Raw genomic sequence first — 57,480 nt, forward strand, 5'->3', positions numbered from 1 at the left:
CCCGGGCCCGGGCCGGGGCCCCGCCGAACCTCACACGCACCCGCCCCCCCCCCCGCCCCCCGGGCACCCCCGGCGCCGCGGCTCGTCGCGGAGGGAAGAACATGGGCAAGCGGTCGGGGAAGGCCGTCGAGGCGCGCAACGCGCAGACGCCGCCTCCGGCGCCGGATCCGCTGCGGGTCCCGGTGGCCGACAGCCACACCCACATGGACATGCAGACCCCGGAGGTCGCCGAGATCATCGCCGCCGCCGAGGCGGTCGGGGTGACCCCGCTGCTCCAGGTGGGCGTCGACCTGCCGTCGTCGCGCTGGGCGGTGGACGTCGCGGCCGCCAACCCCGGGAAGGTGTGGGCGGCGGTCGCCCTGCACCCCAACGAGGCGCCGCGCGTCGTGCACGGGGACGGCGCGGACGGTGTGGAGGTGGACGACACCGACTGGGCGGGCAAGACCCGCGAGCCCGGTGGTTTCGAGGCCCTCCGCAAGCAGCTGGCCGAGATCGACGCCCTGGCCGCGCGGCCGCAGGTGGTGGCGGTCGGCGAGACCGGCATGGACACCTTCCGCACCGGCCCCGAGGGGGCGCGCGCCCAGGAGGAGTCGTTCCGCGGGCACATCGCCGTCGCCAAGCGGCACGGCAAGGCCCTGATGATCCACGACCGGGAGGCGCACGAGGACGTGTTCCGCGTGCTGGAGGAGGAGGGCGCCCCGCACACGGTGGTGTTCCACTGCTTCTCCGGCGACGCGGCCATGGCCCGCCGCTGCGCGGACCTGGGCTACTTCATGAGCTTCGCGGGCAACGTGACGTTCGCCAGCGCGGAGCCGCTGCGCGAAGCCGCGCAGGCGGCCCCGGCGGAGCTGATGCTGGTGGAGACGGACGCGCCGTTCCTGACCCCCAAGCCGTACCGGGGCCGTCCCAACGCGCCCTACCTCATCCCGCACACGCTGCGGACGCTCGCGCAGGTCAAGGGCCTGGACGAGGACGAGCTCGCCGCGACCATCGCGGGCAACGCCAAGCGGGCGTTCGGGTTCTGAGCCCCCGGGCCGCGCGTGCGGGCTCCTCCCCCCGAGGGGAGGCGCCCGCCGCCGTCAGCGCCCGCCCCGCTTGAGGCGGCCGCGCTCGCGGCCCTCCTTGGCGCGGGCCTTCCACACGCGCGTCTGCTCGGAGCGCAGCCGCGCGTCGCCCCGGGCCCGGTTGCGCTCCGACTCGCGGCGCAGCCGGTTCCACCGCTCCAGGCGGCTCAGGTCCAGCTCGCCCTCGTCGATGGCGGCGCGGACCGCGCACCCGGGCTCGGTCTCGTGGACGCAGTCCCGGAACCGGCACTGCTCGGCCAGCTCGGTGACGTCGGCGAAGGTCCGGTCCACGCCCTCGGCCTCGCCGGGGACGTCGATGCGGCGCACCCCGGGGATGTCCAGGACGACCGCCCCCCGGGGCAGGACCAGCAGCTGCCGGTGGGTGGTGGTGTGCCGCCCCCGCTTGTCGCCGCGGATCGCGCCGGTGTCCATGAGCTCCTGTCCGGCGACGGCGTTGACCAGGCTGGACTTGCCCGCGCCCGAGGTGCCCAGCAGCACCCAGGTGGAGCCGGGGGCCATCCGCTCGGCGAGGGCGTCCAGGCCCTGGCCGGTGTGCGCGCTGACCACGTGGACCTCGATCCCGGGGGAGACCGAACGCACGAGTTCGACGACCTCGGGCAGCCGGTCCCCGGCCAGCTCGGCCTTGGTGACGGCGACGACCGGCTCGGCGCCGCCGGCCCAGACCAGGCTGAGGAACCGCTCCAGGCGGCCCACGTTGGGCCCCTGGTCGGCCGCCTCGCAGATGAGGACGCGGTCCACGTTGGCGGCGAGGACCTGGTCGTAGGAGTCCTTGGCGATGCCCTGGCGGACGAGTGTGCCGGAGCGCTCCAGCACGGCCTCCACCAGCCAGGCGTCACCCGAGCGGCGCAGGGCGACCCAGTCGCCGGTGCACGGGGCCAGGGTGGGGTCGGTCCGCGTGTCCTTGAGGACGGCGGGGGAGTGGTCGGCGGGGACCTCGCCCCCCGGGACGCGGACCACGGAGCCGCCGCGGCGGGCGGCGCTCACGCGCCCGGGCACCAGGAGGTGCTCCGAGCCGTGGGAGGCGGAGTCGAAGGCGGCCGCGACGCGCGGGTTCCAGCCCAGCGCCGTCAGCGGATGCGGAGGTGTGTCGGTGACACGGGTGTTCACGGTACGGCTCTTTCTTTCGGGAAGAAGGCGAGCCGGGCACCCGGGAGTGGTCGGGTGCGCTCAGGGCTCGCGGAACGTCGGGAGGTGGGGCTCACAGGCAAGGACGGTCACAGGCATGGCGCGTCCTCCTCTCCGGGTCGTTCCGCGGCGGGCGCACGCGGACCCGACGAAACTACACTCGGCGGGCCCGCGGGGGCCAATGGTTTTCCGGCGGGGTCAGCGGCGGCGCGTCCACACGTCGTCGGCCGCACGGCGCGGCTCGCCCACCGCCTGCGCGACGGGGCGGGCCGAGGCGTGGCGCGGGCTGTACCCGGCGTCGCCGGGGCGGACCACGTCGTCCGGGGGCGCGGCGGCGGCGTGCACGGGGCGGCGGCTGTAGTCGGTGCGCTCCTCCTCGACCCCCAGGAGGAGGAAGAGGCTGCAGACGAGCAGGAACACGAAGAGCACCACGATCATCGGCAGCAGCAGGTCGGGCACGGTGGAGCCCTCGGGGGCGCCGTAGCGGGTGAACTCGGGCGCCTCGTGGTGCACACCCGCCATCCCGGTGTAGTGCATCGAGGTGACGGCCGCGCCCATCAGCACGGAGGCGCCGGCGTTGGCGCCCAGCCCCTTGACCCGGGTGGCGAACCACAGGGCGACGGTGGCCGCGACGACGGCGATGGCACAGGACGCGGCCACGTACACGGGGTCCAGGTGCAGGTCGCCGTGGACGTTCATCGAGGCGACGCCGGTGTAGTGCATGGCGATCACGCCGATCCCCAGCAGCAGGCCGCTGAGCAGCAGCCAGGGGGTGCTCCGCCTGCGCAGGCTCAGGGCGAGCGCGCCGCCCATGACCACGATGGCGATGGCGCCGCTGAGGAGGGTGAGCAGCGTGTCGTAGCGGATGGCGGTACCCGAGAGGCGGAAGCCCATCATCGCGATGAAGTGCATGGACCACACGGCCATGCCGCCCAGGGCCAGGGCGGCCAGGAACGTCCAGTGCCACCGGGCGAGCCCGGCGGCGCGGCGGGCCCGGTAGGCGAAGGAGAGCCCGAGGAAGGAGCCGATCACCGAGACGGTGAACGCGATGGCGGGGGTCAGCCAGTCCTGGCCGAAGACATCGTCGAACACGGAACTCCACTTTCCATGACCTAAGTCACATTGGGCGTGAGCTACGGATCATAAAGATGGAATTCATGAAAAGCCAGGGGATGTGCGGAATACACATCACCCGATGCGGAGTGTCACCGGTGCGAGTGTGTTTTCCCGCGCACTGTTCCCGATGTCCGAATGCGGGTTATCGGGTGCGGTCCCGGTTCGGGTCGAAAACGTGACGGGGGGAGTACTCTCCGCTCGCGTCCTTCCGCTCCTGCGGGGCCGGGGCGGGCGCGGGGCGCCGGGGCGCGTCCTCCACGCCCAGCATGAGGAAGAGGCTGCACACCAGCAGGAGGACGAACAGGCCTACCACGAGCGGCAGCAGCAGGTCCGAGGAGGTGGCCCCGGCCGGGGTGGACAGGTGGTCCCCGGTGTGCACGGTGGCGCTCATCCCGAACATGCCGGTGTAGTGCATGCAGGAGACGGCGACGCCCATGAGCAGCGAGGCCACGGTGATGGCGGGCAGGCCGTCCACGCGCCGGGCGAACCACAGGGCGGCGGTCGCGGCGGCCAGGGCGATCGCCGCGGCGGCGGCGACGAACACCGGGTCGTGGTGCAGGTCGCCGTTCATGTTCATCGAGGCCATGCCGATGTAGTGCATGGCGACGATCCCGGAGCCGGCGATGGCGCCGCTGAGCAGCAGCCAGCCGGTGGTCCCGCGGCGGATGGTCAGGTACAGCGCCACGCCCATGACCAGGATGGCGATGGCGCCGCTGGCCAGGGTCAGGACGGTGTCGTAGCGGATGGCGGTGCCCGTGACCCGGAAGCCCATCATCGCGATGAAGTGCATGGACCACACGGCGGTGCCGCCCAGGCAGACCGCGCTCATGGCCAGCCACTGCAGGCGGGCGAAGCGGCGGGTGGCGGCGCGCGACCGCGCGGCCGCCATCAGGCCGATGAAGGAGCCGATGACCGACACCGCGTAGGCGATCCCCGGAGTCCACGGTCCGTAGGTGAAGTGCTCGACCACGCTGTTCCGTCCCGACTGTGCGATTTTCCCGGCTGGAAAAGCATAGAAAACGGATATGCAGCAAGAAAGCTGGAAGTATTACGCTTCTCTGCTTTCGGGACTTTGGTCGCATGGGGAACCGCGAGCCCGAAGGGGGTGTGACCGGCGGTGACCGTGACCTCCGTGACCGGTATCACCGGCCCCGGGTCAGGAGGCGTGCGGCGGGCGGCGCAGCCCCTGGAAGGCGATGGTGGCGAGGGTGTCGGCCACCTCCTCCGCCGACAGCCCTCGGTCGGGCTTGTACCACTCCACGATCGAGTTGACCATGCCGAACAGCAGCCGTGCGGCCACCGCCGGGTCCACGTCGTCGCGGATGTCCCCGGCGACGATGCCCTCACGGACCAGGTCGGCGACCAGGTGGTCGAACTCGCGCCGCCGCTCCAGGGCGTGCTTCTCCACCTCGGTGTTGCCGCGCACCCTCAGGAGCAGCGTGACGTGCGGGAGCAGCTCCACCAGCACGCGGACGCTGCCGCGCAGGACGTGGTCGAGCCGGTCCACGGCCGGGCCGGTGACCGAGGCCTCCTCGCGGGTGACCGCGAACAGGGCGTCCATGGCCAGGTCCAGCGACCGGCGCAGCAGCTCGGTCTTGCTGGAGACGTGGTGGTAGATCGCGGACTTGGTGACGCCCAGGGCGCGCGCCAGGTCCTCCATGCTGGTCCCGTCGTAGCCGCGCTCGTTGAAGACGCGGGCCGCCACGTGCAGGACGGAGTCGGCGTCGTGTCCGGGGCGTCCGGAGCGGCGCCTCCCGGAGCGCGGGGGCGCGGACTCGCCAGGGCTGGTTCGGGGCACGGTTGTCGAATCTACCTCGTGTCGCCGGCCGGTCGCGTGCCGGTCGTCCGGTCATGGACCGCGTGTCGTGGCCGTCACACGAGGGGGTCGGTTACTGAACGATCGGTCGGTGGGAGTCTACGGCGGATCGGGGCGCATCGGTAGAGGTGAGGGGATCGCGGCGGTCGGCGGCCGGGCCCCCTTCGCCGGAACGGGCGGGGCGGTGCCCGTGGGGAGCGGGTGCGGGGGCGGCGTCAAGAATCCGTTAAGTGTCTTGTGTCCCTTTTGGTAGAAGCGTAGTTTTTGTTCGCTTTCTTTGACCGGAGGCGTGATCCGCCTCGAAGCGAAGAAGAACGAGACTCCCCATGGCCATTTCACGTCGTCACGCCCTGCGCGCCTCCCTGGTCGGCGGTGCGGGAGCCGCCCTGGCCGCCGCGGTTCCCTCGTCCGCGTTGGCCGACTCCGGAGCCCCTTTCGAGGGAGGGGCCGCCGACGCCCTGCGTCTGCTCAAGGAGGGCAACCGGCGCTGGCGCCGGTTCGCCTCCGTCCACCCCCACGAGGGGCGCCGCCGCCGGATCGAGGTCGCCCAGGGGCAGAGCCCCTTCGCCCTCATCCTCGGCTGCGCCGACTCGCGGGTCGCACCGGAACTGGTCTTCGACCGGGGCCTGGGCGACCTGTTCACCGTCCGCTCCGCCGGCGAGGTCCTGGACTCCTCGGTGCTCGGCAGCATCGTCTACGCCGTCGAACACCTGGCGGTCCCGCTCATCGTCGTCCAGGGCCACTCCTCCTGCGGCGCGGTGGGCGCCGCGGTGGAGGCCCACCGCACCGGAGAGCTCCCGCACGGCCACGTCGGCTACCTCGTGGAGCAGATCCTGGAGGTCGTCGACTCCACCCCCGACGACGGGGGCGACTTCGTCGACGCCTGCGTGCGCGCCAACGCCCGGCACGTCGCCGGCCTGCTGCGCGCGGACCCGGAGCTGGCGCCGTTCGTCGAGTCCGGGAGGCTGGACATCGTCGCGGCCCGCTACGACCTGGAGGGCTACGGCGTCGACTGGCTCTGACCCGGCCCGTCGGCCCGGACGCCGGGTCCTAGGGCCCGAAGAACCCATAAGGCGGTAAAGGCGATCGCCCGTGATATCACGGGCGATCGCCGTTTTATTCGTGCCGTTCCTGTGTGAAATCGGGCATTCGTTCCCGGGTTCGCGCCGAGTGCCCGGCCTTCTTATCAGGCACTATTCAACGGATTTCTCAAAAGCCAGCGGAATCGGCCGCATCACCCTATTGTCGTCCTTGTCCGTACAAGGGCGGCCCGCTGCCCCGTCCGCCGCGGACCGCCCGACCCGTCTCCACGGAGGACCGATGTGCGTGCGATCGACCGACAGATGAGGGACCTGCTCCGGACGCCCGGGGTGCGCAGTGTCCACCTCGTCGACTGGCGGAGCGGGCGGACCCTCGTCCACGTCGGAGACGAGGACCGCCCCGAGGACGTGGTGGAGATCCTGCGGGCCGTGCACGCGGGACCGCTGTGCGCGGGCCAGGACATGGAGGACGTCGTCGTCTCCGACGCCCGCCACCACGTCCTGGCCGCCGTCCTGGCGGAGTCCGCGGACCTGTGCCTGCGGGTGCGGGTACGGGTGTCCCCGGACGGGGGGAGCCTCGGCTCCGCCCTGCGGGACCTGCGCCGCCTCGCCCGCACCGCCCGGCCGCCCGCGCCCCGCCGGGACCGGCCCCCGCTGCCGGACCCGGGCGGCCTCCCCCGGCCCCGGCAGGCCGTCCCCGTGGACCGCGGGGTCCTGGAGCGCGTCCTCGCCGCGCTGCGCACCCTGTCGGCGGACGGACCCGACCGGGCGGTGACCGCGTGACCGGTGGGGCCTCCCCGCGCCGCGCGGTCCACGGGCTGCGCCGCTGGATCGCCGACCGGGGACGGCAGCGCCGAACCGACCGAACCGACCACAGGAAAGAGAAGGACATGCCGAACATCGAATCCGGCCTCAAAGAGATGATGGAGATCGACGGGGCGGTGGGCGCCGCCGTCGTCGACTACGGCAGCGGGATGGCGCTGGGCACCCTCGCCTCCACCAACACGCTCGACCTCACCGTCGCCGCGGCGGGCAACACCGAAGTGGTCCGGGCCAAGATGCGGACCATGGACCAGCTCGGCCTCAACGACGCCATCGAGGACATCCTCATCACCCTGTCCGGGCAGTACCACGTCATCCGCCCGCTCGCCGGCCGCAAGGGACAGGGGCTGTTCCTCTACCTGGCGCTGGACCGGGCCCGGGGCAACCTCGCCCTGGCCCGGCACCGCCTCAAGAACATCGAGGAGACCCTGGAGGTCTGACGCCGGGCCGGGGCGGCCGTGCCCTCCGGTCCCGCGCGCCGCTCCGGCCCGGGCGATGGGGGACAATCGGGGAAGACCCCGCTCTCCCACAGCCGCCCCCTGCCCGAGGAGAACCGGCCATGTTCCGGATCGCCATCAGCCGCCTCGACGGCGCGCGCATCGTCCTGGAGCACCGGGAGACGGTGCTCTCCGTCGACGAGGCCGTCCGCGCCGTCCTGGCCCGCCTGCCCGCCGCCGACCCGGCGGCGTTCAGCGGCCGCGCGGTGCAGGACTCGGTCAACCGGGTCAACGACTTCCGGCGCGACGTCGTGGCCGACGGCCGCGGATACCGGGTGGTCATCGCCCCGATGATGTGATCCGCGGCCGCCGGCCCGGGGAGCAGGGGCTCAGTCGGAGCCGAACGCCGAGTCGAACGACGCCTGCGGAGGGTCGTAGGCGTGGGAGCGGACGAACTCCACCGCCTCGGCCGCGCCGACCAGCCGGTCCATCCCCGCGTCCTCCCACTCCACCGAGATCGGCCCGGTGTAGCCGATGGAGTTCAGGACGCGGAAGCAGTCCTCCCAGGGCACGTCGCCGTGGCCGGTGGACACGAAGTCCCAGCCGCGCCGCGGGTCGCCCCACGGCAGGTGCGAGCCCAGCCGCCCGTTGCGGCCGTTGCCGGTCCGCCTGCGGGTGTCCTTGCAGTCCACGTGGTAGATCCGGTCCCGGAAGTCCCACAGGAACCCCGCCGGGTCGATGTCCTGCCACACCATGTGGCTGGGGTCCCAGTTCAGGCCGAACGCCTCCCGGTTCCCCACCGCCTCCAGCGCCGCCCGCGTCGACCAGTAGTCGTAGGCGATCTCGGAGGGGTGCACCTCGTGCGCGAACCGCACCCCCACCTCGTCGAACACGTCCAGGATCGGGTTCCACCGGTCGGCGAAGTCCCGGTACCCGGCCTCGATGACGTCCTCGCCCACCGGCGGGAACATCGCCACGTACTTCCAGATCGCCGACCCGGTGAAGCCCACCACCGTGGACACCCCCAGCCGGGCCGCGGCCCGCGCGGTCGTCTTCATCTCCTCGGCGGCGCGCCGCCGCACGCCCTCGGGGTCGCCGTCGCCCCACACCCGGGACGGCAGGATGTCCTTGTGCCGCTGGTCGATGGGGTCGTCGCAGACCGCCTGGCCGAGCAGGTGGTTGGAGATCGCCCACAGCCCCAGGCCGTGCCGCTCGAGGGTGTCGAGGCGGTCGCGCACGTAGTCGTCGTCGGCGGCGGCGCGGGTGACGTCGAGGTGGTCGCCCCAACAGGCCAGTTCCAGCCCGTCGTAGCCCCAGGAGGACGCCAGGGAGCAGATCTCCTCGAAGGGCAGGTCGGCCCACTGCCCGGTGAAGAGGGTGACCGGTCGTGTCATGGTCGGGCCTTTCGTCGGTGGGCCCCGGCTCGGGGCCGGGGCCGGTGTTCGTTCGTCAGTGGTGGTTCTCTTGCTCGACCCGGGTCCCGGCGGTGCCGTCGGGCTCCAGCGCCCCCAGGTCGGGGGAGGCGGGCAGGTGGACGTGGACGTGGCCCAGCCCGGCGGCGACCGCGGCCTCGTCCAGGTGCGAGGCCGCGGCCGACCAGCCGACGACGGCCTCGTTGCGCACGTCCATCGCCACGTGCAGCAGGTCCATGCGCAGGTCCTCGTCCTCCACCAGCGCGGCCTTGGAGTAGGTGTCGGCGGCCACGACCAGCAGCGACGCCGACGAGATCAGGCCGGTGCGGACCGGGTCCGCGCCTTCCCGCACGGCCAGGCCGGTGGCGGCCTCGTGGGCGGCGGTCCGCCAGCCGTGCACGGTCGCGGCGTCCACCACGTCCAGCGGCGGGTGGGAGCCGTCGGTGGGCAGCCACTCCTCCATCTCCTCGACGACCGGGGACAGGGTCTCCCCGGCGGCGGTCGCGTCCTCGGCGAGCGCGGCCACGGCGTCGGCGCCGGCGCCGCCGGGCTCCTCGCGCCCGCCGGACAGGACGAGCGCGGCGATCAGCGCCATCACGACGGCCATCGCGCCGATGGTGAGCCACCAGGTCAGCGGAGTGGTGCGGGAGGGTTCGGGCAGGTCCTCCGGGGGCTGCGGTCCGGAGTCCTCCAGGGTCGGGGGGTTGGGGTGGTCGGCGGGCATGGTGACGTCTCCTAGCGGATGGGAGTCACCCTGCTCCCGGCGGCGCTCTCCGGCCAGCGCGGCACCGAGCGGGGTGGTGGTGTGCCGTGCCGGACGCGTCGCCCGCCCGCCCGCTGTGCGTGCACGGCCGGGTGCGGACCGCGCCCCGGGTCCCACCACTCCTCACCTTCCACTCGGGAGGGACCTCAGGAACGCCAGCCCGTCGACGGCGATCGCGTCCTGTGTCGCCGCCAGCGGCCGCCAGATGGAGGCCGCGGTGGCGATGGTGGCATTCTCCGCGGTGAAGGATTCGATGACCAGGGGGCCTGTGTACCTGATCGTGTCCAGTGAGGCGGCGATCCCGGGCCAGTCCAGGTGGTCGGCCCCGGGGGCGCCCCGGTCGTTCGCGCATACCTGCACGTGGGCGACCCGGTCGCCGGCCCGCAGGATCGCCGCCGGGACGTCCCGCTCCTCGATGTTCATGTGGTACACGTCCAGGGCCAGGCCGCAGTGCTCCGACGGCAGGTCCGCGAGCAGCTCCAGGCCCTGGTCGACGGTGTTGAGGACGCTCGTCTCGTAGCGGTTGAGGGGCTCCACCGCCAGCCGGACGCCCGCCTGCGCGGCGTGTTCCACGACCGGGGCCAGGGCCTCGGTCAGCTCGGCCGCGAGGGACGCCCGCTCCGCGGTGGACATCCGCCAGGTGCGGCCCACCGACGCGTAGGCGGGGCCGGCGGCGACGGGCGACCCGACCGCCGCCGCCGCGTCCACGACCCGGCGCAGGTAGTCCTGTGTCGCCCGCCGGGTGCCCGGGTCGGTCGCGACCAGCTCCCGACCCGGGCCCATGACCAGTACGACGCGGGGCTCCAGACCCAGCCCGCTCACCAGGTCCCGCGCGCGGCCGGGGTCCCAGTCGCCGACGTCCTCCACGGGCAGCTCGATCACGTCGAACCCCCAGGCCGCCACCCGTGGGGCGATCACTTCCAGATCGGCCCCGGTCAGCGGTGACGTCCACACCCAGGTGTTGACCCCCAGCGCGCGCATCCGCCCCTCCTCCTACCGGTCGGTCCAGGCCTCGGGGAACCCGGGCAGGTCCTCCCCGCCGAACTTGGCGTAGTGCAGCGACGGCATGTCGGCGTTGCGGTCCAGGTAGTCCTGGAGCTCGCCCTGGCGGATGGGCTCCTGCGGCAGGATCCACTCGGAGGGCACCTCCTCGCCGCCCAGGATCATGGCGGCGGCCAGCACCGGGGTGCGCCACTGGAAGTTGGAGTACACCGGCGCGATCGCGGTCAGCCCCTCCTCGTCCCACTTGCGCATGAAGCTCAGCTCGTCCTCACCGGAGATCACCGGGTACGGCCGGCCGGCGTCCTCGAACGCCTCCAGGGCGGCCACGGCGCCGTCGCCGGCGTCCATCCAGATGCCGTCGACCTCGCCGCGCTGCAGGTGCTGGGAGACCAGGTCCTTGATCTTGGCGCCGTCGCCCTCGGTGAACTCGAAGCCGAGCACCTCCAGCTCGCTCTCGCCGAAGATCTGCTGGGCGGCCGCCCAGCGGTGCTCCAGCACGTCCACACCCGGCAGGATGCGCAGTGCCAGCACCCGGGAGCCCGGCTCCAGGTTCTCCACCAGGAACTCGGCGGCGTCGGCGCCGTAGGCGTAGCCGCCGATCGGGTGGATGAACGTCACCATGCAGTCGGTGTTGACGCCGCGGTCGAACACGATGACCGGGACGCCGCTCTCGCACGCGGTCTCCACCGCCGGGGTCAGCGTGGCCGTGGTGGACGGCGAGATGATGATGGCGTCGCAGTCGCCCGAGTCCACGAAGGCCTGGATGTCGGAGATCTGCTGGTTGTCGTCGTCGGCGGCGTCCGACACCCGGAACTCGCCGATCCGGCCCTCCTCCTGGAGCGCCTCCACCTGCTGCTCCATGGTGATGAAGCCGGTGACGCGCCAGGGGTTGGAGACCGAGGCGTTGGAGAAGCAGACGGTGGCGTCCTCGGGGGAGTCGTGGACGAACTCCGAGGTGTCCGTCCACTCCGGCTCGATCGCCTGGAGCCAGGGCTCGTCGGGCGAGCCCTCCGGCGTGATCTCCCGCTGGGCGAGCTGGGCCTCGTACTCGGCCTCGTCGAACCACTCCGCGTCCGGCGTCATCCCGGCGCCGCCCTCACCTCCCGGCGCGGCCTCGTCGGGCGCGTCGGTGGTACACGCCGAGAGCATCAGTGTCAGGCCGGCGGTGCCGGCGAGCAGCATGCGTGAGATGCGCATGGTTACCTCCTGGGGGTCCCGGGCTCGCGCTCGGGTTCGTGGTCCGGTCGCCGGCGCGGGCGCCCCGGCGGTCGCAGATCGCCCCGGCGGGCGGCGTAGGCCACCGCGGCGATGATGATGAGCCCCTGCACCGAAGGCTGGATGGTCGAGGGCAGGTAGAGCTGGTTGAAGAGGGTGAACAGGGCTTCGACGGTGAGGGCGCCCAGGGCGGCGGCCACGACCGTCCCGCGGCCGCCGCCCAGGACCACCCCGCCCAGCACCACGGCGGTGATGGCGGTGAACTCCAGCCCCTGGCCGACCTGCGCGGTGACCCCGGCGAACCCGCCGATGAGGATCGCCGCGACGGTCGCCATGAGGGCGGAGCCGACGAAGGCCAGGGTGCGCACCCGCTGCACCCGCACCCCGGCGTAGGCGGCGGCGACGTCGTTGTCGCCGGTCGCCATCAGGGAGCGGCCGAACGGGGAGCGCATGAGGAGCACGGCGCAGACGGTCAGCGCCAGGGCGATGAGCACCGCCCAGGGCAGCTGCCCCAGGAACGGCACGCCCTCGATCCCGCCCCGGCCGGGGACGCGGAACGCCTCCGACAGGGAGCCGGTGGGCGCGCCCCCGGTCCAGAACCGGACCGCGCCGAACAGGACGAGCATCATGCCCAGGGTGGCGATGATCGACGGCACCCTGAGGAGCGTCGTGACCAGCCCGTTGACCAGGCCCACCAGCAGGCCGAAGGCGAGCATGAGGCCGATGACGGGCAGGGTCATGCCCTCCTCGCCGTCGATGAGCCGGGCCGCGATGACCACCTGGGCGCCGACCAGGGAACCGACCGACAGGTCGAACTCCCCGGACACGATGACCAGGTACTGGCCCACGGCCAGGATGACGAGGGGCGCCGCCTTCTTGGCGAAGGCCATGAGCGGCGGGCCCTCGAAGAAGGACGGGTTCCGGGTGGCGATGACCACGAAGATCAGCACCAGGATCAGGAGCACCGTGGCGGTGCCGCCCCGTCCCAGCGAGGGCAGCAGGGCGAGGGGGGCGGAGCGCCGGGCGGGCGTCTCGGTCATCGTCCGCCTCCTTCGGTGCCGGAGGTGACGGGGGCCGGGGCGCCGCCCGGGTCGGGCGGGGGAGCGGGTGGCGGCGGGCCGCCGGAGGGGAAGCGCACCCGCACCGCGGACCGGGACAGCCGGCCGCGGGCGTAGATGGCGACGGCGGTGATGACGATGACGCCGCGCAGCACGTCCTTGACGAACGGGTCCACCGCCAGCACGTTGAACACGGTGTCGAGGGTGGCCAGGATGAACACCCCGGCGATGGTCCCGGCCACGCCGCCGCGCCCGCCCAGCAGGTAGGTCCCGCCGAGCACCACCGCGGCGATGGCCTCCAGTTCGTAGCCGTTGTTGTAGACCAGGGCGCTGCCGGTGCCGAAGCGCGAGGCCAGCAGCAGCCCGGCCATCCCGGCGGTCACCGAGCACAGGACGTGCGCGGTGATGACGGGGATCCGGTCGCGGACACCGGACAGGCGCGCCACCTCGGCGTCGCCGCCCACCGCGTACATGTGATAGCCGGTGCGGGTGCGGTGCAGGAACACCACCGCCGCCGCGGCCAGGGCCAGCATGACCAGGGTGGACACCGGGAACACCCCGATGCGGGTGTAGCCGAAGGCCTGGAACGCGGCGGGGATCGCCCCCGCCGGGCCCTGGAAGTTGGTGTCCAGGTACCCCTTGATGATGAGCCCCGTGCCCAGGGTGGCGATGAACGGGTTGACCCGCAGCCACGTCACGATGGTGCCGTTGGCCAGGCCGATCAGCGCCGCCAGGCCCAGGGTGGCGGCGATGCCCAGGGGGACGCGGGCCGGGTCGCCCGCCATGACGGTGGCCGCGACCACGGTGGACAGGGCCGCCACGTACCCGACCGACAGGTCCAGGGAGCGGCACAGGATGACCAGGGTCTGGCCGATGGCGAGGAACCCGAGCAGGCTGCTGCGGGTGAACAGGTCCACGGTGTTGGCCGTGGTGAAGAGGTTCTCGCCCCGGGACGCGACGTAGAGGGTGCTGAGCACCAGCAGCAGGACCAGGGCCAGGTAGACCAGGCCGGTGGTGCCGGTGCGGGCCCACAGGGCGCGGACCGCGGACTGCGGGGAGGCGGGGGGAGCGCTCACGGTGCGGCCTCCTCGTGGCTGTGGTCGTCGGGGTGTCCGGCCGCCGCTGCGGTGATCCGCGGGTCCTCGACCCCGGGGCCGGCGGGTTCGGCGGCGGAGCCGGTGGCCAGCGCCATGACCTCCTCCTCGCCGGAGCCGCCGGGCAGCCCGCCCGCCACCCGGCCGTCGGCCAGGACGACGAGGCGGTCCGACATCCCGATCAGCTCGGGCAGCTCGGAGGAGATGAGGACGATGGCCACGCCCTGCGCCGCCAGCTCCCGCATCAGCCGGTAGACGGCCTGCTTGGCGCCGACGTCGATGCCCCGTGTGGGCTCGTCCAGCACCATCACGCCGGGCTCGGTCGCCAGCCACTTGGCCAGCACGACCTTCTGCTGGTTGCCGCCGGAGAGGTAGCGGACCTCCTGGGCGTTGCCGCCGCGCGCCACCAGCTCCAGGGAGGAGAGCACCCCCGGCAGGCGGGCGGCCCGGGCGCCCGAGCCGAACGGCCACACCGCGTCCAGGACCAGCCGGGCGTTGGCCAGGACCGACTGGTTCAGGGCCAGGCCCTGGGTCTTGCGGTCCTCGCTCACCAGCACCAGGCCCGCCCGGATCGCGGTCCGCGGCGAGCGCGGGTCCACCCGGCGCCCGTCCACCCGGACCTCGCCCCGGGTGAAGCGTTCGATCCCGAACAGGGCGTGCGCGATCTCGGTGCGCCCGCTGCCCTGGAGCCCGGCCAGGCCCACGATCTCGCCGCCGCGCACCTGGAAGGAGATGTCGTCCAGCTGGGTGTTGCCGCCGCCGGACACCTCCAGGCGCACGTCGCCGTGGCGGTCCCCGGACGGTTCCAGGTGCTCGGGGAAGACCGCCGACACCGGGCGGCCCACCATCATGCGGACCAGGTCGGCCGGGCGGGTCCCGGAGGCGTCCACGGTGTCGACGAGGCGACCGTCCTTCAGGACGGTGATCCGGGTCGCCAGGTCGAAGATCTCCCGCATGCGGTGGGAGACGTACAGCACCGCCACACCGCGTTCGAGCAGGCGGGCGATGATCCGGTAGAGCACCTCCACCTCGCTCTCGGCCAGCGCGGCGGTCGGCTCGTCCATGGAGATGACGCGGGCGTCGTGCGAGAGCGCCTTGACGATCTCCACCACCTGCTGCTGGGCCACCGACAGGGACCGGACCCGGGCCCAGGGCTCGATGCCCTCCAGGTCCAGGTCGGCGAGCAGGGCGGCGGTGGCGCGTTCCATGGCGCGGGCGTCCACGGCGCCGAACCGGCCCCGGATCTCCCGGCCCAGGAACACGTTCTCGGCGACGGTGCGCTCCGGGAGCAGGTTGAACTCCTGGAACACCGTGGCCACGCCGGCCCGCTGCGCCTGGACCGGGTGCTCGAAGGAGACGGGGCGGCCGTCCAGTTCGACGGTGCCCCCGTCGGCCGGGTGGACCCCGGCCAGGACCTTCATCAGGGTCGACTTCCCGGCGCCGTTCTCGCCCACCAGGGCGTGCACCTGCCCCGGGTACAGCTCCAGGTCGACGCCGTGCAGGACGCGGACGCCCAGGAACGACTTGGTGATGCCGCTCATGCGGACCACCGGCTCTGCGGGGGGTGCGGTGCTCATCCCCGGTCCACCTCGGTGACGTCGACCCAGCGGCGCTCGCGGGCCGAGAGCAGCACGGCCTCGGCGATGACCGCCGCGCGCAGCCCGTCGGCGAAGACCGGCAGGCCCTCGGGGGAGCCCCCGGCGACGGCGTCGGCGGTGTCGGCGACCAGGGCGTTGAAGCAGTCCTGGTAGCCCTGCGGGTGGCCGACGGGGACGGCGGTGAGCCGGGCGGCGTCGGCGCTCAGGTCCGGGTCGTCCCGGGAGATGATCCCGGTGCGCCCGCGCCCGCCCGCCCACAGGGTCTCGGGGCGCTCCTGGTCGAAGCGCAGCGAGCCCTCGGTGCCGGAGACCTCCAGCACCAGGCTGTTCTTGCGGCCGGGGGAGACCTGGCTGATGACCGCGCCGCCCACGGCCCCGCCGGCGGTCGCGAACTGGAGGGTGACCAGGTCCTCGGTGTCCACCGGCCGCCCGTCGCGGACGTCGTTGAGCCGGCCGGTCTGGGCGCTGACGGAGGCGATCCGGTCGCCGGTGACGAACTCCAGCATGTCGCACCAGTGCGAGCCGATGTCCCCGAACGCCCGGGTGGGGCCGCCGATCCGCGGGTCCACCCGCCAGTTGTCCTCCTGCGGGTACAGCAGCCAGTCCTGGAGGTAGCCGCCGTGGGCCAGGCCGACCCGGCCGACGGCGCCCGCGGCGACCAGCGCCCGGGCCTCGCGGACCATGGGGTGGAAGCGGTAGGCGAAGGGGACGACGGCGACCAGCCCGGCGTCCGCGGCGGCCGCGGTCATCTCCGCGGCGGTCGCGGCGTCGGTGGCCAGGGGCTTCTCGCACACCACGTGTTTGCCGGCGGCCAGGGCCGCGAGGGTCAGGGGCGCGTGGAGGTGGTTGGGGACGCACACGTGCACCACGTCCACGTCGTCGCTGCGGATCAGGTCCAGGGCGTCGGCGTGGGCGCGGCCGACGCCGTTGGCGGAGCGGAAGGCCTCGGCCTTCGCGGGGGAGGAGCCCGCCACCCCGACGACCGCGCCCCCGTTGGCGCGGACGGCGTGGCTGTGGACCCGGCCCATGAACCCGGTGCCGATCACGGCGGCCCGGTAGGCGTTGGGCGGGGCCTCCCCGACATCGGACCCGCTGCCGATGCTTGTGACCTTACTCACTGACATGCTCGCACCGTACGCCGGACTTCTGTCGACGGTCAAGCATAAGTTGAGAAACGTGACCGCAATAGGTCCTTTCGAGGCGGTCAATAGATCCTGTGCTTGACTTGTCCCATGACGGAAGATGCGCTGACCGGCCCGCCGGCCCACGGACTCCGGGCCGCTCCCACCACGACCGCGCCCGGGGCGGGGACCCTGCTCCGGCTGCTGCGCGACGGCCGCCCCCGCACCCGGTCCGAGCTGGCCGGGGCCACCGGCCTGGCCCGGTCCACCGTCACCCAGCGGGTGGACGCGCTCCTCGCCAGCGGCCTCATCGGCCCGGCGGGCGAGGCCGTCTCCACCGGCGGCCGCCCGCCCACCACGTTCTCGTTCCGGCCCCGGGCGCGGGTCGTCCTCGCCGCGGACCTGGGCGCCACCCACGCGCGGCTGGCCCTCACCGACATGGCGGCCGAGGTCATCGCCGAGGCCCGCGCCGACCTGGACATCGCCCTGGGGCCCGAACACGTCCTGGACTGGGTGGTGGAGCACGGCCGCGGGCTGCTCGCCGGCGCCGGCCGCGACGTCTCCGAGCTGCTGGGCCTGGGCATCGGCCTGCCCGGCCCCGTCCAGCACTCCACCGGCCGGGCCGTGAACCCGCCGATCATGCCCGGCTGGGACGGCTTCGACGTGCCCGGCTACGTGGGGGAGCGGCTGGCCGTCCCGGTGCTGGTGGACAACGACGTGAACATCATGGCGATCGGCGAGCACCACACCGCCTGGCCCGACGCCAGCCACCTGATGTTCGTCAAGGTCGCCACCGGCATCGGCTGCGGCATCGTCAGCGAGGGGCGCGTCTACCGGGGCGCCCAGGGCGCGGCCGGCGACATGGGGCACATCCACGTCCCCAGCGGCGCGGACAAGCCCTGCCGCTGCGGCAACACCGGCTGCCTGGAGGCCGTCGCCAGCGGGGCCGCCCTGGCCGAGGCCCTCACCGCCGAGGGCGTGCCCGCCCACAGCGCGCGCGACGTGGTGGAGCTGGCCCGCAACGGGTCCGTTCCGGCGCTGCGCGCCCTGCGCCAGGCCGGCCGCGACATCGGCGAGGTGCTGGCCGCGTCCGTCAACATGTTCAACCCCTCGGTGATCGTCATCGGCGGGGCGCTGGCCCTGGCCGGGGACCACCTGCTGGCCGGGGTGCGCGAGGTCATCTACCAGCGGTCGCTGCCGCTGGCCACCGAGCACCTCAGCATCGTGTCGTCGGTGGCCGCCGAGAGCGCGGGCGAGATCGGCGCCGCCGTGCTGGTCATCGAGCACTGCCTGAGCCCGGAGCACGCCGACCGCCTCATCGCCGGGACCGCCTGAGAGCCCGGCCCGGGCGGGGGAGGCGCGGGCGGATCCGCGCCCGCGCGGGGTTCCCGGACTCCGCCGGGCCCGGACGGGGAAGGCGCGGACACGGGCGGACACGGGGGAGGGGGGCGGAGCCGTTCGGCTCCGCCCCCCTCCTCTCGCGTCATGACCCTGGGTCAGGGAGTCACAGACCTCGCGGTTCCCCCCGGGGCTCGGTCGGTTCCCGACGGGGCTCGCGGACCTCGGGCAGGATGCCCTCCTGGTGCAGGACCGGCTTCTCTCGGGCCGGCCGCCCGCCGCGGACCACGGCGGTCCGCGCCACGCTGTTCACCAGGACGGCGATGGCCACACCCGTGATCAGGTTGATCACGGCGGTGGCGGTGGGGCTGGCGCCCTCCACCCCCTGGGTGAAGGGGGTGACCACCGCTATGGCGGTGATCAGGCCGATGATCCACACGAAGAAGGCGCGGGCGCGCGGCGCCGCCACCAGCAACAGGTGCATCAGGGCCGTGGCCGCCAGGGCCGCGACCCCCGCCATGAAGGCGTAGGCCGCGGTCCCGGCGTCACCGAGGTAGCCGGCCTCCTCCGGGGCCAGCACCGGGATCCCCAGGGCACCCCTGAAGAACAGGGTGCCCACCAGGACGACCAGTGCGGCCACCACCGCCGTCGCCAGGCCGCCGGACCACAGGCGGACCGCGTTGACGGGTCGTTCAGCTGCGAACTCGCTCATGCCGTTACCCCCAGATACGGCCTCGAGTATCGTCGCACTCCGTATACATCCGGATACGTCCGAACTCGGTCACAGCCCACATACCCGAAGCCCCGCGCAGGTAACCCACACGTGGAACACTGGGGGTATGGCTCACTTCGCGCACGCCCGCGTCGACCTGGACGCGATCGCCCACAACGCACGGCTGCTCCGCGAGCGCGCCGGCGGGGCCGCGCTCATGGGCGTGGTCAAGGCCGACGGCTACGGGCACGGCATGCTGCCCGCCGCCCGCGCGCTGCTGGCGGGCGGGGCCACCTGGCTGGGCACCGCGTTCATCCGCGAGGCGCTCGGGCTGCGCGCGGCCGGGATCACCGCGCCCGTGCTGGCCTGGATCATCCCGCCCGGCGAACCCGTGGGCGAGGCCGTCGAGAACGGCATCGACCTGGGCGTCAGCGACGCCGCGGTGCTGGAGGCCGTCCTCGGGGCGGCCCGCCGCCTGGGCCGCACCGCGCGGGTGCAGCTCAAGATCGACACCGGCCTGAACCGGGGCGGCATCGGCCACTCCGAATGGGGCCCCCTGGTGGAGGCCGCCGCGCGCGCCGAGGAGGCCGGCCACCTCAAGGTGAGCGGGATCTGGTCGCACTTCGCCTGCGCGGACGAGCCCGGGCACCCCTCGATCGCCGCCCAGCTCTCCGTGTTCCACGACGCCCTGGAGACCGCCGACAAGGTCGGCCTGACCCCCGAGGTGCGCCACATCGCCAATTCGGCGGCGCTGCTCACCCTGCCCGAGGCGCACTTCGATCTGGTGCGCGGCGGTATCGCGAGTTACGGGCTGTCCCCGATCCCGGATTTGGTTGTGCCCGGATTGCGGCCCGCGATGACCCTGCGTGCCCGCGTCGCCCTCACCAAGCGGGTGCCGGCCGGCAGCGGCGTCTCCTACGGCCACCGCTACGTGACCGACCGCGAGACCACCCTCGCCCTGGTGCCCCTGGGCTACGCCGACGGCGTGCCCCGGGCCGCCACCAACAGGGGGCCGGTGCTCCTGGGCGGACGCGAGCGCGTCATCGCGGGAACAGTGTGCATGGACCAGTTCGTTGTCGACGTGGGCGACGACGAGGTGGCCGCCGGCGAGTACGCGGTGCTGTTCGGCGACCCGGACGTCCACCCGGGCGCGCCGAGCGCCCAGGACTGGGCCGGGGTCCTGGACACCATCCCGTACGAGATCGTCACCCGGGTCGGCGTCCGGGTCCCGCGCGAGTACGTCGGCGGGGCCTGAGCCGCGGCGACCGGGCCTGCGGGCCGCCCGCGGGCGCGGGCGCGGCCCCGGCCGCGGGTGTGGCGGCCGCGACCCCCGCCGATCGTCCGCAACCGGCCGCGCGCCCCCGCCGCCCCGCCTAACCTGGGGTGAAGGGGACACACCCGACGGTCGTGCCACGACCCCGGTCGGCCACCGCCCGAACCTTACCGACACACAGCCTTGCGAGTCCGATGACAGACGTGACGACCACAGCGAACGCGTCCACCGCGGTCACCGCCGCCACCGACGGCGCCATGCGCGCCCTGGGCCGCGCCCTGGCCGGCCTCAGCCGGCCGGGGGACCTGCTGATCCTGTCCGGCCCGCTCGGCGCGGGCAAGACCACCCTCACCCAGGGCCTGGGCCGGGGGCTGGGCGTGCGCGGCTCGGTCACCTCCCCGACCTTCGTCATCTCCCGCGTCCACCCCTCGCTGGTGGGCGGCCCCTCCCTGGTCCACGTGGACGCCTACCGGCTGGGCGGACCCGACGAGATCGACGACATCGACCTCGACATGACCCTCCCCGACTCCGTCACCGTCGTGGAGTGGGGCGAGGGCGTCGCCGAGGGGCTGTCCGACGACCGGCTGGAGATCCGGATCGAGCGCCACGCCGACGACAGCCGCACCGTCCACCTCACCCCGGTCGGCCGGCGCTGGGCGGATGTCGCCCTGCCCGTCGCCGTCGACGACGAGAACACGGAAGACTAGACCGGTGCTGCTCCTGGCCTTCGACACCGCCACCCCCGCCGTCACCGCCGCCATCGGCGAGTCCGGCGCGGACGGCGCCTTCACCCTGCGCGCGAGCGCGTCCTCGGTGGACGCCCGCCGCCACGGCGAACTGCTCTCCCCGACCATCCGGCGGCTCACCGGGGAGGCGGGCATCGCCCTGGCCGACCTCGACGCGGTCGCCGTCGGTATCGGCCCCGGCCCCTACACCGGCCTGCGCGTGGGGCTGGCCACGGCCCACGCCCTGGCCGACGCGCTCGGCGTCCCCTGCCACGGGGTGGCCACCCTGGACGCGCTGGCCTTCGCCACCGGGCGCACCGGGCCGTTCGTCGCCATGACCGACGCCCGCCGCAAGGAGGTGTTCTGGGCCCGCTACGACGACCGCCTCACCCGGGTGGGCGAGATCGCCGTGGACCGCCCGGCCGACCTCGACACCGGCGGGCTGCCGCTGGTCGGCGACGGCGCCCGGATGTACGCCGACGTGTTCGGGGAGGCCGCGGCCGCACCGGACCCGGTGCACCCCGACGCCGCCGCCCTGGCCGAGCTGGCCCTGCGCCGGCTGCACGCCGGGGAGGCCCTGCCCGCCCCCGAGCCCCTCTACCTGCGCCGCCCCGACGCGGTGGTGCCCGGCGCCCCGAAGAAGGTCCGCCAGTGGGTGAAGTGACACCGGTGCGCGACACCGCCCTGGACGCGGTGCGCGCCGCCCCGCCCGCGGGAGTGGCCCTGCGGCCCATGGCCGCCGGGGACGTCGACGCGGTCATGGCGCTGGAGCGCGCCCTGTTCCCGGCCGACGCCTGGAGCGAGGGGATGCTGCGCGAGGAGCTCGCGGAGACCGCGACCCGCCACTACGTCGTGGCCGTCGCCGGCGACGCCCTGGTCGGCTACGCCGGCCTGCGGTTCGTCCCGCCCGAGGGGGACGTGCAGACCATGGCCGTGGCCGAGTCCGCCTGGGGCACCGGGATCGGGGGAGCGCTGCTCACCGAGCTCCTGGACCAGGCGGCCCGGCGCGGGGTGCGCGACATGTTCCTGGAGGTGCGCTCGGACAACCCGCGCGCCCAGAAGCTCTACGCCCGCTTCGGATTCGAGCGGATCGGCATCCGGCGCGGCTACTACAACGGGGCCGACGCCCTGGTCATGCGGCGCGTCGCCGAGGAGGGTACCCATGAGTGACCACGACCTCCCGCTCATCCTGGGCATCGAGACGTCCTGCGACGAGACCGGCGTCGGCCTCGTGCGCGGCTGCGAGCTGCTCGGCGAGTCGGTGGCCTCCAGCGTGGAGCAGCACGTCCGCTTCGGCGGCGTGGTGCCCGAGGTGGCCAGCCGCGCCCACCTGGAGGCCATGACGCCCACCGTGCACCGGGCGCTGGACTCCGCGGGTGTGAAGCTCTCCGACGTCGACGCCATCGCCGTCACCGCGGGGCCCGGCCTGGCCGGGGCGCTGCTGGTGGGGGTCTCCGCCGCCAAGGCGTACGCGATGGCGCTGGACAAGCCGCTGTACGGGGTCAACCACCTGGTCGGGCACGTGGCCGTGGACCAGCTGGAGCACGGGCCGCTGCCCAAGCCCGCCATCGCCCTGCTCGTCTCGGGCGGGCACACCTCGCTGCTGCTGGTCAACGACCTGGCCACCGACGTGGTGTCGCTGGGCGACACCGTGGACGACGCCGCGGGCGAGGCCTACGACAAGGTGGCCCGGCTGCTGGACCTGCCCTACCCGGGCGGGCCGCCCATCGACCGGGCGGCGCAGCGGGGCGACGCCAAGTCGATCCGCTTCCCGCGCGGCAAGTGGGGGGACGGCACCTACGACTTCTCGTTCTCGGGCCTGAAGACCGCCGTCGCCCGCCACGTGGAGGACGCCGACCGCCGCGGCGAGCCGCTGGTGGTCGCCGACATCGCCGCCGCGTTCCAGGACGCGGTGGTGGACGTGCTCACCCGCAAGGCCGTCGACGCCTGCGTGGAGCACGGGGTGAGCACGCTGGTGATCAGCGGCGGCGTGGCCGCCAACTCCGCGCTGCGCGCCCTGGCCGAGCAGCGCTGCCGCGAGGCGGGGATCACCCTGCGGGTGCCCCGGCCCAAGCTGTGCACCGACAACGGCGCCATGATCGCCGCCCTGGGCGCGGAGGTCGTGGCGGCGGGGCTGCCGCCGTCGGAGCTGGACCTGGCCACGGACACCTCGCTGCCGGTGGAGTCCCCGCTGGCCCGCTAGGTGTACTGATCATGGAGGCCGGTGACACCGGCCCCGCCTGACACGAACCGGGAGGGCCTCCGGTACCGGTGTGGATGCGACGTCCCACCGGCGACCAGGAGGCCCTCGGTGCCCCGCGCCACCCGCGCCGACGCCCGCCTCACGCCCGCAGGCCGCCTCGCGTCGTCTCGCTGAGTGGTCGACGACGGCCGGCCGCTGCGCCGGGCGGCTCGCGGGAGATCGCCCTGCGACCGCTCCCGGCGCGAGCGCCGGGCCACACGAAGGCGCCCGCCGAACACGCCCCGGCACCGTCCGGGCGAGGGCCCCGGAGCACCGCTCCGGGGCCCTTCGCGTGCGCGCGGCGCCGCCCGCGCGGGGCGGGGTTTGTGAAACGTTCGCATCTCCGGAGGTCGCCGCCGCGGGGCGAGGTCGGGCGGTCCGCGCAGATGGCCGCTGTTCTGTGAGTCGAGTGGCCGGAGGTGCGCGTGGGGGTATTGCCTGGATCACACTGCGCTTGGTACTTTCTGTGAAACGTTTTAATAGGTGGCTCGCCACCACCGCGCGCGCATACCCCCTCTCCACCCCCGAACCGACGCCGCCACGGCGGCGCGGAAAGGAGCCCCCATGCGTGACCCGGCAGGACCGGACCGGGAGCCGGACGGCTTCGCCCCCACCCGGCGGTCCTTCCTCGGCCTGGGCGCCGCCACGGGCGCGGCCGTCGCCTTCGGCCTCCCGGCGGCCCCGGCCGCGGCGTCCCCGATGGCCCCCGCGGCCCCCGCCCGCAGGGCCTTCGCGGACGCCTTCGTCGACCCGGCCGCCGCCGCGCGCGCCCGGTTCCGCTGGTGGTGGCCGCACGGCCTGGTCGACCTCCGCGAGATCGAGCGGGAGGTCGACCAGATCGCCGACGCCGGGTTCGGCGGCATGGAGATCGCCGACGTCCACCACAGCTCCGACGAGGACCTGGACCCCGGAGGCCACGGCTGGGGCACCGACGCCTGGCGCGCGGCCCTGGAGACCGCGCTGGCCCGGGCGGAGGAGCGCGGCGTGACGATGGACGTCACCATCGGCCCGTCCTGGCCCGCCGCCGTCCCCACCGTCACCCCCCAGGACACGGCGGCCGCCCGCGAACTCGCCCACGGCGCGCACTTCCTCGCCTCGGGGGAGAGCGTCACCGGGCCGCTGCCGGAACCGGTGGTCGAGCCCGCCGACGGGGTGACGGAGCGGACCCTGGTCGCCGTCCAGGCCCTGCGCCTGGCGGACGGCGCCGCCCCCGGGGACAAGGTGTGCGCGCTCGTCCCCGACACGCTGGTCGACCTCACCGGCGCCGCGGAGGGGGAGGAGCTGGCCTGGACCGCCCCCGGCGGCGGCGACGGCTCCACCTGGGTGCTCCTGGCCTACTGGGAGCGCGGCTCCGGGCAGCGGCCCGAGGGCGGCCCGCACACCGACCCCGTCTCCTACGTGGTCGACCACTTCGGCGCGGCGGGCGCCCGGGCGGTCACCGACTTCTGGGAGGAGCACATCCTCACCGACCGGCTGCGCGAACTCCTGGCGGGTCCCGCGGGCGGCTCGGTCTTCGAGGACTCCATCGAGATGGAGACCGAGGCGACGCTGTGGACCCACGGCCTGCCCGAAGCCTTCCGGGACCACCACGGCTACGACGTGCTGCCCTACCTGCCGGTGCTGGTGCGCGTGGACGAGAAGAAGGTCTTCACCTTCGACCCCGACACCGACCGCCGGGCCCTGGACGACTTCAACGACCTGCTCGGCCGGGCCTACACCGACCACCACGTGATCCCCCTGCGGGACTGGGCGCACGGCCTGGGCATGACCTACCGCATCCAGCCCTACGGACTCCAGACCGACGCCCTCGTCAAGACCGCCCTGGTCGACATCGCCGAGGGCGAGTCGCTCGGGTTCAAGAACCTCGACGACTTCCGCTCCCTGGCCGGCGGCCGGGACCTGGCCGGCAAGCGGATCCTCTCCAGCGAGGCCGGCGCGGTCTACGGCGGCTCCTACAGCACCACCTGGGAACAGACGGTGCGGACCGTCTCCCGGGAGTACTCCGCCGGGGTCAACCTGGCCGTCCTGCACGGGTTCTCCTACGCCGACGCCCCCGGGGCGCGGTGGCCGGGCTTCGCCGCCTTCACCCCCTACGGCGGCAGCGGGGTGGGGTACAGCGAGTCCTGGGGACCGCGCCACCCCACCTGGCAGCACGTCCCCGACACGGCCGGCTTCTTCGCCCGCGCCCAGTACGCGCTCCAGTGGGGCACGCCCAAGGCGGACGTCGTCTTCCTGCGGCAGAAGGGCTACGCGGGCTCGGGCTTCGGCGCCGCCCACTTCAGCTCCACCGGGGTCCGCCAGGGGTGGACCCACCAGTTCGCCTCCCCCCGCCTGCTGGAGATCACCGACCCGAAGGTGTCGGGCGGGCGTCTGGCACCGGACGGCCCCGGCTACGGCCTGCTGGTGTTCGAGGGCGACGCCTTCAACGGCAGGGTGCCCACGCTGCCCCTGGAGACGGCGCGGCGCCTGCTCGGATACGCCCGCGACGGCCTGAAGATCCTGGTGGTCGGCGACTGGAGCGCACCGCAGCAGCCCGGTGTCGACCAGGACGGGGCGGCGGAGCTGGCCGGGGTCCTGGCCGACCTGCTCGCCGAGCCCACCGTCCACCGGGTCGGGTCCCGCGAGGAGATCCCCGCGGGCCTGTCCGCGCTGGACGCCCGGCCGGACGTGTCCTACGCCGAGCCGTCACCCCTGCTGCACGCCCGCCGCCGGGGCGACGACATGGAGCTGTACTACTTCACCAACGGGTCCGACACGGAGGGCGTGGACCACGAGGTCACCCTCTCCACCACGGTCCGGGAGGCCTACCCGTTCTCCCTGGACCTGTGGACCGGCCGCATCGAGCCGCTGCCGCTGCACCGCGCCGAGGCGGACGCGGTCACCGTGCCGGTGCGGCTGGCCCCGGGGGCCTCGACGGTCATCGCCCTGGCCCGCCCGACCTGGGGCGCCCAGCTGGGGTCCGCGGGGGACCGGATGTCCCCGGGGCTGCTGAGGAGGCTGAGGCTGTCGGCCACGGAAGCCGACGCGGTGCGCGTGGTCGACGGGGCCGCGGTGGTCCGGATGTCCGAGCCGGGCACCTGCACGACCACCTACGCCGACGGCTCGACGGTCCGGAGCACCGTTGAACGGGTCGGACCGGAGGTGGAGCTCACCTCCTGGGAGCTGGAGGTGGAGGACTGGCGGCCGGGCGGTTCGGCCACCGAGACCGAGGTGCGGACCCACGAGCTCTCCCTGTCCGGTCTCGCGCCGTGGACGGGGATCGAGGGCCTGGCCGACGTCTCCGGCATCGGCCGCTACACGGCCACGGTGGAGCTGGGCGAGGGGTGGACGGGCGGCCACGGCGCCCACCTCGACCTCGGCCGGGTGAGCGACACGTTCCGCGTCACGGTCAACGGCACCGCCCTGCCCCCCTGCGACCGGTCCACCGCCTCGGTCGATGTGGGCCCGTGGCTGCGGGCGGGGGAGAACACCATCGAGGTGGAGGTCGCCACGACCCTCATCAACCGGATGCGGGTCTTCCGGCCCGAGGTCTACGGCGGGGTGCGCCGCCAGGAGTACGGGCTGATCGGCCCGGTCCGGCTGGTGCCCTACGGGCAGACGGCCCTGTGACGCGCGTGCGGCCCGGGGAGTCCCGGGCCGCACGCCCCACCGGCGCCGCCCGGGCCCGCGGCCGTCCGGCGAACGGCCCCGGTGAGGGTCCCTCGCCGACACAGGGTCCGGCGGCGGTCCGCCCTGTTACCTTTCCCCGGCGGCACTCGTCACCAGTACGACGGCCGGACACGAACGGCCGTCCCACCGACGAGTGAAGGAGAACAGGATGCTGACCGACCTCATGTACACGACGGTGTACGTCACCGATCAGGACCGCGCGCTGGAGTTCTACACCGAGGGGCTCGGCCTGGAGAAGCGGATCGACTTCCCCGGACCCGACGGGCGCTTCCTCGTCGTGGGCGTCCCCGGAAGCCCGGCGCAGATCATCCTGTGGTCGCACGCGGCGGCCGCGGGACGACCGGGGGACTCGGGCCGGAACACCGCGCCCGGTCCGCTGATCCTCGAATCCGACGACCTGCGGAAGGACTTCGAGGTCCTGCGCCGGCGCGGCGTCACCTTCGAGCAGTCCGAACCCGAGGACTACCCGTTCGGGGTCCGCGCCGAGGCACTGGACCCGGACGGCAACCGGATCTCGCTGCGCCAGCAGCGCAAGCCGTGACCGCCCACCCGTCCGGCCCGGTGGCCGAGGCGTTCGAAGCCCAGCGCGTTCGGCTGCACGCCGTCGCGTACCGCCTGCTGGGCTCGCACGCCGACGCCGAGGACGTGATCCAGGAGGCGTGGATGCGCCTCGTCCGGCAGGACGAGGCGGCCATCGGCAACCTGGCGGGTTGGCTGACCACCGTGGTCGGCCGCATCAGCCTGGACCTCCTGAGGTCCCGGCGGGCACGTCCGGAGACCGCCTCCGGGGAGGGGGACACGGACCTCGTGGTGGTGCCCGACGACGGCCCCGCGCCCGAGGACCAGGCGGTACTGGCCGATTCGGTCGGCCTCGCCCTGCTCGTGGTGCTCGACTCACTGTCCCCGGCCGAGCGCCTGGCGTTCGTCCTGCACGACATGTTCGGGGTCCCGTTCCAGGAGATCGGGCAGATCCTGGGCAGGTCCGCCGACGCCGCGAAGATGACCGCGAGCCGGGCCCGCCGGAAGGTCCGGTCCACGGACCGGGCGGCGGGGCCGGGGCGCGAGCACCGGGAGGTCGTCCAGGCGTTCCGTGCCGCCGCCGTCGAGGGGGACTTCGAGGCGCTGCTGCGCGTCCTCGACCCGGAGGTGAAGCTGACCGTGGACACCCCCGGCGGTGCGGTCGTCACCCTCGGGGCCACCCGGGTCGCCTCCGGCGCCCGCATGTTCTCCGGCGAGGCGGCCCGGCACCGGCCCGTGCTGGTCGACGGGGTCCCCGGACAGATGTCCTGGCGTTCGGACGGGACCCCTCTGTCCGTCATCGCCTTCACCGTGGACGGGGGCCGGATCACGGACATCCGCATCATCGTCGATCCGGCCGAGCTCGCCTCGATTCCGCTGTCCCCCCTGGACTGAGCCGGGGGCGGGCCCGCGGAGGGAGCCGCGAAGGCCCCTCGCGGGTGCGCGAGGGGCCGGGGCGGGGTGCGGGGTCGCGGGCCCCGGTGGCGGGCGGGCCGCCCGGTCAGGCGGGCGCGGGCTCCTCCGCGCCGCCACCGGTGCGGACCCGGTCGAAGTCCCGCACCCGGAGCCGTCCGGTGAGGGCGAGGACCGCGGCCACCGCGGCCAGGACGCCCAGCCCCACGAGGCCGCCCAGGCCGCCCGGGTACAGCAGGCCGTCCACGGGCGACCCGGCGGCCGACAGGGTGACGAAGCCGATCGTGTTCAGCGCGTTGTTGGCCCCGTGCGCGAGCACCGCGGGCCACACCGACCCCGAGGCCAGCCGGAACCAGCCGATCACGACGCCCGCCACCACGCAGAAGACCAGGAACAGGGCGACCTGCGCGCCGTCGAACCCGCCGTGCAGGTACTGGATGAGCAGCTGCGGAGCGTGCCACAGCCCCCACACCGCCCCGCTCACCGCGAGTGCGGGCCACACCCCCAGCGGCAGGAGCCGGGGCAGCAGGTAGCCGCGCCAGCCCAGTTCCTCGCCGAAGGCGAGTACCAGGGTGGGCACGGACGACACCAGGGCCACTCCCAGCGCCGCCAGGAACGCGGCCCACGGGAACCCGGAGTCGGGCATGGCCGCGGCCAGGTCGGGGACGAAGTCGGGCAGGACCTCCCGCAGGCCGGAGAAGTCCACCAGGTCGAGCCGCACGGCCCCCACCAGGCCCGCGGCCAGGGCTGCCGCGAAACCGAGCAGCGGCATCAGCACGAAGGCGAGCAGCGAGTACCCGCCGGCCCGCCGCCACGACCCCCGGGCGGCCAGGCCCAGGGCGCGCGCGAAGCCGGACGGCCGCCACACGAAGAGGGTGACGGCGACCGCGGCCGCGGCGGGCGTGAACATGTAGACGGTGGCGGCGAGCCCGTACGCGGGGTCGTCCGGCCCGGTCCCGCCGAGGAGGAGGGGAGCGTGCACCGCCCACGCCAGTGCGTACGCGACGAGGACGAAGACGGCGACCTCGCGGAGGGGCAGAGCCCGGCGGAGCGGGGCGCCGGGCTCCCGGCGGAGCCGGTTTCGAGGGGGTTCGGTCATGGCGCCAACGCTAGGAAGACGGCGCCGCCGGCGACATGGGGCGTCCGGTCGACTTCCCCTGGGGCCCGCCGCAGGTCCGCCGGTGGTGCCCTCCCCCGGAACGCGGAACGGGGGGAACACGTCCGCCCCCGGGCTGGAATCCGGTTCGGGTGGTGTGGTCGACTACCGGCATGTTCGCGATCACAGCAGCACGCTCTTCCTTCGACGACCCCCTCTCCGCCCTCGAAGCCGGCGAGCGCCCCGACCCCGGGCCCCGGGACGGCTGGACCACGGTCGACGTCCGGGCGGCCTCCCTCAACCACCACGACCTGTGGAGCCTGCGCGGCGTCGGCCTCCCGGCCGACCGCCTCCCGATGATCCTGGGCTGCGACGCCGCCGGGGTCGACGAGGACGGCAACGAGGTCATCGTTCACGGCGTCGTCGAGGACGGCGCGGGCCGACCGACGATCCTGTCCGAGAAGTACGACGGCACCTTCGCCGAGCGGGTGCTCGTGCCCCGGGCCAACCTGCTGCCCAAGCCGCCGGAGCTGTCCTTCGAGGAGGCGGCCTGCCTGCCCACGGCATGGCTGACCGCGTACAGCATGCTGTTCGGCAAGATCGACCTGCGCCCCGGCTCGACGATCCTCGTACAGGGCGCGGGCGGCGGCGTGTCCGTGGCGCTGGTCAGGCTCGCGGTGCGGGCCGGGCACCGGGTGTACGTGACGAGCCGGGACGAGGCCAAGCGCAAGAAGGCCCTGGAACTGGGCGCCTACGCGGCGGTGCCGACGGGGGAGCGCCTGCCGGAGCGGGTGGACGCGGTGTTCGAGTCGGTGGGCCAGGCCACCTGGGCGCACTCGGTGCGCTCCCTCAAGCCCGGAGGCGCCATCGTCGTCTGCGGCGCCACCAGCGGCGACGCCCCGCCGGCCGAGCTGACCCGGGTGTTCTTCCTCCAGCTGCGGGTCATCGGCTCCACGATGGGAACCCGGGACGAGCTGGCGGGCCTGACGGAGATGTGCGCCCGCACGGGGGTGCGGCCGGTGATCGACCGGGTGCTGCCGCTGGAGCGCGCCGCCGAGGGCTTCCGGGCGATGGCCGACGGCGGGCTCTTCGGCAAGATCGTCTTCACGGTCTGAACCCGCCGACCGCCCGGGGGAGTGGAGGACCGAACCCGTCCTCCACTCCCCGTAGCGTCGTCCCATCGACCGGAACCCCGCAGGGGGAACGCGAAGGGACCGACCATGCTGCGAGGACTCACCACCGTCACCCTGTGGGCCGACGACGTCGCCGAGGCGGCCCGCTGGTACACCGGGGTCCTGGGCGCCGAGCCCTACTTCGAGCGCCCCGGCCACGGCCTGCCGCCCGGGTACGTCGAGTTCCGGACCGGTGACCACCAACACGAGCTCGGCATCGCCGACCGCCGCTACGCGCCCCCGGCCGCGCGCCCGGGCCCGGGCGGCGCGGTCGTGTACTGGCACGTCGACGACGTCGAGGCCGCCCTGGCCCGGCTGCTGGAGCTGGGCGCGAAGGAGTACGAGCCGCTCACCGTCCGGGGCGAGGGCTTCGTGACCGCGTCGGTGGTCGACCCCTTCGGCAACGTCCTGGGGGTCATGTACAACGCCCACTACCTGGAGATGCTCAGGGCCCGCCCCTGAGTCCCGGGGCCGGACGCGGGAGGGGGCGGGGCGCCGCCGGCGCCCCGCCCCCTCATCGCGATCCCCGCACCCGGCTCCGGTGCGGCGGCCTACTCGTCGTCGTCCTCCTCGTCCCGGCGGCGCTTGCGCTTGGGGCCGCCGGAGCCCCCCTCGCGGCCCGGGCGCAGCAGCGCCTCGGCCAGGGCCAGCACCGTCTCCTCCAGGGAGGCGAACCGCTTGGTGATGTCGTCGTGGGAGTTCTCGACCGCCTCGGTGACGGTCTCCTCCAGCTCGTGCCGGTCCGGGCGCTGCTTCAGCTCGCGCAGCACCGGGGCGACCGCCGAGGTGACGTGCTCGTCGATCTCGTCCAGCTTGTCGCCGTGGTCGATCTGCGGGCGCTCCACCAGTTCGGTCAGGCGGCGGTGCAGCTCGCTGACCTCCATGGTCTGCGGGAGCTGGTTGAGGCGCTGGTTGAGCGCCTCCAGCCGGTCGTCCACGGCCTCCAGGCGGCCGTCGACGCCGTCGAAGTGCCCGCTGACGCCCTCGAACTGGCCCTCGACGCCGTTGACCCGGCCGTCGATGCCGTCCAGGCGGCCGTTGATGCCGTCCATCCGGCCGTCGATCCGGTCGATCTTGCCTTCCATGCCCTCGAACTGGCCTTCGAAGTGCCCCTCGAAGGTGTCGAAGCGGTCGGTGAGGCGGCCCAGTTCGTGGTCGACCTTGCCGGTGATCTGGGTGAGGTGGCCGTCCACCTTGGAGGTGAGGGCCTCGCGCTGGCGCTCCAGCCGCTCGTCCAGGGCGGTGCGGTGCGTCTCGACCTGCTCGGTGAGCGCCTCGGTGAGGGTCTGCGACCGGTCCTCGGCCTCGGCGGCCAGGCGGGCGGAGCTCTCGGCCACGAACGCGCGCAGCTCCTCGAAGCCGGCGGTGACCCGCTCGGCGTCCTCGGAGATCCGGGAGGCGAGCGCGTCGGCGCGCTCGGTGAAGGACGCGCTCATCCGCTCGGCGGACGCCTCGGCGTGCTCGCGGGCCTCGGTCCGGCCCAGCTCCAGCTGCTCGTCCAGCTCGGACAGGCGCTGGCGCAGGTGGGTGCGCAGGTCCAGCAGCGAGGTCTCGTTGTCCTTGCGCAGGGCGGTGACGGCGCCGGCGACGTCGGCGACGGCGGCGGTGGCCTCGGCGTGGTTCTCCTCGGCCAGGGTCGTCAGCTGGGTGACGTCCTCGGTCACCTTGGCTGCCAGGGCCTCGTGGCGCCCGAGGAGCGCGTCGTGCCGCTCGCCCGCGGCGGCGGCCAGGGCGGACAGCTCGCCGTTCAGCTCGCCGGTGTTCTCCTGGAGGCGTGCGAGCAGGGCCTCGTGCTTGTCCGCCAGGGCGGTGGACAGCTCGGCGGCCTTGGCGTCGGCCTGCTCGGTGAGGGCCGTGCGCAGCCCGTCGGTGCGCTCGCCCAGGTCGGTGCGGGCCTCGCCCAGCGCCTCGGTGAGGGCGGTGCGGCCCTCGGCCACGGCGGTGGACAGCTCCTCGCGGGCGGCGGTCACGGCCTCGGCCAGCTCGGCGGCCTTGGTGTCGCCCTGCTCGGTGAGGGCGGTGCGGGCGCCGGCCACGGCCTCGGCCAGCTCCCCGGCCTTGGCGTCGGCCTGCTCCGCCAACGCGGTTCGGGCCTCGCCCAGGGCGGTGGACAGCTCCTCGCGGGTGCCCGCGACGGCCTCGGTGAGGACGGTGCGGCTCTCGGCCAGCGCCTCGGCCAGCTCGGTGTGCCGGGTGCCGGAGACCTCGGCGAGCGCGGTGAGCGAGGACTCCACGGCCTCGGTCCTGGCGCTGAGCGCGGACAGGGCGCCGTCGAGGGCCTCCAGCCGCGACTCGAAGGCCTCCGACAGGGTGGTCAGCCGCTCGCCCAGCTCGCCGACCTGCTCGGCGGTGCGGTTCCCGGTCTCCGACATGCGCTGGAGGCGGGTGAGCGCGGTGTCCAGGTGCCCGGCGATGCGGTGGGTGTCCGCGCGCAGGGACGGCATGTCCGACAGCGGCTTGACCTGGCGGCCCACGACCTCGATGTGCTCGGCCAGGGTCTCGGCCCATTCCGGCGGGCGGGCCAGGAAGTCGTCGATGCGGCCGTCGACCGCGGTGAGGGACTCGGCGAGCGCGGTGAGCTCGCGCTCGCGCAGCTCACGCAGGAGCCACTCCATGCCCTCCAGGCGCTGGCGCATCTCCTCGGTGACCGCACCCTGCGTCTTCTGCTCGGAGTCGTGCTCGTGGGCCGCCTGGGAGAGCAGGTCGCGCATGCGGTCGGAGATCCCGGCCTGACCTCCCCCGTTGAGGAAGTTGTGATTGCTCTGTTCCACCGAGGTGCTCCTTGTTCTCTCTGGCGCTCCCGACACCTGGCCCGGGGGAATGGACGGTGGGTGTTCCGGGCAGGTCGGGTTCTCGATGGTCCCCGGGCGGGCGGCGGTCCCGCAGGCGTTCGCGCCTCACTGTGATCAGAGTGTGACTGTGTGTATACGCGCGAGGCAAGGGGCCAGCGTCGACCGAACCGCGTTGCGGATCACTCACGCACGGCCTTCCGGGTGAACCCATGAGAAGGGAGGGAATCGCGGCCCCAGTCTAACGACCCGGAGAGCCCTCCCCCCAGGGGATCGGGAAAGATATCCGCCCTGTGAGATAACGATCCGATACCTCGGGTCCTACTCTGGGTGACCGCCCCCTCCCGGCCGGACCGGGCCGTCGTTCCAGGTCAGGCCGCCGTCGCGGACGTCTCGCGGCACAGCAGCGCGAAGGGCCGCTCCCCGATCCTGGTGAGCACCACCGTGGCCGTCCCGGGGCCGGAGGGCTTCAGGTCGCGGCGCAGCTTCTCGGTGTCCACCGCGGACCCCCGCTTCATCACCGTCACCGTGCCCACCCCGCGCTCGCGCAGCGCGGCCCTGAGCCGCTTGAGGGAGAAGGGCAGGACCTCCTCCACCTCCAGCACCCGCCACAGCGGGGAGCGCACCGCCGTGTCCGCGGTGAAGTACGCGATCCGCTCGTCCAGCAGCGCCCCGTCCACCCGGGCCGCCGCCTCGGCCACCAGGTGCGAGCGCACCACCGCGGGGTCCGGGTCGTACAGGTACCGGCGCGCCGGGGCCACCGGTGCCGGCCCCAGGCCGGGGTCCTCGTCCAGGTGCGTGCGCGAGCCGTCGCGCTCGGACAGCACCGTGGCCCGGCGGCGCGGCCCGCCGGCCAGCGCCCCGAACCACAGGGCCGCCTCCTTCAGCTCGCCGTCCACCGAGATCCACTCGGTGTCCGCGCCCGGGGCCAGCGCCTCGTGCGGGATGCCCGGGGCGGCCTTCAGGCACGCCGCCTCCGCCCCCTCGGCCAGGGCCACCGCCACGTCCCAGGGCGGGGAGTAGGCGGCGGGGTCGAACACCCGGCCGCGCCCGCCGCGCCGGGCCGGGTCGCACACCAGCAGCGGGTACTCGCCCGGGGAGACCTCCGTGACGTCGCCCTCGCGCACCCGGGCCGTGCCCTCCAGGCCCAGCGCCCCGATGTTGGCCCGGGCCACCGCCGCGGTCGCGGGGTCCAGCTCCACCCCCTCCACCGGGATCCCCCGGGCCGCCAGCGCCAGCAGGTCCGCGCCGATCCCGCAGCACAGGTCGCCCGCGGGGCCCGCGTGCGCCCGCGCCACCCGCTCGGCCCGGTACTCGGCGACCGACCGGCGGGTGGACTGCTCCAGGCCGTTCGGGGTGAAGTACATGCGGTCCGCCAGGGCGCCGAACTTGGCGCGTCCGCGAACGCGCAGCGAAATCTGGGTGAGGACCGCGTTCACCAGCTCGGAAACGGGTAGGCCGGGGTCGAGGGCGGCCACCCGAGGGTCCTCGCGCAGCCGGGAGGCCGCCGCCAGTGCGTCCCGGGCGGCCGACCCGGCGTCCACCGACGCCAGGACCTCCCGGCCCGCTTCGGTCAGCAGGGCCTCGAACGCGGGCGCGCGCATGGATCTCCTTCGCCGGGGTGGAGCGGCCCCGCACGGTGCCGGGTCCGGTAACGCCGCTGACCAGGGGTCACGGCCACATTTCCATTCTGGCACTCTCGGGGGTAGAGTGCTAATCGCGACGAGGCCGGTCTGGCACCCGCGACGACAGGCCGCCGCGGTCGCCCCTTTTTCTCAGCCGGTCCGCGCTCTCACGCGTGCGGACCGGAAGTACTGGACACCGAAATCCTGAAGGGGGAGGTCACACAGTGTCGACCGCCACCAAGACCGTGCTGAAGCCGCTCGAGGACCGCGTCGTGGTCAAGGCCCTGGAGGCCGAGCAGACCACCGCCTCCGGCCTGGTCATCCCGGACACCGCCAAGGAGAAGCCCCAGGAGGGCGAGGTCCTGGCCGTGGGCCCGGGCCGCTGGGACGACGAGGGCGAGAACCGCATCCCGCTGGACGTCCAGGTCGGCGACATCGTCCTCTACAGCAAGTACGGCGGCACCGAGGTCAAGTACGACGGCCAGGAGTACCTGGTCCTCTCCGCCCGCGACCTCCTCGCGGTCGTCGAGAAGTAGTCCTCGACGCGGCCCGCTCGCACGGGCCCGGAGCAGTATCCGCATCCCGCACCGGTCGGCGCCTCGCCGGGCGGGCGGGATGCCTGTTTTTGGCCAGGCCTACCAAGGAAGAACGGAATGCCGAAGATCCTGGAGTTCGAGGACGGCGCCCGCCGCGCCCTCGAGCGGGGCGTCGACCGCCTCGCCGACGCCGTCAAGGTGACGCTGGGCCCGCGCGGCCGCAACGTCGTCATCGACAAGAAGTTCGGTGCCCCGACCATCACCAACGACGGTGTGACCGTCGCGCGTGAGATCGAGCTGGACGACCCCTACGAGAACCTGGGCGCCCAGCTCGTCAAGGAGGTCGCCACCAAGACCAACGACGCCGCGGGCGACGGCACCACCACCGCCACGGTGCTGGCCCAGGCGCTGGTCCGCGAGGGCCTGCGCAGCGTCGCCGCCGGCGCCTCCCCGATGTCCCTGAAGAAGGGCATCGACGCCGCGGCCGCCAAGGTGTCCGAGATCCTGCTGGAGCGCGCCCGCCCCGTCGAGGAGCGCGCGGACATCGCCTACGTCGCCACCAACTCCGCCCAGGACGCCCAGATCGGCGACCTGATCGCCGAGGCGTTCGACAAGGTCGGCAAGGACGGCGTCATCACCGTCGAGGAGTCCCCGACCTTCGGGCTGGACCTGGAGTTCACCGAGGGCCTCCAGTTCGACAAGGGCTACATCTCGCCCTACTTCGTGACCGACGGCGACCGCCAGGAGGCGGTGCTGGAGGACGCGCAGATCCTCATCAGCCAGGGCAAGATCTCCAACCTGAACGAGCTCCTCCCGCTGCTGGAGAAGATCGTCCAGAACAAGAAGCCGCTGCTGATCATCGCCGAGGACATCGAGGGCGACGCCCTGGGCGCCCTGGTGCTCAACAAGATCCGCGGCACCCTGAACGTCGCCGCGGTCAAGGCCCCCGGCTTCGGCGAGCGCCGCAAGGCCATGCTCCAGGACATCGCGATCCTCACCGGCGGCCAGGTCATCGCCGAGGAGGTCGGCCTCACCCTGGAGAACGCCGACGTCGACGTGCTGGGCAACGCCCGCCGCATCACCGTCACCAAGGACACCACCACCATCGTGGACGGTGCCGGCGAGCAGTCCGAGGTCGAGGACCGCATCTCCCAGATCCGTAAGGAGATCGAGGCCAGCGACTCCGACTGGGACCGCGAGAAGCTCCAGGAGCGCCTGGCCAAGCTGGCCGGCGGCGTCTCGGTGCTGCGCGTGGGCGCGGCCACCGAGGTCGAGCTCAAGGAGAAGAAGCACCGCCTCGAGGACGCCATCTCGGCGACCCGCGCGGCCATCGAGGAGGGCATCGTCGCCGGTGGCGGCGCCTCCCTGGTGCACGCCTCCACCGCCCTGGACGACCTGGGCCTGACCGGCGACGAGGCCACCGGTGTGGGCATCGTGCGCCGCGCCCTGACCCAGCCCGCCCGCTGGATCGCCGAGAACGCCGGCGCCGAGGGCTTCGTGGTGGTCCACCGCGTCTCCGAGATGGAGGTCGGCCACGGCTACAACGCCGCCAAGGGCACCTACGGCGACCTGACCGCGGAGGGCATCATCGACCCGGTCAAGGTCTCCCGCTCCGCCGTGCAGAACGCCGCCTCCATCGCGGGCATGCTGCTGACCACCGAGGTGCTGGTCGCGGACAAGCCCGAGGACGAGGGCGACGACGACGGCCACGGCCACGGCCACTGACGGACCGCGGCGGACTCCGTCCGCGGACGCCGGGGTGGGCCGGTCCGGGGTGCTCCCGGACCGGCCCACCGGTCTGTGCGCGGGGGCCGGGCCGCCCGCGTCCCCCGGGGGCGGCGGGCCCGGGGTCGAGAAGGTGTGCACTATCACGTACGCTTCGGGTTTGACCGCACGCGCCGATCCGTTTTGGGGTGAATTTCCCAAAACGTAACCATTCCGTAGTTGGCGATTGGAGCGGTCAGGTCGGCGGACGGGGGCATGATCACTAGCGTGACGGATGCAAACGCCCGGGGGGGCGTTACCGCGCAGCGGCCAGGAACACCGGGGGAACCCGATCCCGCGTCGCGCGACACCGGCCTGAACCACCTGGGGTCGCGGGCGGTCCGGGGTGAGGACGGCGCCATGGACTCGCTGCTCCGCGAGGTCCGCCCCATGGTGGTCCGCTACTGCCGTGCCCGGCTGGCCCGGGTGTCCGGTCTGGCGCACTACTCCGACGACGTGGCCCAGGAGGTCTGCATCGCCCTGCTCTCGGCGATCCCGCGCTACCAGGACCGGGGCCGCCCCTTCGCCTCCTTCGTCTTCGGCATCGCCGCGCACAAGGTGGCCGACACCCTGCGCGGTGCGGGCAGGGTGGAGCTGGTCTCCAGCGACACCGTCCCGGACCGCCCCGACGAGGCGCCCGGGCCGGAGGAGGCCGCGGTGCGGGTCATCGAGGCCCAGCGCGCGCGGGAGCTGCTCGACGAGCTCCCCGAACAGCAGCGCCGACTGCTGGTCATGAGGGTGATAGCAGGACTGACAGCGGATGAGACGGGACATGTACTTGGAATGTCGGCGGGCGCGGTACGGGTTGCCCAGCACCGGGCTATTGCTCGGCTTCGGCAGGTGGCCGTGGCGAACCGCCTCCTCCCCTGAGCGCGCCGGGCGCCCGGGCGACGGGCGCCGCCCCTGTCCCGACCGCCCCCGCGTGTACGCGGCCTGCCGGGCCCTGGGCCCCGTCCGCTACACCCCGCGCCGCCGCCACTGAGCCGCGCCCGCCCCGCGCCCGCCGCGGACGGGCGGGGAAGAACACGCGCACCCACCGGTGTTGACCTGGGCAGGGTCCCTCCCGGCCCGCGGCCGATCAGCTCCGCCCCGCGCCGTCCGATCTCAAACAGTGAGACTGCTCACTTTCACGCCCGAGCGGCGGGGAGAACGCCCCGTTCCCCCCGACCCCACCGGGGCGACGACCTAGGATGAGACGACACGCGGGGGCGAGCACCGCGCGGGCGCGCCGGAGGGCCGGCGTGCCGGAGCGAGCAGCGGAGGTTGTGTCATGGGTCAGGAGAACATCGGCGACTACGGGGACAAGCTGCTGCCGCCGGGGTTGACCTACGACGACGTGCTGCTCGTACCGGCCTACTCCGACATGCAGCCCGGCGAGGCCACCACCGCCACCCGGCTGTCCCGCAACATCCGCCTCAACATCCCGCTGCTGTCCGCCGCGATGGACACCGTGACCGAGGCCCGCATGGCCGTGGCCATGGCCCGCCAGGGCGGCGCCGGCGTGCTGCACCGCAACCTCTCCGCCGAGGACCAGGCCGCCCAGGTGGACCTGGTCAAGCGCTCCGAGGCCGGCATGGTCACCGACCCGGTCACCTGCAAGCCCGAGGACACCCTCGCCGACGTCGAGCGCCTGTGTTCGCACTACCGGATCTCCGGCGTCCCCGTCACCGACGACTCCGGCCGCCTCGTGGGCATCGTCACCAACCGCGACATGCGGTTCGAGAGCGACCGCGGCCGCCTGGTCCGCGACGTCATGACCACGCGGAACCTGGTCACCGCGCCGGTCGGCGTCAGCCGCGAGCGCGCCTTCGAGCTGCTGCGCGAGAACAAGGTCGAGAAGCTCCCGCTGGTGGACGCCGACGACCGCCTGCGCGGCCTCATCACCGTCAAGGACTTCATCAAGAGCGAGCAGTACCCCGACGCCACCAAGGACGCCGACGGCCGCCTCGTCGTGGGCGCCGCCGTGGGCGTGGGCCCGGAGGCCACCGAGCGCGCCAAGCTGCTGGTCGACGCCGGGGTGGACTTCATCGTCGTGGACACCGCCCACGGCCACTCCGCCGGCCTGGCCGACATGGTCGCCAAGCTCAAGGCCAACTCCAGGGCCGACATCGTCGCGGGCAACGTGGCCACCCGCGCCGGGGCCCAGCTGCTGATCGACGCGGGCGCCGACGCCGTCAAGGTCGGGGTGGGCCCCGGCTCCATCTGCACCACCCGCGTCATCGCCGGTGTGGGCGCCCCGCAGCTCACCGCCATCCTGGAGGCGGCCAAGGCGTGCGGCCCGGCCGGCGTCCCCCTCATCGCCGACGGCGGGCTCCAGTACTCCGGCGAGATCGCCAAGGCCATCGCCGCCGGCGCCAGCAGCGTCATGCTCGGCAGCCTGCTGGCCGGTGTGGAGGAGAGCCCGGGCGAGCTCATCTTCATCAACGGCAAGCAGTTCAAGGCCTACCGCGGGATGGGCTCGCTGGGCGCCATGCGCGGCCGCTCCTTCTCCAAGGACCGCTACGCCCAGGCCGACGTCTCCTCCGAGGACAAGCTCATCCCCGAGGGCATCGAGGGCCAGGTGCCGTTCCGCGGCCCGCTCCAGGCGGTCGCCCACCAGCTCGTCGGCGGCCTGCACCAGTCCATGTGGTACGCGGGCACCCGCACCCTGGACGAGCTGCGCGAGCGCGGCCAGCTCATGCGCATCACCAGCGCGGGTCTGCGCGAGAGCCACCCGCACGACATCCAGATGACCGTCGAGGCGCCCAACTACAACGGCCGCTGACACACCGCCGCGCAACGGGCCGTCCGGAGTCCCTCCGGGCGGCCCGACCCGTTCCCGGAACGGGGCGGATAGACTCTCGGCGGTAGTGAACGCACCGGTCGCACCGGCCGGGGCAGCACGTCAGAGGGGATCGAAGCGTTGGCTCAGGTGGAGATCGGGCTGGGCAAGAACGGGCGCCGGGCCTACGAGCTCGACGAGATCGGCATCGTGCCGGCTCGGCGCACGCGCGACCCGGAGGAGGTGTCGATCGCCTGGCAGATCGACGCCTACCGGTTCGAGACGCCGCTCGTGGCCAGCCCCATGGACAGTGTGGCCTCGCCGGACACGGTCGTGGCGATCGGCCGCCTGGGCGGCCTGGGCGTCCTCGACCTCGAAGGCCTGTGGACCCGGTACGAGGACCCGGCGCCGCTGCTGGCGGAGATCAGCGAGCTGGACGACGTGGCCGCCACCAGGCGGCTGCAGGAGATCTACGCCGCCCCCATCCAGGAGGAGCTGATCGGCCGCCGGATCGAGCAGATCCGCGACGCGGGCCTGGTCACCGCGGCCCGCCTGTCCCCGCAGCGCACCGCGCAGTACCACAAGGCGGTCGTCGACGCGGGCGTGGACATCTTCGTGATCCGCGGCACCACGGTGTCCGCCGAGCACGTGTCCGGGCGCGCCGAGCCGCTCAACCTCAAGCAGTTCATCTACGACCTGGACGTCCCGGTCGTGGTCGGCGGCTGTGCCACCTACACCGCCGCCCTGCACCTGATGCGCACCGGCGCCGCGGGCGTCCTGGTCGGCTTCGGCGGCGGCTCGGGCCACACCACCCGCTCCGTGCTGGGCGTGGCGGTGCCGATGGCCAGCGCCATCGGCGACGTCGCCGCCGCCCGCCGCGACTACCTCGACGAGTCCGGCGGCCGCTACGTGCACGTCATCGCCGACGGCGGCATGACCACCAGCGGCGACATCGCCAAGGCCCTGGCCTGCGGCGCCGACGCCGTCATGGTGGGCTCTCCGCTGGCCCGCGCCACCGAGGCGCCCGGCGCCGGCCACCACTGGGGCAGCGAGGCGCACCACGGCGAGCTGCCGCGCGGCGAGCGGGTGCGGGTCGGCACCATCGGCGACCTGTCCGCCATCCTGCACGGCCCGGCGTCCACCAGCGACGGCTCCATGAACCTCATGGGCGCGCTGCGCCGCACCATGGCCACCTCGGGCTACACCGACCTCAAGGAGTTCCAGCGGGTCGAGGTCGTGGTCAACCCGCACCGCTGACGGGTGTCGCGGGGGCGTGCCGGGGAACCGGCGCGTCCCCGCTTTTCGTTGTGCTCCCGGAAAGGCTCCGGGAGCGGTGTGCAACCATGTTCCGGCCGTCGGCGTCACACGACCCGACGATTCCGAAGGGTTCTGCGAGGGAAGGGGTGGGGCTTTGGGCAGGGGTACCCGTGACGGGCGGGGCAGGGGTCCGCTCGTCGCCGTCTGCGTGACTCTGGCGCTGTGCCTGGCACTGACCGGCGGCGTGCTCTTCGCCGTCGACCGGGTCTCGCGGTCGCTCTCCGACTGGGAGCCCCCGTCGTCGGCGGCCGGCGGGCCGCCGGACGGCACCATCGAGACGCCCCCGCACGACCAGCTCACGGGCCCCCCGGCGTCGGCCGAGGTCAACCCGGCCGAGCCGGACCCGGTCTCCTCGGCGGGCGCCGACGAGCAGCAGACGCCCGGGACCGGGCCGCGCGCCGCCGACGACTGGCTGGAGCAGGTCTCCGGCGCCACGACCATCCCGGTGCGGGCCCTGGAGGGCTACGCCGGCGCGCAGCTGGCGCTGGCCGAGGAGCTGCCCTCCTGCAACCTGTCCTGGCCGACCCTGGCGGGCATCGGGTTCGTGGAGTCGCGGCACGGCACCTACGCGGGCGGCGAGATCGGTCCGGACGGCGTCACCACCGTGAACGTCATCGGCATCCCGCTGGACGGCACCAACAACACCCGGGCGATCCCCGACACCGACGGCGGCCTGCTGGACGGCGACACCACCTGGGACCGGGCGGTCGGCCCGATGCAGTTCATCCCCGGGACCTGGGCGCGGTGGGGCACCTCCGCCTCGGGGGCCGGCGATCCCGACCCGCACCAGATCGACGACGCCGCCCTGTCCGCCGGCCGCTACCTGTGCGCGAACGGCCGCGACCTGAGCACCGCACAGGACTGGGAGGCGGCGATCCTGTCGTACAACCGCTCCCCGGAGTACGTGGCCGACGTCCTGGCCTACGCCCACGCCTACGCCGACGCCTCGGCCTGACCTGCGGTCACGCTCGGGACCGGGGGGCGGATCGGGCGGTTCGGACCCCTGCGGGAGAATCCGGGTGTGGACACTCGACAGGCGCTGCTGCGCCGCATCCGCATCTGGATCTGCCTGTTCATCGTGGGCCTGGTGTTGAGCGGCGTCACCGCCTTCCCCCTGCCCGCCGAAGTGCGGCTGCTGGACTCCCTGCTGGCCGGTCCGCTCGCGCCGGTGTCCGAGGCCGCGCCCTGGCTGGCCGACTGGGTCTCCCGGGTGCGCGCCGGTCTGGACACGGTGGAGGCGGAGCAGCCGTTCGTCCTCTACGGCACCGACTGGCTGGCGTTCGCGCACCTGGTCATCGCGGTGGCGTTCATCGGCCCCTGGCGGGACCCGGTGCGCAACATCTGGGTGATCCAGTTCGGCATGATCGCCTGCGTGATGGTGGTGCCGCTGGCGCTGATCTGCGGCCCGATCCGGGGCATCCCGTGGCTGTGGCAGCTGATCGACATCTCGTTCGGCGTCTTCGGGATCATCCCGCTGCTCATCGTGCACCGGCTCATCCGCCGGCTGGAGGCGGCCGAGGCCGCCCGGCCCGGCCTCGCCCCCGTACCCGACCCCGCGGCCTAGAGGTCCTGGAGGACCCGGGTGGCGTGGTCCTCCGCGCCCGGGGCCAGCCGGGCCAGCAGGGTGCGGGAGATGTCCAGCAGCTGCGCCTGCTGCTCGGGGCTGAGCAGGTCGAACATGTTCTCGCGCATGCTGCGCACGTGTTCGACGCCCGCGGTGCGCAGGGTCTGCGCGCCCTTGTCGGTGAGCTTGGCGAACCAGCTGCGCCGGTCGCTCTCGCAGTGCACGCGCTCCACGAACCCGCCCTCGGCCAGCTTGGCCACGGCGTGGGAGATGCGGCTGGGGCGGGTGTGGGTGATCTCCGCCAGCTCGCTCATCCGCAGCGAGCGGCGGTGCGCCTTGGAGAGCAGGACCAGCAGCTCGTAGTAGGTGAGGGGGAGCCCGGAGGACGCCTGCACGTCCCGCTCCACCTGCTGGTCGAGCAGCCGGAACGCCAGTGTGGCCGCGTCCCAGGTCCGCTCCTCGTCCGTGTCCAGGCATCCTTCTGTGCTCATGCCGAGATGCTAGCACGCTGAACAGTTGCGTACTGGAATATCTCTGCGTTAGTGTCCTCCTGAAAGTTCCAGTGCTGAACTATCCACGAATGGTCCAGTGCTGGAATATCCAGCGCTCAAGCACTTTTCCCGGAAGGGACGCCCCTCATGACCTCCGCCGAACCCCGGACCGCGGCCGGGACCCGCACCCGCACCGCGGGTACAGCGGCCCTGGCCCTCCTGGCCACCGCCCACTTCACGCTGTCGCTCGACTTCAACGTCGTCTACATCGCCCTCCCCGAGATCGGCCGGGCCCTGGGCCTGGGCGCGGCGGCCCTGCCCTGGGTGGTCAACGCCTTCGCCCTCGGCTACGGCGGACTCCTGCTCCTGGGCGGCCGCGCCGCCGACCGGCTCGGCGCCCGCCTCATGCTCGTGCTGGGCGCGCTCCTGCTCGGCCTGGCCTCCGTCGCGGGCGCCCTGGCCTCCCACGCCGGCGTCCTGATCGCCGCCCGCGCCGCCCAGGGGGTCGGCGCCGCCGCCCTCTTCCCCGCCACCCTCGCCCTGATCGGCACCGCCTTCCCCGCCGGTCCCGCCCGCAACCGGGCGATGGCCGTATGGGGCTCGGCCGGTGCCTTCGGCGCCCTGGCGGGAGGGGCCGTCGGCGGCATCCTCACCAGCGCCTTCGGCTGGACCGCCGTGTTCTGGGCGATCGTCCCGCCCGCCCTGGCGGTGGCCGCGCTCGCCCCCCGCCTGCTGCCCGCCGACCGGCACCGCCCGGACCCGCGCGGCTTCGACCTGCCCGGCACCGCGCTGGTCACCGCGGGCGCGCTCCTGCTCGTGTTCGGGGTCTTCCGCCTCCAGGAGTCCGGATGGATCTCGCCCGACGGCGGCGGCGCCCTGCTGCTGGGCCTGCTGGCCCTGGCCGCGCTCGGGCCCGTCGAACGCCGGTCCGCGAGCCCGCTGCTGCCCGCCTCCCTGCTGCGCGACCGCCACCTCCTGGTGGCCATGGGGCTGATCCTCGTCCTCATGGGCGTCGTCGCCACGCTGCACTACGTGTACACCACCCACGTCCAGGGCACCCTGGGCCTGGACCCCTTCCTCGCGGGCCTGGGCTTCCTGCCCCAGGGGGTGGCCGCCATGCTCGGCTCGGCCCTGCTGCTGCCCCGCCTGCTGGAGCGCTGGGGCGTGCGCACCGCGCTGTTCGCCGGAACGGTCGGCGTCGGCCTCACCTCCGCGGCCTTCGCCCTCGCCCTGGCCGCCGACTCCTACTGGGCGGTGCTGCCCGCGGTCGTCCTGCTCGGCGTCACCGCGGGCACCGTCTACCCGCTCGTGTTCACCGCCGCCGGGAGCGGGGTCGGCGAACGCGAGCAGGGCGTGGCCTCCGCCGCCGTCTCCACCGTCCAGCAGGTCGGCGGCGCCCTGGGCCTGGCCGTCCTGGCCGCCGTCGCCGGGGCCTGGGGCGGCCTGGGCACCGCCTCCCTGGTCGGCGGGGCCGCCACCGTCGCGGTCGCCTTCCTCGCCCTGCTCCTGCCGCGTCCGGCGGCGGACCGGCCCGCCGCCGGGTGACCCGCCCCCACGCGTGGCGTCCCGTGCGGCGCCCCCGGGCCCGGTTAGCCTGGGGGCGCCGCTCCGGTGGGCGGACCGCCCCGGTGGGTATGCGCTGGGGAGGAGGAACCATCGCGACGGAGGGACTGGGATGACGACCACCTGGCTGGGACCCGAGGGGCGCGAGGCCGACCTGGCCGCGATGCGCGACGAGGAACTGGACGTCCTCGTCGTCGGCGGCGGCATCGTCGGCGCGGGCATCGCCCTGGACGCCGCCTCACGCGGGCTGTCCACGGGGCTGATCGAGGCGCGCGACTTCGCGTCGGGCACCTCCAGCAGGTCCAGCAAGCTGATCCACGGCGGACTGCGCTACCTGGAGCAGTTCGACTTCGAACTCGTTCAGGAGGCCCTGCACGAACGCGGCCTGCTGCTCACCACGATCGCCCCGCACCTGGTCCGCCCGGTCCCGTTCCTCTTCCCGTTCGCCCACCACTGGGAACGCTTCTACATCGGTGCGGGCGTCACCCTGTACGACACCCTCGCCCTCACCTCCCGCAACAACCGGGGGCTGCCCTCCCACCGGCACCTGACCCGCAACGGGGCGCTGCGGGTCTTCCCCGCGCTCAAGCGCGACGCGCTCGCCGGGGCCGTCCAGTACTGGGACTGCCAGGTGGACGACGCCCGGTTCGTCAGCACCGTGCTGCGCACCGCCGCCGGGCTCGGCGCGCGGATCGCCTCCCGGGTGCAGGCCGTCGGCTTCCTGCGCGAGGGCGAGCACGTGGTGGGCGCCCGCGCCGCCGACCTGGAGAAGGGCGAGGAGATCTCCATCCGCGCCCGCCAGGTCGTCAACGCCGCCGGCGTGTGGACCGACGAGATCCAGGAGATGGTCGGCGGCCGCGGGCAGATCCACGTCCGCGCCTCCAAGGGCGTCCACCTGGTGGTGCCCCGCGACCGCATCCAGGCCTCCTCGGGGATGATCCTGCGCACCGAGAAGAGCGTGCTGTTCGTCATCCCGTGGGGCCGCCACTGGATCATCGGCACCACCGACACCGCCTGGGACCTGGACAAGGAGAACCCGGCCGCCAGCCGCACCGACATCGACTACGTCCTGGACCACGTCAACCAGGTACTGCGCACCCCGCTGAGCAGGGACGACGTCGAAGGCGTCTACGCCGGCCTGCGCCCGCTGCTGTCGGGGGAGTCGGAGGAGACCTCCAAGCTCTCCCGCGAGCACGTGGTCGCCCACCCGGTGCCCGGCCTCGTCCTCATCGCGGGCGGCAAGTACACCACCTACCGGGTCATGGCCAAGGACGCCGTGGACGCCGTCGCCCACGGCCTGGGCGGGGGGATCCCCAAGTCCGTCACGGACAGGCTCCCGCTGGTGGGCGCCTCCGGGTACAGCGCCCTGGTCAACCAGCGCCACCGGCTCGCCCGGGAGACCGGGCTGCACGTCTCCCGCATCTCGCACCTGCTGCGCCGCTACGGGACCTGCGCCCGCGACCTGCTCGACCTGGTGCGGGAGGACCCCGACCTGGGCCGCTCGCTCGCCGGGGCCGACGACTACCTGCGCGCCGAGATCGTCTACGCGGTCCGCGCCGAGGGCGCCCGCCACCTGGAGGACGTCCTGTACCGGCGCACCCGGATCTCGTTCGAGACCTGGGACCGGGGCATCGCCGCCGCGGAGGAGGCCGCCGAGCTCATGGCCCCGCTGCTGGGCTGGGACGAGGGCCAGGCCGAACGCGAGGTCGAGTACTACCGCAAGGGCATCGAGGCCGAGCGCGCGGCCCAGGAGCAGGACACCGACCAGGAGGCGGACGCCATCCAGCACGGCGCCCCCGAGATCGTGCCGGAGGCGGGCATCCTCAGGCCGTGACGCCGATCCCGCCCCGGAGTGTCCCATGACACACACGGCGGGTTAGGGTGCGGGGGTACAGACCCCCGCACCCCGAGGAGCCCGACATGATCACGGTGCTGCTCGTCGAGGACGACGTGCGCCTCGCCGACGCCCTCGCCGGAGCCCTGGAGCCCCACGGGTACGCCGTCACCCAGGTGCGCACCGCCGAGCAGGCGCTGGCCGCCGACCCCGCCGACGTCGTCCTGCTGGACCTGGGCCTGCCCGACATGGACGGCGTCGAGCTGTGCCGGATGCTCCGCGAGCGCCACGGCGCCGGCGACACGGCGGTCATCATGGTGACCGCCCGCGGGCAGCAGCGCGAGCGCGTGCGCGGCCTGCGCGCGGGCGCCGACGACTACGTGGTCAAACCCCTGGCCATCGAGGAGCTGTGCGCCCGCATGGAGGCGGTGCTGCGCCGCATCCGCCGCCCCGCCGACGGTCCGCTGACCGCCGGACCCCTGCGGATCGACCCGGCCGGGCGCACGGTGGAGCTGGACGGGGCCCGTGTGGAGGTCACCCGCAAGGAGTTCGACCTGCTGCTGGCCCTGGCCCGGGAGGCCGGGAGCGTGCTGTCCCGCGAACACCTGCTGCTGCGGGTGTGGGGGACGACCTGGCCCGGCACGCTGCGCACCCTGGAGGTGCACGTGGGCACCCTGCGCTCCAAGCTCGGCGCGCCCGGCCTCATCGAGACGGTGCGCGGGGTCGGGTACCGGATGCCGGTCACCGGGCGGGCCGACGCGGCGCCGACCGGGCGGCACCGCTGAGCGGGGCCCGTGCCGATGCGCCGCCGGATCATCACCGTCTACGTGACCCTGCTGGTCGCGGCCTGCCTGGGGCTGGCCGCCCCGCTGTGCGTCAGCATCGCCGCCCGTGGCACCTCCGACATGTTCCTGGACCGCCTCAACGACACCGCCCGGTTCGCGAGCATCGCCGAACCCGCGGTCCTCGACGGGACCGGCGGCATGCTGGAGGCGGAGATGGCCGCCTACGACCGCCTCTACGGGATCACCGCCGTCGTCGTCGACCGGCACGGCCGGGTGGTGGCCGCCTCCCGGCCCGGCCTGGAGCTCTCGGACCTGGACCCCTCGGCCGACCCGGGCGAGCCGCCCGAGGAGGTCCGCAACGCCCTGGCCGGGAACCGGATGGGGGCGGGCGGCATCGTGTACCCCTGGCAGCGCGGCCCCCTCATCGTCGCCGAACCCGTCGGCCGCTCCGGGGAGGTCGTCGGCGCGGCCGTCACGGCCTCGCCCACCCGGTCCCTGCGCCGCGCCACCCGGAACCAGTGGGTGCTGGCGGCGGGCGGGGTCGCCGTGCTCATGGCCGCGGGCATCGCCGCCGCCGGGCCGCTCACCCGGTGGATCCTGCGGCCGATCGACGACCTGGGCGAGGCCACCCGCGCGGTGGCCGGGGGCAGTCTCGGCATCCGGGTGCGCACCGCCGCCGGCCCGGTCGAGCTGCGCCGGCTCGGGGAGTCCTTCAACCGGATGGCCGACACCATCACCGCCATGCTGGAGACCCAGCGGGTGTTCGTGGCCTACGCCGGGCACCAGGTGCGCAACCCCCTGGCCGCGCTGCGGCTGCGGGTGGACTCGCTGTCCCGGCACCTCGTCCCGCAGGGCCGGCAGGACCACCGGCTGGCCCTGGACGAGGTGGACCGGCTCACCCGCGTCTGCGACAGCCTGCTCACCCTGGCCCGGACCGAGGACGCCGAGCACACCGAGGTGTGGGAGGAGGTCGGCCAGGTCGTCGAGGACCGGCTGCGCTCGTGGGAGCCCATCGCCGAGCGGGTGGGCGCCGTCCTGGCGCGGCAGGGCGGCGAGGGGGTCCGGGTCAGGTGCGTGGAGGGCACCCTCGACCAGGCCCTGGACGCGCTCATCGACAACGCCCTGAAGTTCGGGGGCGAGGGCGTGCGGATCACCGTCCGGGTCGAGGAGGTCCCGCCCGGCCCCGGCCGGCCCGGCCACGTGGACGTCCACGTCCTCGACGACGGCCCGGGCCTGCCCGCCGAGCAGCTCGCACAGGCCACCCGCCCCTTCTGGAAGGACGGCGGTGTCGGCGGCTCCGGCCTGGGCCTGTCCATCGTCGTCACCCTGCTCGAACTCCAGGGGGCGTCGCTCACCCTGACCCCCGCGCGCCCCCGGGGCATCGACGCGCGCATCCGGCTGGTCACGGGGTCGGGGCGGGCTCCGGCCGGCGGTCCTGTGCGTACTTGACCTCCCGGTAGTAGTCGGCGGCCCCCGGGTGCAGGGGCACCGGCAGGGTGGAGATCGCCGACCGGGGGTGCAGCTGCAACGCCACCGGGTGGATCTCGGCCAGCCTCGCCCGGGAGGCGAAGAGCAGGCGGGTCAGCTCCTCCGCGTGGGCGTACGGCATGTCCGCGTTGACGACCAGCAGGCTCGGCACCCCGATGGTGCGGACCGCCGGGACCCCCGGATAGGTGTCGGCCGGCACCGGCAGCTCGGAGAAGTAGGCGCCGTACTCCTCGCTCAGCGCCGCCACGTGCCCGGACAGGTCCAGGAGCCGTACCGGGCGGCGTTCGGCCAGGTCCGCCACGGCCCCGGTGGGCAGGCCGCCGGACCAGAAGAAGGCGTCGATCTCGCCCCGCTCCAGCGCCGCCGCCGACTCCTCGATGGACAGCCACATGCGGTGCACGCCCCGGCCCTCCCGGCGGCCCCGGATCCCGCCCAGGCCCACCAGGTCCAGCAGCCTCTCGGCCATCATCTCGGTGCCCGACCCCCGCGCCCCGACCGAGACCACGCCCCCGGCCAGGTCGTCCAGGTCCTGGTAGGGGGAGTCCGCGCGCACGACCACGTGGGTGTGGTTGTCGTAGAGGCGGGCGACCGCGGCGATCGGCAGCGGCTCCTCGAACGGCGGTTCCCCGGCCACCGCGAGGGCTGCCACGTCGGCCAGGGTGAAGGCGGCGTCCACGCCGCCTTCGGCCACCAGCCGGTTGTTCTCCACGCTGGCCGCGGTGGCCAACGCCGTGATCCGGACGTTCTCCGTCCGGGAGGAGGCGATCCCGGCCAGGGCCGCACCGTACGCGTGGTAGACGCCGCCGTCGTCGCCGGTCCCCAGGCTCAGGTGCAGGGGCGCCGGTTCCACCGCCGCGGACCGTGTGAGCAGCGGCGCGGACACGGCGAGCACGAGGACGGCGGCGGTGAGGGGCCACAGGAGGCCGAGGGTGGGCCGCGACATGCCGAAACGATAGCAAGATGCGCGAAACCTCAGAGAAACCTCAAATGCCGGTGGAGGACACCGGATTCCGCCGGGATCGCGGCTACGTTTTCGACAGCGGAGTGGTGTGGGCCACAGCGCTCCGGGGGCCGCGTTCCTCCCGCGCCCCGGGGCCCGGCCCCACCCCTCCGCCGTATCCCCCGCGCCCGGTGCGGGAGGTCCCCGCGCCCCGACGGCCGCGGCGCCCGCCGCACCCGCGCTCCGTCCGCGCGGGTGCGGCGGGCCCGCTACCCTCGGCGGCATGTGGCGATGGAACCCCCGCGACCCGAAGCCGGCCCACGGATCCCCGGTCGAGCACCTGCTGGCCTCGGCGGCCCTGGGCACCGACCCCATGCTCCGGGCCGCGGCCGAGGAGGTCGCCGAGGGCGGCCTCGCCGCCGCCCTGCCGCTGCTCGCCGAGAGCCGGGAGGACGCCGAGACCCGCACCGCCACCGCCGAGGTGCTGGGCCGGGCCGCCGCCGACCGGATCGACGACCTGGGCGACCTCCTGGACACCGCCGACCGGGCCGACCTGATGCTGTGGCTGGGCAACGCCCTGATCGCCCACGCCCTGCGCGCCTCCGGCGGGGCCGCCGAGCGCAAGGCCGCCGAGGCCGCGCTGGACGACGCCCGCCGGGCGCTGGAGGCCGCCGCCGACCTGCGGCCCGACGACGCCGCGCCCTGGGTCGCGCTCCAGACCGTCGCCATGGGCGCGGGGGCCGACCGCGAGGAGAAGGACCGGCTGTGGGACGAGCTGCGGAGCCGGGACCCGCACCTGTTCGCCGCCCACGCGGGCCGGGTGCGCGTGCTGTCCCCGGCGCGCGGCGGCTCGGCCGAGGAGATGTTCGCGTTCGCCGGGTCCGCCGCCGACACCGCGCCCGGGGGCGACCCGCTGCCCGCCGTCCTGGCCCTGGCCCACGCCGAGTTCCTGCGCGCCGAGCACAAGCGGCTCAGGGCCGAGGGAGTGTTCGACTTCGTGGCGGGTCAGGCGATGGGGCGCCTGTACGGGGAGGCGGTGGAGGAGCTGTTCGGGCTGGCCCGCGCCTGGGCCGGGAGTGCCGTCCCGCACCCGCGCGACGTGCAGGCCCACCACCTGTTCGGGTGGGCGTTCCACCGGGCCGGGATGACCGAGGCCGCCCGCTGGCACCTGACCGCCGTCGGCAACCTGTACTGCGAGGTCCCCTGGGGGTTCTTCGGCGATGCCCGGACGCAGGTCGCCCGGGCCATGGAGGAGCTCGGCGTGCGCCCAGGCGGCCACCGGCCCCCGCCCGGAGCCGGGTGAGAGGACCCGGAACGCGCCCGAAAAGTCCTCGCCAACGGACTGACCAGCGGGACACAATGCACGGGTGCTACTGACGATCACCACCACCGCGACCCCGGCGGCCCCGGCCACGGACCTCGGATTCCTGCTCCACAAGAACCCGGAGCGGGCGCAGAGCTTCGAGCAGTCCTTCGGGACCGCCCATGTCTTCTACCCCGAGGCCACGGAGCAGCGCTGCACGGCCGCCCTGCTCCTGGAGGTCGACCCCCAGGCGCTGCTGCGGGCCCGCACCTCCGTCAGCACACCCGACTTCGCCCTGGCCCAGTACGTGAACGACCGCCCCTTCGCCACCTCCTCGCTGTTCACGGTGGCGCTGGGCCGGGTGTTCCGCTCCGCGCTCAAGGGCGCCTGCGAGGCCCGGCCGGAACTGGCCGCCGCCCCGCTGCCCCTCGAACTCCACCTGCCCGCGGTGCCCTGCCGGGCCGGCGCCGACAAGGCGCGCGCCCTGTTCGAGCCCCTGGGCTGGCGGGTGGCCGCCGAGCCCGTGCCGCTCGACCCCGGCCTGCCCGGCTGGGGCGACTCCCACTACCTGTCGCTGACCCTGTCCGGCGAGCAGGTGCTGTCCGAGGCGCTGAGCCACCTGTACGTCCTGCTGCCCGCCATGGACGGGAGCAAGCACTACTGGGTGGACCGCGGCGAGATCGACAAGCTGCTGCGCGCCGGGGGGCTGCGCGTCACCGACGCCGAGGAGCAGACCACCGAGGAGGACCCGCAGGCCCGGTCCCCCTGGCTGGCCCGCCACCCCGAGCGCGCCTGGATCACCCGCCGCTACCTCAACCGGCGCAACGCCTACGTGCGCACCGCCCTGGCCCGGCTGGCCGAGGCCGACGACCTCCCGGAGGAGGAGGCCGACCCGGCCCTGGAGGAGGCCCCCGCGGCGCCCGCGCCGGCCCGGGCGGGGGAGGAGCGCCCGCCCTCGCTGGCCGAGCAGCGCGCCGGGGCGGTCCTGGCCGTGCTGCGCGCCGAGAACGCCTCCAGCGTCCTGGACCTGGGCTGCGGCCCCGGCGCCCTGCTGGCGAAGCTGGTCGCCGACCCGACCCTGGAGCGGATCACCGGTGTGGACGTGGACGCCGTCACCCTCCAGATGGCCCACCGCAAGACCTGCCGGGGCTGCGCCCCGAACGGCCGCGGACGCCACCGCGACCTGTTCGCCGACACCGTGGGCCTCCGGGAGCAGGGCGGGCGCCCGCCCCGGCCCGAGCTGCTCATCGGCTCGGCCGTCTACCGGGACGCCCGCTTCGCCGGGCACGACGCCGTCGTGCTGATGGAGGTCGTCGAGCACATCGACCCTGAGCGGCTGCCGGCGCTGGAGGAGAGCGTCTTCTCCGCCGCGCACCCCCGCGTCGTCGTGGTCACCACCCCCAACGCCGAGTACAACGTCCACTACGAGGGCCTGGCCGACGGCGCGTTCCGCCACCGGGACCACCGCTTCGAGTGGACCCGCGCCGAGTTCACCCTGTGGGCGGACGCCGTCGCCGAACGCAACGGCTACACCGTCCGCTACCTGCCCGTGGGTCCGCAGGACCCCGCCACCGGCTCCCCGACCCAGATGGGAGTGTTCACCCGATGAACACCGATGAGACCGCCCCGGACACCGCCCCCCGCGTCCTGGGCGTGCCCGCCATGGGACTCGTCGTGCTGGTCGGCGTGTCCGGCTCGGGCAAGTCCACCTTCGCCGCCCGCCACTTCAAGCCCACCGAGGTCATCTCCTCCGACTTCTGCCGCGGGCTGGTCAGCGACGACGAGAACGACCAGGGCGCCACCGCCGACGCCTTCTCCCTGCTGCACACCGTCCTGGACATCCGGCTGCGCCGCGGCCTGCTCACCGTGGTGGACGCCACCAACGTGCAGTCCAAGGCCCGCGCCGAACTCCTGGCCGTGGCCAAGGCCAACAACGTGCTGTCCACGGCGATCGTCCTCGACGTGCCCGAGGCCCTGGCCAAGGAGCGCAACCGGACCCGGCCCGACCGGGACTTCGGCGACCACGTCATCCCCCGTCAGCGCCGCGACCTGCGCCGCAGCCTCAAGTACCTGCGCAAGGAGGGGTTCCGCAAGGTCCACGTCCTCAAGGGCGTCGAGGAGATCGACGCCGCCGTCATCGAGCGCGAGCGCGCCTGGCCGGACAAGCGCGAGCTCACCGGCCCCTTCGACATCATCGGCGACGTCCACGGCTGCCGGGAGGAGCTGGAGGAGCTGCTCACGTCCCTGGGCTACGGGATCACCCGGGACGACCGGGGCAGGGCCGTCGGCGCCCGCCACCCGCAGGGCCGCACCGCGGTGTTCGTCGGCGACCTCGTGGACCGGGGCCCCGACACCCCGGGTGTGCTGCGCCTGGCCATGGGCATGGTCCGCGACGGCGACGCCCTCTGCGTGCCGGGCAACCACGAGAACAAGCTCATCCGGGCGCTGCGCGGCGTCAAGGTCACCACCACCCACGGGCTCGCCGAGTCCCTGGAGCAGCTGGGAAGGGAGAGCGAGGAGTTCCGCAGGGAGGTCCTCGACTTCTGCGACGGCCTGGTCAGCCACCTGGTCCTCGACGGGGGGAGGCTGGTGGTCGCCCACGCCGGGCTCAAGGAGGCCTACCACGGCCGCGCCTCCGGCCGGGTGCGCTCCTTCGCCCTGTACGGCGACACCACCGGCGAGACCGACGAGTACGGGCTGCCGGTGCGCCTGCCCTGGGCCCGCGACTACCGGGGCAGGGCGGCCGTCGTGTACGGCCACACCCCCGTGCTCAAGGCCGAGTGGGTCAACAACACCCTGTGCCTGGACACCGGCTGCGTGTTCGGCGGGAAGCTGACCGCGCTGCGCTACCCCGAGCGCGAGATCGTCGACGTCGACGCGCGCCGGACCTGGTACGAGCCGGTCCGGCCGCTGGGCGGCGAGGCCCCGGCGGGCGCGGAGGGCGGGGAGCGCTCCGACACGCTGGTGGACATCACCGACGTGGGCGTCGGCGACCACCACCCCGGCCTGATCGTCGAGACGGAGTTCGGGACCGTCCGCGCCAACGGCGCGTCCACCCTGGGTGCGCTGGAGGTGATGAGCCGGTTCTCCGTCGACCCGCGGTGGCTGCTGTACCTGCCGCCGACCATGGCGCCGGCGCCCACCGCCGCGGCCCCCGGGTACCTGGAGCACCCCGACGAGGCGTTCGCCTGGTACCGCGCCGCCGGTGTCGGGCAGGTCGTGTGCGAGGAGAAGCACATGGGCTCGCGCGCCGTCGCCGTGCTGTGCCGCGACGAGGCGGCCGCCGAACGGCGGTTCGCCCCGGGCGCCCTGGGCACGGTGTACACCCGCACCGGGCGGCCGTTCTTCGCCGACCCCGTGCTGCGCGGCGAGGTGGTGGACCGGCTGCGCGCCGCCGTCACCGGGGCCGGCCTGTGGGACCGCCTGGGCACCGACTGGGTCGCCCTGGACGGGGAGCTGCTGCCCTGGTCGGCCAAGGCCCGCACGCTCATCCGCGACCAGTACGCCTCGGTGGGCGCGGCCGCCCGCGCCGCCCTGCCCGCCGCGGGCGCGGCGCTGGCCGCGGCCGCCGAGCGCGGCCTGGACGTGGGCCGCCTGGTGGACCGGGTCGCGCGGAGCACGGAGCAGATGGAGGAGTTCAGCCGGGTGTACCGGCGCTACTCCTGGGACACCGACGGCGTCGCCGGGCTCCGGTTCGCGCCCTTCGCGGTGCTGGCCTCCGAGGGCCGCGAGTACTCCGACGCCGACCACCTGTGGCACATGGCCACCGCGGAGCGGCTGGCCGAGGCGGACCCGCTGGTGCGTTCCACCCGCTACCGGGTGGTGGACACCACCGACCCGGCCGCCTGCGCCTCGGCCGCCGCCTGGTGGCAGGAGATGGTGGACGCCGGGGGCGAGGGCATGGTCGTCAAGCCGCTCCAGGGCGCCCGCGCCACGGGCGCCAAGGGGCTGACCCAGCCCGGCCTGAAGGTGCGCGGCCCCGAGTACCTGCGGATCATCTACGGCCACGACTACACCGACCCCGACCGCCTGGAGGTCCTCAAGGACCGGAAGCTGGGCGGCAAGCTCGGGCTGGCCATGCGCGAGCACAAGCTGGGGCTGGAGGCCCTGGCCCGGCACGCCCGCCGCGAGCCGCTGTGGCGGGTCCACGAACCGGTGTTCGCGGCCCTGGCGCTGGAGACCGAACCGGTCGACCCGCGCCTGTAGGACGCGGGGCTTTTGGTCGGATCGTACGAAGCGAGGGCGGGGCGGGACCGGGCGGATCACACCAACCCGGGACCGCTTCGCCTTCTTTTCATGTCGCCTCCTACCAACGGACACGGGAAAGGGACATGATGTCCCCGCCCCTGCTCCCCAGTACCCCCGGAGAGAACGTGTCCCCCACCCGACCACGGCGCCTGATCGCGCCGACGTCCGCCGCCGCCGCGGCGGTGCTGCTGGCCGCGGCCCTGGGCCCGGTCCCTGCCGCCGCCGACACCGGCACCCCGGTGATCGCGGAGGTCTACGGAGGCGGCGGCAACAGCGGAGCGACGCTGCGCCACGACTTCGTCGAGCTGGGCAACGCCGCGGGCGCCCCGGTCACCGTCGACGGCTGGAGCGTCCAGTACCTCCCGGCCTCGCCGAAGCCGACCACCAACGTGCAGGTCACCCCGCTGGCGGGGGAGATCCCCGCCGGGGGCCGCTACCTGGTCCGCCAGGCCGCGGGCACCGGGGGAGAGGTCGACCTCCCCGCCCCGGACGCCGCCGGATCGACCAACATGTCGGCCACGGCGGGCACCGTCCTGCTCGTCTCCGGCACCGAGCCCGTCGAGTGCCGCACCGCAGCCGACTGCGCCGCGGACGGGTCCGTCGTCGACATCGTCGGCTACGGCGGAGCCGAGGTCCGCGAGGGGGAGTCCGCCCCCCGGCTCTCCAACACCACTGCGGCCGCCCGCGGCGACGACCTCGACGACACCGGCGACAACGCCGCCGACTTCACCGCCGGCGGGCCCACGCCCGTGAACGCGGCCGGAGAGGGCCCCGACGAGGGTCCGGGGGAGCCCGGCGGCCCCGGCGAGCCCGGGGACCTGCGCATCCACGACATCCAGGGCGTCACCCGCGTCTCCCCGCACGCCGGGGACACCGTGTCCGGGGTACCCGGCGTGGTCACCGCCGTCAACGCCTTCGGCAGCGCGCAGGGCTTCTGGTTCCAGGACCCCGAGGGCGACGGCGACCCGCGCACCAGCGAGGGCCTGTTCGTCTTCACCGGCTCCACCGCGCCCGGCGTCGCACCCGGCGACGAGGTCCTGGCCTCCGGCCGGGTCGACGAGTACCGGCCCGCCTCCGGCACACAGACCATCACCCAGCTCGACCGGGCGCAGTGGACGGTCCTGTCCACCGGCAACGCCATTCCGGAGTCGGTGGTCCTGGAGGCCGGGGTGATCCCCGCCGAGTACGCCCCCGACCACGGCGGCGACATCTCCGGCCTGGAGCTGGCGCCCGACACCTACGCCCTGGACTTCTGGGCCGCCCACGAGCACATGATGGTCCGGTTCGAGGACGCCCCCGTCATCGCCCCCACCGACCCCTACCACGCCTTCTGGGTCACCGTGGAGCCCGGGCACAACCGCACCGCCAACGGCGGCGTGGCCTACGGCTCCTACGACGACCCCAACGCGGGACGGGTCAAGGTCGAGTCCCTGCTCGACCGCGACGTCCACCCGTTCCCCCGGGTCGACGTGGGCGACACCCTCGCCGGGGTGACCGAGGGGCCGGTGTACTACAGCCGCTTCGGCGGCTACCTCGTGCGCGCCACCACCCTGGGCGAGCACGTGCCCGGCGGCCTGGAGCGCACCCCCGTCCGCGGCACCGAACGGTACGAGGTCTCCATCGCCACCTACAACGTCGAGAACCTCGGCGGCCAGGACGATCAGGCCGAGTACGACGCGCTGGCCACCGGCATCGTCGAGTACCTCGACGCGCCCGACATCATCGGCCTGGAGGAGATCCAGGACGACAACGGCGAGGTGGACGACGGGACCGTCGACGCCGGCGTCACCCTGGACCGGCTCACCGCCGCGATCGAGGCGCAGGGCGGGCCGGCCTACGAGTGGCGGCAGATCAGCCCCGAGGACAAGCAGGACGGCGGAGCGCCCGGCGGCAACATTCGCAACGCCTTCCTCTTCGACCCGGCCCGCGTGCAGTTCGTGGACCGCCCCGGCGGCGACGCCACCACCGCCGTCGAGGTCGTCCGGGGCTCCCGCGGCGCCGAGCTGTCGGTCTCCCCGGGCCGCATCGAGCCCGCGGACCCGGCCTGGGACGACAGCCGCAAGCCGCTGGTCGGCCACTTCCGCGCCCTCAACCGGGACATCTACGTGGT

The 57,480-nt window shown here is 74.1% G+C and carries 49 protein-coding genes (1 of these 49 only partly in view); 31 read left to right on the top strand and 18 right to left on the bottom strand.

The genetic code is table 11. The features are described from left to right. Positions 1-101 precede the first annotated feature (101 nt). A complete protein-coding gene (locus tag ACFVNO_RS01680; protein ID WP_355256061.1) occupies positions 102-1,025 on the top strand; it encodes a TatD family hydrolase in 924 nt (307 codons plus the stop codon). A 54-nt stretch (positions 1,026-1,079) separates the two neighbouring features. On the opposite strand, the gene rsgA is transcribed toward ACFVNO_RS01680, so the two are convergent. The 4 genes from rsgA to ACFVNO_RS01700 form a co-directional block, all read right to left on the bottom strand. Then, positions 1,080-2,192, bottom strand: a complete 1,113-nt coding sequence (gene rsgA / locus ACFVNO_RS01685; RefSeq protein WP_355256064.1) for a ribosome small subunit-dependent GTPase A — start codon at positions 2,190-2,192, stop codon at positions 1,080-1,082. Positions 2,193-2,408: 216 nt separating this feature from the next. Continuing rightward, complete coding sequence (locus ACFVNO_RS01690; RefSeq protein WP_355256067.1) at positions 2,409-3,302, bottom strand: MHYT domain-containing protein; 894 nt, start codon at positions 3,300-3,302, stop codon at positions 2,409-2,411. Positions 3,303-3,468: 166 nt separating this feature from the next. Next, positions 3,469-4,296 carry an MHYT domain-containing protein gene (locus tag ACFVNO_RS01695; protein WP_355256070.1) on the bottom strand — a complete coding sequence of 276 codons (828 nt, stop codon included), beginning with the start codon at positions 4,294-4,296 and terminating at the stop codon, positions 3,469-3,471. A gap of 186 nt (positions 4,297-4,482) precedes the next feature. Next, entirely contained in the window at positions 4,483-5,031 is a 549-nt protein-coding gene (locus tag ACFVNO_RS01700) for a TetR/AcrR family transcriptional regulator (protein ID WP_220565521.1), read from the bottom strand. Positions 5,032-5,468: 437 nt separating this feature from the next. On the opposite strand from ACFVNO_RS01700, the gene ACFVNO_RS01705 reads away from it, so the two are divergent. From ACFVNO_RS01705 to ACFVNO_RS01720, 4 genes are all read left to right on the top strand, one after another. Beyond that, positions 5,469-6,164 carry a carbonic anhydrase gene (locus ACFVNO_RS01705; protein WP_355256073.1) on the top strand — a complete coding sequence of 232 codons (696 nt, stop codon included), beginning with the start codon at positions 5,469-5,471 and terminating at the stop codon, positions 6,162-6,164. A 321-nt stretch (positions 6,165-6,485) separates the two neighbouring features. After that, on the top strand, positions 6,486-6,965 hold the full coding sequence (locus tag ACFVNO_RS01710) for a hypothetical protein (protein ID WP_355256076.1): 480 nt from the start codon (positions 6,486-6,488) through the stop codon (positions 6,963-6,965). Positions 6,966-7,072: 107 nt separating this feature from the next. After that, a complete protein-coding gene (locus ACFVNO_RS01715; RefSeq protein WP_355256079.1) occupies positions 7,073-7,444 on the top strand; it encodes a hypothetical protein in 372 nt (123 codons plus the stop codon). Between the two features lie 119 nt (positions 7,445-7,563). Further along, positions 7,564-7,800 carry a hypothetical protein gene (locus ACFVNO_RS01720; protein WP_220564819.1) on the top strand — a complete coding sequence of 79 codons (237 nt, stop codon included), beginning with the start codon at positions 7,564-7,566 and terminating at the stop codon, positions 7,798-7,800. 30 nt (positions 7,801-7,830) lie between these two features. On the opposite strand, the gene ACFVNO_RS01725 is transcribed toward ACFVNO_RS01720, so the two are convergent. From ACFVNO_RS01725 to ACFVNO_RS01760, 8 genes are all read right to left on the bottom strand, one after another. After that, entirely contained in the window at positions 7,831-8,835 is a 1,005-nt protein-coding gene (locus ACFVNO_RS01725; protein WP_355256082.1) for a sugar phosphate isomerase/epimerase, read from the bottom strand. 55 nt (positions 8,836-8,890) lie between these two features. Next, positions 8,891-9,577: a hypothetical protein gene (locus ACFVNO_RS01730; RefSeq protein WP_378888419.1), complete on the bottom strand. Its 687-nt coding sequence runs from the start codon at positions 9,575-9,577 to the stop codon at positions 8,891-8,893. A gap of 162 nt (positions 9,578-9,739) precedes the next feature. After that, positions 9,740-10,597 carry a sugar phosphate isomerase/epimerase gene (locus tag ACFVNO_RS01735; RefSeq protein ID WP_355256088.1) on the bottom strand — a complete coding sequence of 286 codons (858 nt, stop codon included), beginning with the start codon at positions 10,595-10,597 and terminating at the stop codon, positions 9,740-9,742. Between the two features lie 12 nt (positions 10,598-10,609). Then, positions 10,610-11,815 (bottom strand): substrate-binding domain-containing protein, encoded by a 1,206-nt coding sequence (locus ACFVNO_RS01740; RefSeq protein ID WP_355256091.1) that lies wholly within the window; start codon positions 11,813-11,815, stop codon positions 10,610-10,612. A 2-nt stretch (positions 11,816-11,817) separates the two neighbouring features. Beyond that, positions 11,818-12,873 carry an ABC transporter permease gene (locus ACFVNO_RS01745; protein ID WP_378888423.1) on the bottom strand — a complete coding sequence of 352 codons (1,056 nt, stop codon included), beginning with the start codon at positions 12,871-12,873 and terminating at the stop codon, positions 11,818-11,820. Next, positions 12,870-13,967 (bottom strand): ABC transporter permease, encoded by a 1,098-nt coding sequence (locus tag ACFVNO_RS01750; protein WP_355256097.1) that lies wholly within the window; start codon positions 13,965-13,967, stop codon positions 12,870-12,872. Before ACFVNO_RS01750 ends, ACFVNO_RS01745 begins: the two co-directional genes overlap by 4 nt. Then, the gene (locus tag ACFVNO_RS01755) at positions 13,964-15,562 is read right to left on the bottom strand and encodes a sugar ABC transporter ATP-binding protein (RefSeq protein ID WP_378888427.1); all 1,599 of its coding nucleotides are present in this window, start codon (positions 15,560-15,562) and stop codon (positions 13,964-13,966) included. Before ACFVNO_RS01755 ends, ACFVNO_RS01750 begins: the two co-directional genes overlap by 4 nt. Then, the gene (locus ACFVNO_RS01760; RefSeq protein ID WP_378889184.1) at positions 15,559-16,701 is read right to left on the bottom strand and encodes a Gfo/Idh/MocA family protein; all 1,143 of its coding nucleotides are present in this window, start codon (positions 16,699-16,701) and stop codon (positions 15,559-15,561) included. The genes ACFVNO_RS01755 and ACFVNO_RS01760 overlap by 4 nt, the downstream gene beginning before the upstream one ends. 114 nt (positions 16,702-16,815) lie before the next feature. Between ACFVNO_RS01760 and ACFVNO_RS01765 the strand changes: the two genes are divergently transcribed. Then, the gene (locus ACFVNO_RS01765; protein WP_355256103.1) at positions 16,816-18,039 is read left to right on the top strand and encodes an ROK family transcriptional regulator; all 1,224 of its coding nucleotides are present in this window, start codon (positions 16,816-16,818) and stop codon (positions 18,037-18,039) included. Between the two features lie 169 nt (positions 18,040-18,208). On the opposite strand, the gene ACFVNO_RS01770 is transcribed toward ACFVNO_RS01765, so the two are convergent. After that, positions 18,209-18,754: a DUF6069 family protein gene (locus ACFVNO_RS01770; RefSeq protein ID WP_220564828.1), complete on the bottom strand. Its 546-nt coding sequence runs from the start codon at positions 18,752-18,754 to the stop codon at positions 18,209-18,211. Positions 18,755-18,881: 127 nt separating this feature from the next. On the opposite strand from ACFVNO_RS01770, the gene alr reads away from it, so the two are divergent. The 8 genes from alr (at position 18,882) to ACFVNO_RS01810 (ending at position 28,076) form a co-directional block, all read left to right on the top strand. After that, entirely contained in the window at positions 18,882-20,009 is a 1,128-nt protein-coding gene (gene alr, locus ACFVNO_RS01775) for an alanine racemase (RefSeq protein WP_378888435.1), read from the top strand. Between the two features lie 212 nt (positions 20,010-20,221). Beyond that, entirely contained in the window at positions 20,222-20,734 is a 513-nt protein-coding gene (tsaE, locus tag ACFVNO_RS01780) for a tRNA (adenosine(37)-N6)-threonylcarbamoyltransferase complex ATPase subunit type 1 TsaE (protein WP_355256110.1), read from the top strand. Positions 20,735-20,738: 4 nt separating this feature from the next. Then, complete coding sequence (gene tsaB, locus ACFVNO_RS01785; RefSeq protein WP_378888440.1) at positions 20,739-21,416, top strand: tRNA (adenosine(37)-N6)-threonylcarbamoyltransferase complex dimerization subunit type 1 TsaB; 678 nt, start codon at positions 20,739-20,741, stop codon at positions 21,414-21,416. A gap of 68 nt (positions 21,417-21,484) precedes the next feature. Beyond that, positions 21,485-21,922 (top strand): ribosomal protein S18-alanine N-acetyltransferase, encoded by a 438-nt coding sequence (gene rimI / locus ACFVNO_RS01790; protein ID WP_220565523.1) that lies wholly within the window; start codon positions 21,485-21,487, stop codon positions 21,920-21,922. Then, positions 21,915-22,955, top strand: coding sequence for a tRNA (adenosine(37)-N6)-threonylcarbamoyltransferase complex transferase subunit TsaD (gene tsaD, locus ACFVNO_RS01795; RefSeq protein WP_220564832.1), 1,041 nt, complete (start codon positions 21,915-21,917; stop codon positions 22,953-22,955). The genes rimI and tsaD overlap by 8 nt, the downstream gene beginning before the upstream one ends. Positions 22,956-23,558: 603 nt before the next feature. Beyond that, positions 23,559-26,603: a glycosyl hydrolase gene (locus tag ACFVNO_RS01800; RefSeq protein WP_378888444.1), complete on the top strand. Its 3,045-nt coding sequence runs from the start codon at positions 23,559-23,561 to the stop codon at positions 26,601-26,603. Between the two features lie 208 nt (positions 26,604-26,811). After that, positions 26,812-27,204, top strand: coding sequence for a VOC family protein (locus ACFVNO_RS01805; RefSeq protein WP_355256122.1), 393 nt, complete (start codon positions 26,812-26,814; stop codon positions 27,202-27,204). Beyond that, positions 27,201-28,076 (top strand): sigma-70 family RNA polymerase sigma factor, encoded by an 876-nt coding sequence (locus ACFVNO_RS01810; RefSeq protein WP_378888448.1) that lies wholly within the window; start codon positions 27,201-27,203, stop codon positions 28,074-28,076. Before ACFVNO_RS01805 ends, ACFVNO_RS01810 begins: the two co-directional genes overlap by 4 nt. Before the next feature lie 106 nt (positions 28,077-28,182). Here the strand turns inward: ACFVNO_RS01810 and ACFVNO_RS01815 are convergent, their stop codons facing one another. Next, complete coding sequence (locus ACFVNO_RS01815; protein WP_355256128.1) at positions 28,183-29,193, bottom strand: CPBP family intramembrane glutamic endopeptidase; 1,011 nt, start codon at positions 29,191-29,193, stop codon at positions 28,183-28,185. A 170-nt stretch (positions 29,194-29,363) separates the two neighbouring features. On the opposite strand from ACFVNO_RS01815, the gene ACFVNO_RS01820 reads away from it, so the two are divergent. Both ACFVNO_RS01820 and ACFVNO_RS01825 read left to right on the top strand, forming a co-directional pair. Next, the gene (locus ACFVNO_RS01820; protein WP_220564835.1) at positions 29,364-30,305 is read left to right on the top strand and encodes a zinc-binding dehydrogenase; all 942 of its coding nucleotides are present in this window, start codon (positions 29,364-29,366) and stop codon (positions 30,303-30,305) included. Between the two features lie 105 nt (positions 30,306-30,410). Then, on the top strand, positions 30,411-30,824 hold the full coding sequence (locus ACFVNO_RS01825; protein ID WP_378888452.1) for a VOC family protein: 414 nt from the start codon (positions 30,411-30,413) through the stop codon (positions 30,822-30,824). Between the two features lie 89 nt (positions 30,825-30,913). Here the strand turns inward: ACFVNO_RS01825 and ACFVNO_RS01830 are convergent, their stop codons facing one another. Continuing rightward, a complete protein-coding gene (locus ACFVNO_RS01830) occupies positions 30,914-33,133 on the bottom strand; it encodes a hypothetical protein (RefSeq protein ID WP_378888455.1) in 2,220 nt (739 codons plus the stop codon). A 389-nt stretch (positions 33,134-33,522) separates the two neighbouring features. Continuing rightward, positions 33,523-34,755, bottom strand: coding sequence for a class I SAM-dependent methyltransferase (locus ACFVNO_RS01835; protein ID WP_355256137.1), 1,233 nt, complete (start codon positions 34,753-34,755; stop codon positions 33,523-33,525). A gap of 245 nt (positions 34,756-35,000) precedes the next feature. On the opposite strand from ACFVNO_RS01835, the gene groES reads away from it, so the two are divergent. The 7 genes from groES (at position 35,001) to ACFVNO_RS01870 (ending at position 42,718) form a co-directional block, all read left to right on the top strand. After that, complete coding sequence (groES, locus tag ACFVNO_RS01840) at positions 35,001-35,312, top strand: co-chaperone GroES (RefSeq protein WP_220564839.1); 312 nt, start codon at positions 35,001-35,003, stop codon at positions 35,310-35,312. Between the two features lie 117 nt (positions 35,313-35,429). Then, the gene (gene groL / locus ACFVNO_RS01845; protein WP_355256141.1) at positions 35,430-37,037 is read left to right on the top strand and encodes a chaperonin GroEL; all 1,608 of its coding nucleotides are present in this window, start codon (positions 35,430-35,432) and stop codon (positions 37,035-37,037) included. Positions 37,038-37,304: 267 nt separating this feature from the next. Beyond that, positions 37,305-37,946: a sigma-70 family RNA polymerase sigma factor gene (locus ACFVNO_RS01850; RefSeq protein ID WP_378888460.1), complete on the top strand. Its 642-nt coding sequence runs from the start codon at positions 37,305-37,307 to the stop codon at positions 37,944-37,946. A 400-nt stretch (positions 37,947-38,346) separates the two neighbouring features. Then, on the top strand, positions 38,347-39,840 hold the full coding sequence (gene guaB, locus ACFVNO_RS01855; RefSeq protein WP_355256145.1) for an IMP dehydrogenase: 1,494 nt from the start codon (positions 38,347-38,349) through the stop codon (positions 39,838-39,840). A 147-nt stretch (positions 39,841-39,987) separates the two neighbouring features. Next, a complete protein-coding gene (locus tag ACFVNO_RS01860; protein ID WP_220565525.1) occupies positions 39,988-41,094 on the top strand; it encodes a GuaB3 family IMP dehydrogenase-related protein in 1,107 nt (368 codons plus the stop codon). A 208-nt stretch (positions 41,095-41,302) separates the two neighbouring features. Further along, the gene (locus tag ACFVNO_RS01865; protein ID WP_355256148.1) at positions 41,303-42,109 is read left to right on the top strand and encodes a lytic transglycosylase domain-containing protein; all 807 of its coding nucleotides are present in this window, start codon (positions 41,303-41,305) and stop codon (positions 42,107-42,109) included. Positions 42,110-42,175: 66 nt separating this feature from the next. After that, positions 42,176-42,718: a hypothetical protein gene (locus tag ACFVNO_RS01870; protein ID WP_378888464.1), complete on the top strand. Its 543-nt coding sequence runs from the start codon at positions 42,176-42,178 to the stop codon at positions 42,716-42,718. On the opposite strand, the gene ACFVNO_RS01875 is transcribed toward ACFVNO_RS01870, so the two are convergent. Continuing rightward, entirely contained in the window at positions 42,715-43,209 is a 495-nt protein-coding gene (locus ACFVNO_RS01875) for a MarR family winged helix-turn-helix transcriptional regulator (RefSeq protein WP_220564844.1), read from the bottom strand. The two genes, ACFVNO_RS01870 and ACFVNO_RS01875, sit on opposite strands and share 4 nt — an antisense overlap. 147 nt (positions 43,210-43,356) lie before the next feature. Between ACFVNO_RS01875 and ACFVNO_RS01880 the strand changes: the two genes are divergently transcribed. The 4 genes from ACFVNO_RS01880 (at position 43,357) to ACFVNO_RS01895 (ending at position 48,840) form a co-directional block, all read left to right on the top strand. After that, positions 43,357-44,754 carry an MFS transporter gene (locus ACFVNO_RS01880; protein WP_355256155.1) on the top strand — a complete coding sequence of 466 codons (1,398 nt, stop codon included), beginning with the start codon at positions 43,357-43,359 and terminating at the stop codon, positions 44,752-44,754. A gap of 130 nt (positions 44,755-44,884) precedes the next feature. Then, positions 44,885-46,606: a glycerol-3-phosphate dehydrogenase gene (gene glpD, locus ACFVNO_RS01885; protein ID WP_355256158.1), complete on the top strand. Its 1,722-nt coding sequence runs from the start codon at positions 44,885-44,887 to the stop codon at positions 46,604-46,606. Positions 46,607-46,692: 86 nt separating this feature from the next. Beyond that, positions 46,693-47,391, top strand: a complete 699-nt coding sequence (locus tag ACFVNO_RS01890; RefSeq protein WP_355256161.1) for a response regulator transcription factor — start codon at positions 46,693-46,695, stop codon at positions 47,389-47,391. A gap of 15 nt (positions 47,392-47,406) precedes the next feature. Next, the gene (locus tag ACFVNO_RS01895) at positions 47,407-48,840 is read left to right on the top strand and encodes an ATP-binding protein (RefSeq protein ID WP_378889188.1); all 1,434 of its coding nucleotides are present in this window, start codon (positions 47,407-47,409) and stop codon (positions 48,838-48,840) included. Here the strand turns inward: ACFVNO_RS01895 and ACFVNO_RS01900 are convergent. Further along, complete coding sequence (locus ACFVNO_RS01900) at positions 48,794-49,822, bottom strand: TAXI family TRAP transporter solute-binding subunit (RefSeq protein WP_378888470.1); 1,029 nt, start codon at positions 49,820-49,822, stop codon at positions 48,794-48,796. The two genes, ACFVNO_RS01895 and ACFVNO_RS01900, sit on opposite strands and share 47 nt — an antisense overlap. Positions 49,823-50,102: 280 nt before the next feature. On the opposite strand from ACFVNO_RS01900, the gene ACFVNO_RS01905 reads away from it, so the two are divergent. The 4 genes from ACFVNO_RS01905 to ACFVNO_RS01920 all read left to right on the top strand — a co-directional run. Then, positions 50,103-51,122, top strand: a complete 1,020-nt coding sequence (locus ACFVNO_RS01905; protein ID WP_355256167.1) for a hypothetical protein — start codon at positions 50,103-50,105, stop codon at positions 51,120-51,122. A gap of 64 nt (positions 51,123-51,186) precedes the next feature. Then, a complete protein-coding gene (locus tag ACFVNO_RS01910; protein ID WP_355256170.1) occupies positions 51,187-52,731 on the top strand; it encodes a 3' terminal RNA ribose 2'-O-methyltransferase Hen1 in 1,545 nt (514 codons plus the stop codon). After that, the gene (locus ACFVNO_RS01915; protein WP_355256173.1) at positions 52,728-55,328 is read left to right on the top strand and encodes a polynucleotide kinase-phosphatase; all 2,601 of its coding nucleotides are present in this window, start codon (positions 52,728-52,730) and stop codon (positions 55,326-55,328) included. Before ACFVNO_RS01910 ends, ACFVNO_RS01915 begins: the two co-directional genes overlap by 4 nt. A gap of 167 nt (positions 55,329-55,495) precedes the next feature. Further along, on the top strand, positions 55,496-57,480 hold the 5' portion of the coding sequence (locus ACFVNO_RS01920) for an endonuclease/exonuclease/phosphatase family protein (protein ID WP_378888475.1). It continues 448 nt past the right edge of the window; the window shows 1,985 of its 2,433 coding nt (coding positions 1-1,985); the start codon lies at positions 55,496-55,498; its stop codon lies beyond the right edge, outside the window.

Source organism: Nocardiopsis sp. NPDC057823 (assembly GCF_042797335.1).
Classification (GTDB): domain Bacteria; phylum Actinomycetota; class Actinomycetes; order Streptosporangiales; family Streptosporangiaceae; genus Nocardiopsis; species Nocardiopsis changdeensis.

Bases quoted from the DNA above. Each gene is read 5' to 3' on its own strand.
- ACFVNO_RS01680 (WP_355256061.1), top strand. From the start codon at position 102: ATGGGCAAGCGGTCGGGGAAGGCCGTCGAGGCGCGCAACGCGCAGACG.
- ACFVNO_RS01705 (WP_355256073.1), top strand. From the start codon at position 5,469: ATGGCCATTTCACGTCGTCACGCCCTGCGCGCCTCCCTGGTCGGCGGT.
- ACFVNO_RS01710 (WP_355256076.1), top strand. From the start codon at position 6,486: ATGAGGGACCTGCTCCGGACGCCCGGGGTGCGCAGTGTCCACCTCGTC.
- ACFVNO_RS01715 (WP_355256079.1), top strand. From the start codon at position 7,073: ATGCCGAACATCGAATCCGGCCTCAAAGAGATGATGGAGATCGACGGG.
- ACFVNO_RS01720 (WP_220564819.1), top strand. From the start codon at position 7,564: ATGTTCCGGATCGCCATCAGCCGCCTCGACGGCGCGCGCATCGTCCTG.
- ACFVNO_RS01725 (WP_355256082.1), bottom strand. From the start codon at position 8,835: ATGACACGACCGGTCACCCTCTTCACCGGGCAGTGGGCCGACCTGCCC.
- ACFVNO_RS01730 (WP_378888419.1), bottom strand. From the start codon at position 9,577: ATGCCCGCCGACCACCCCAACCCCCCGACCCTGGAGGACTCCGGACCG.
- ACFVNO_RS01735 (WP_355256088.1), bottom strand. From the start codon at position 10,597: ATGCGCGCGCTGGGGGTCAACACCTGGGTGTGGACGTCACCGCTGACC.
- ACFVNO_RS01740 (WP_355256091.1), bottom strand. From the start codon at position 11,815: ATGCGCATCTCACGCATGCTGCTCGCCGGCACCGCCGGCCTGACACTG.
- ACFVNO_RS01745 (WP_378888423.1), bottom strand. From the start codon at position 12,873: ATGACCGAGACGCCCGCCCGGCGCTCCGCCCCCCTCGCCCTGCTGCCC.
- ACFVNO_RS01755 (WP_378888427.1), bottom strand. From the start codon at position 15,562: ATGAGCACCGCACCCCCCGCAGAGCCGGTGGTCCGCATGAGCGGCATC.
- ACFVNO_RS01765 (WP_355256103.1), top strand. From the start codon at position 16,816: ATGACGGAAGATGCGCTGACCGGCCCGCCGGCCCACGGACTCCGGGCC.
- ACFVNO_RS01770 (WP_220564828.1), bottom strand. From the start codon at position 18,754: ATGAGCGAGTTCGCAGCTGAACGACCCGTCAACGCGGTCCGCCTGTGG.
- alr (WP_378888435.1), top strand. From the start codon at position 18,882: ATGGCTCACTTCGCGCACGCCCGCGTCGACCTGGACGCGATCGCCCAC.
- tsaE (WP_355256110.1), top strand. From the start codon at position 20,222: ATGACAGACGTGACGACCACAGCGAACGCGTCCACCGCGGTCACCGCC.
- rimI (WP_220565523.1), top strand. From the start codon at position 21,485: ATGGCCGCCGGGGACGTCGACGCGGTCATGGCGCTGGAGCGCGCCCTG.
- tsaD (WP_220564832.1), top strand. From the start codon at position 21,915: ATGAGTGACCACGACCTCCCGCTCATCCTGGGCATCGAGACGTCCTGC.
- ACFVNO_RS01800 (WP_378888444.1), top strand. From the start codon at position 23,559: ATGCGTGACCCGGCAGGACCGGACCGGGAGCCGGACGGCTTCGCCCCC.
- ACFVNO_RS01805 (WP_355256122.1), top strand. From the start codon at position 26,812: ATGCTGACCGACCTCATGTACACGACGGTGTACGTCACCGATCAGGAC.
- ACFVNO_RS01815 (WP_355256128.1), bottom strand. From the start codon at position 29,193: ATGACCGAACCCCCTCGAAACCGGCTCCGCCGGGAGCCCGGCGCCCCG.
- ACFVNO_RS01820 (WP_220564835.1), top strand. From the start codon at position 29,364: ATGTTCGCGATCACAGCAGCACGCTCTTCCTTCGACGACCCCCTCTCC.
- ACFVNO_RS01825 (WP_378888452.1), top strand. From the start codon at position 30,411: ATGCTGCGAGGACTCACCACCGTCACCCTGTGGGCCGACGACGTCGCC.
- ACFVNO_RS01835 (WP_355256137.1), bottom strand. From the start codon at position 34,755: ATGCGCGCGCCCGCGTTCGAGGCCCTGCTGACCGAAGCGGGCCGGGAG.
- groL (WP_355256141.1), top strand. From the start codon at position 35,430: ATGCCGAAGATCCTGGAGTTCGAGGACGGCGCCCGCCGCGCCCTCGAG.
- guaB (WP_355256145.1), top strand. From the start codon at position 38,347: ATGGGTCAGGAGAACATCGGCGACTACGGGGACAAGCTGCTGCCGCCG.
- ACFVNO_RS01875 (WP_220564844.1), bottom strand. From the start codon at position 43,209: ATGAGCACAGAAGGATGCCTGGACACGGACGAGGAGCGGACCTGGGAC.
- ACFVNO_RS01880 (WP_355256155.1), top strand. From the start codon at position 43,357: ATGACCTCCGCCGAACCCCGGACCGCGGCCGGGACCCGCACCCGCACC.
- glpD (WP_355256158.1), top strand. From the start codon at position 44,885: ATGACGACCACCTGGCTGGGACCCGAGGGGCGCGAGGCCGACCTGGCC.
- ACFVNO_RS01890 (WP_355256161.1), top strand. From the start codon at position 46,693: ATGATCACGGTGCTGCTCGTCGAGGACGACGTGCGCCTCGCCGACGCC.
- ACFVNO_RS01895 (WP_378889188.1), top strand. From the start codon at position 47,407: ATGCGCCGCCGGATCATCACCGTCTACGTGACCCTGCTGGTCGCGGCC.
- ACFVNO_RS01900 (WP_378888470.1), bottom strand. From the start codon at position 49,822: ATGTCGCGGCCCACCCTCGGCCTCCTGTGGCCCCTCACCGCCGCCGTC.
- ACFVNO_RS01905 (WP_355256167.1), top strand. From the start codon at position 50,103: ATGTGGCGATGGAACCCCCGCGACCCGAAGCCGGCCCACGGATCCCCG.
- ACFVNO_RS01915 (WP_355256173.1), top strand. From the start codon at position 52,728: ATGAACACCGATGAGACCGCCCCGGACACCGCCCCCCGCGTCCTGGGC.